Origin of the sequence: Pelotomaculum propionicicum (assembly GCF_004369225.1) — a bacterium.
Taxonomy (GTDB): Bacteria; Bacillota; Desulfotomaculia; order Desulfotomaculales; family Pelotomaculaceae; genus Pelotomaculum_B; species Pelotomaculum_B propionicicum.
In genome coordinates this window covers 1-48,384 of the sequence record NZ_QFFZ01000026.1, presented here as the reverse complement: position 1 = coordinate 48,384, position 48,384 = coordinate 1, and the positions used below count along the sequence as shown (strand labels likewise).

Annotated in this window: 45 protein-coding genes, 1 rRNA gene and 4 pseudogenes; 9 read left to right on the top strand and 41 right to left on the bottom strand. The window is 49.6% G+C overall.

What is annotated here, in order from left to right:
• The 10 genes from Pmgp_RS11910 to Pmgp_RS11865 form a co-directional block, all read right to left on the bottom strand.
• Window positions 1-118, bottom strand: a 16S ribosomal RNA gene (locus tag Pmgp_RS11910); the annotation flags it as partial.
• 482 nt (window positions 119-600) lie between these two features.
• Window positions 601-2,046 (bottom strand): lysine--tRNA ligase, encoded by a 1,446-nt coding sequence (gene lysS, locus Pmgp_RS11905; protein ID WP_134214207.1) that lies wholly within the window; start codon window positions 2,044-2,046, stop codon window positions 601-603.
• A 97-nt stretch (window positions 2,047-2,143) separates the two neighbouring features.
• A complete protein-coding gene (greA, locus tag Pmgp_RS11900) occupies window positions 2,144-2,623 on the bottom strand; it encodes a transcription elongation factor GreA (RefSeq protein WP_134214198.1) in 480 nt (159 codons plus the stop codon).
• 309 nt (window positions 2,624-2,932) lie between these two features.
• A complete protein-coding gene (locus Pmgp_RS11895) occupies window positions 2,933-4,024 on the bottom strand; it encodes a shikimate dehydrogenase (protein WP_134214197.1) in 1,092 nt (363 codons plus the stop codon).
• 11 nt (window positions 4,025-4,035) lie between these two features.
• On the bottom strand, window positions 4,036-4,560 hold the full coding sequence (locus tag Pmgp_RS11890; RefSeq protein ID WP_134214196.1) for a helix-turn-helix domain-containing protein: 525 nt from the start codon (window positions 4,558-4,560) through the stop codon (window positions 4,036-4,038).
• 163 nt (window positions 4,561-4,723) lie between these two features.
• Window positions 4,724-5,692 (bottom strand): tRNA dihydrouridine synthase DusB, encoded by a 969-nt coding sequence (dusB, locus tag Pmgp_RS11885; RefSeq protein WP_134214195.1) that lies wholly within the window; start codon window positions 5,690-5,692, stop codon window positions 4,724-4,726.
• Window positions 5,689-6,459, bottom strand: coding sequence for a type III pantothenate kinase (locus Pmgp_RS11880; RefSeq protein WP_134214206.1), 771 nt, complete (start codon window positions 6,457-6,459; stop codon window positions 5,689-5,691). The genes dusB and Pmgp_RS11880 overlap by 4 nt, the downstream gene beginning before the upstream one ends.
• A gap of 75 nt (window positions 6,460-6,534) precedes the next feature.
• Entirely contained in the window at window positions 6,535-6,816 is a 282-nt protein-coding gene (locus Pmgp_RS11875) for a late competence development ComFB family protein (RefSeq protein WP_134214194.1), read from the bottom strand.
• Window positions 6,817-6,880: 64 nt separating this feature from the next.
• Complete coding sequence (locus Pmgp_RS11870) at window positions 6,881-7,465, bottom strand: biotin transporter BioY (RefSeq protein ID WP_243119823.1); 585 nt, start codon at window positions 7,463-7,465, stop codon at window positions 6,881-6,883.
• A gap of 168 nt (window positions 7,466-7,633) precedes the next feature.
• Window positions 7,634-8,617: a biotin--[acetyl-CoA-carboxylase] ligase gene (locus Pmgp_RS11865; RefSeq protein WP_243119825.1), complete on the bottom strand. Its 984-nt coding sequence runs from the start codon at window positions 8,615-8,617 to the stop codon at window positions 7,634-7,636.
• A gap of 84 nt (window positions 8,618-8,701) precedes the next feature.
• Between Pmgp_RS11865 and Pmgp_RS11860 the strand changes: the two genes are divergently transcribed.
• Window positions 8,702-9,892 (top strand): SGNH/GDSL hydrolase family protein, encoded by a 1,191-nt coding sequence (locus tag Pmgp_RS11860; protein WP_153189212.1) that lies wholly within the window; start codon window positions 8,702-8,704, stop codon window positions 9,890-9,892.
• Window positions 9,893-9,895: 3 nt separating this feature from the next.
• The gene (locus tag Pmgp_RS11855; protein ID WP_134214192.1) at window positions 9,896-11,086 is read left to right on the top strand and encodes an MBOAT family O-acyltransferase; all 1,191 of its coding nucleotides are present in this window, start codon (window positions 9,896-9,898) and stop codon (window positions 11,084-11,086) included.
• Between the two features lie 171 nt (window positions 11,087-11,257).
• On the opposite strand, the gene nadC is transcribed toward Pmgp_RS11855, so the two are convergent.
• From nadC to Pmgp_RS19765, 3 genes are all read right to left on the bottom strand, one after another.
• Entirely contained in the window at window positions 11,258-12,127 is an 870-nt protein-coding gene (gene nadC, locus Pmgp_RS11850; RefSeq protein WP_134214191.1) for a carboxylating nicotinate-nucleotide diphosphorylase, read from the bottom strand.
• A 118-nt stretch (window positions 12,128-12,245) separates the two neighbouring features.
• Window positions 12,246-13,313, bottom strand: coding sequence for a hypothetical protein (locus Pmgp_RS11845; protein ID WP_134214190.1), 1,068 nt, complete (start codon window positions 13,311-13,313; stop codon window positions 12,246-12,248).
• Between the two features lie 116 nt (window positions 13,314-13,429).
• A complete protein-coding gene (locus Pmgp_RS19765) occupies window positions 13,430-13,585 on the bottom strand; it encodes a hypothetical protein (protein ID WP_192902915.1) in 156 nt (51 codons plus the stop codon).
• A gap of 184 nt (window positions 13,586-13,769) precedes the next feature.
• On the opposite strand from Pmgp_RS19765, the gene Pmgp_RS11840 reads away from it, so the two are divergent.
• A complete protein-coding gene (locus Pmgp_RS11840; protein ID WP_134214189.1) occupies window positions 13,770-14,477 on the top strand; it encodes a hypothetical protein in 708 nt (235 codons plus the stop codon).
• A 161-nt stretch (window positions 14,478-14,638) separates the two neighbouring features.
• Here the strand turns inward: Pmgp_RS11840 and Pmgp_RS11835 are convergent, their stop codons facing one another.
• The gene (locus tag Pmgp_RS11835) at window positions 14,639-14,941 is read right to left on the bottom strand and encodes a zinc-ribbon domain containing protein (RefSeq protein ID WP_134214188.1); all 303 of its coding nucleotides are present in this window, start codon (window positions 14,939-14,941) and stop codon (window positions 14,639-14,641) included.
• A gap of 224 nt (window positions 14,942-15,165) precedes the next feature.
• Between Pmgp_RS11835 and Pmgp_RS19760 the strand changes: the two genes are divergently transcribed.
• Window positions 15,166-15,372, top strand: coding sequence for a putative signal transducing protein (locus Pmgp_RS19760; protein WP_192902914.1), 207 nt, complete (start codon window positions 15,166-15,168; stop codon window positions 15,370-15,372).
• Window positions 15,373-15,576: 204 nt separating this feature from the next.
• Here Pmgp_RS19760 and Pmgp_RS11825 read toward each other — a convergent pair whose 3' ends face one another.
• The 6 genes from Pmgp_RS11825 to Pmgp_RS11800 form a co-directional block, all read right to left on the bottom strand.
• Window positions 15,577-16,740: a THUMP domain-containing class I SAM-dependent RNA methyltransferase gene (locus Pmgp_RS11825; protein WP_134214186.1), complete on the bottom strand. Its 1,164-nt coding sequence runs from the start codon at window positions 16,738-16,740 to the stop codon at window positions 15,577-15,579.
• Between the two features lie 97 nt (window positions 16,741-16,837).
• Entirely contained in the window at window positions 16,838-18,421 is a 1,584-nt protein-coding gene (gene nadB / locus Pmgp_RS11820) for an L-aspartate oxidase (protein WP_134214185.1), read from the bottom strand.
• 217 nt (window positions 18,422-18,638) lie between these two features.
• A complete protein-coding gene (gene panD, locus Pmgp_RS11815) occupies window positions 18,639-19,022 on the bottom strand; it encodes an aspartate 1-decarboxylase (protein ID WP_134214184.1) in 384 nt (127 codons plus the stop codon).
• 193 nt (window positions 19,023-19,215) lie between these two features.
• Window positions 19,216-20,058 carry a pantoate--beta-alanine ligase gene (panC, locus tag Pmgp_RS11810; RefSeq protein ID WP_134214183.1) on the bottom strand — a complete coding sequence of 281 codons (843 nt, stop codon included), beginning with the start codon at window positions 20,056-20,058 and terminating at the stop codon, window positions 19,216-19,218.
• Between the two features lie 150 nt (window positions 20,059-20,208).
• Window positions 20,209-21,045 carry a 3-methyl-2-oxobutanoate hydroxymethyltransferase gene (panB, locus tag Pmgp_RS11805; protein ID WP_134214182.1) on the bottom strand — a complete coding sequence of 279 codons (837 nt, stop codon included), beginning with the start codon at window positions 21,043-21,045 and terminating at the stop codon, window positions 20,209-20,211.
• Window positions 21,038-21,922 carry a Rossmann-like and DUF2520 domain-containing protein gene (locus Pmgp_RS11800; protein WP_134214181.1) on the bottom strand — a complete coding sequence of 295 codons (885 nt, stop codon included), beginning with the start codon at window positions 21,920-21,922 and terminating at the stop codon, window positions 21,038-21,040. The genes panB and Pmgp_RS11800 overlap by 8 nt, the downstream gene beginning before the upstream one ends.
• A gap of 325 nt (window positions 21,923-22,247) precedes the next feature.
• On the opposite strand from Pmgp_RS11800, the gene Pmgp_RS11795 reads away from it, so the two are divergent.
• On the top strand, window positions 22,248-23,687 hold the full coding sequence (locus Pmgp_RS11795; RefSeq protein ID WP_134214180.1) for a tRNA nucleotidyltransferase/poly(A) polymerase-related protein: 1,440 nt from the start codon (window positions 22,248-22,250) through the stop codon (window positions 23,685-23,687).
• 72 nt (window positions 23,688-23,759) lie between these two features.
• On the opposite strand, the gene Pmgp_RS11790 is transcribed toward Pmgp_RS11795, so the two are convergent.
• From Pmgp_RS11790 to Pmgp_RS11765, 6 genes are all read right to left on the bottom strand, one after another.
• A complete protein-coding gene (locus Pmgp_RS11790) occupies window positions 23,760-25,781 on the bottom strand; it encodes a [FeFe] hydrogenase, group A (RefSeq protein ID WP_134214179.1) in 2,022 nt (673 codons plus the stop codon).
• Between the two features lie 16 nt (window positions 25,782-25,797).
• Complete coding sequence (locus Pmgp_RS11785; protein ID WP_134214178.1) at window positions 25,798-27,681, bottom strand: NADH-quinone oxidoreductase subunit NuoF; 1,884 nt, start codon at window positions 27,679-27,681, stop codon at window positions 25,798-25,800.
• Entirely contained in the window at window positions 27,674-28,198 is a 525-nt protein-coding gene (locus Pmgp_RS11780; protein ID WP_134214177.1) for an NADH-quinone oxidoreductase subunit NuoE family protein, read from the bottom strand. The genes Pmgp_RS11785 and Pmgp_RS11780 overlap by 8 nt, the downstream gene beginning before the upstream one ends.
• 225 nt (window positions 28,199-28,423) lie before the next feature.
• A complete protein-coding gene (locus tag Pmgp_RS11775; RefSeq protein ID WP_134214176.1) occupies window positions 28,424-29,572 on the bottom strand; it encodes a SpoIIE family protein phosphatase in 1,149 nt (382 codons plus the stop codon).
• Between the two features lie 36 nt (window positions 29,573-29,608).
• Window positions 29,609-31,330: a [Fe-Fe] hydrogenase large subunit C-terminal domain-containing protein gene (locus Pmgp_RS11770; protein WP_134214175.1), complete on the bottom strand. Its 1,722-nt coding sequence runs from the start codon at window positions 31,328-31,330 to the stop codon at window positions 29,609-29,611.
• A 34-nt stretch (window positions 31,331-31,364) separates the two neighbouring features.
• The gene (locus Pmgp_RS11765; RefSeq protein ID WP_243119822.1) at window positions 31,365-31,916 is read right to left on the bottom strand and encodes a helix-turn-helix domain-containing protein; all 552 of its coding nucleotides are present in this window, start codon (window positions 31,914-31,916) and stop codon (window positions 31,365-31,367) included.
• Between the two features lie 177 nt (window positions 31,917-32,093).
• On the opposite strand from Pmgp_RS11765, the gene Pmgp_RS11760 reads away from it, so the two are divergent.
• Window positions 32,094-32,591: an NADH-quinone oxidoreductase subunit NuoE family protein gene (locus Pmgp_RS11760; RefSeq protein ID WP_192902913.1), complete on the top strand. Its 498-nt coding sequence runs from the start codon at window positions 32,094-32,096 to the stop codon at window positions 32,589-32,591.
• Window positions 32,592-32,694: 103 nt separating this feature from the next.
• Window positions 32,695-33,534: a L,D-transpeptidase family protein gene (locus Pmgp_RS11755; protein ID WP_134214173.1), complete on the top strand. Its 840-nt coding sequence runs from the start codon at window positions 32,695-32,697 to the stop codon at window positions 33,532-33,534.
• Between the two features lie 114 nt (window positions 33,535-33,648).
• Here the strand turns inward: Pmgp_RS11755 and Pmgp_RS11750 are convergent, their stop codons facing one another.
• From Pmgp_RS11750 to Pmgp_RS20915, 10 genes and pseudogenes are all read right to left on the bottom strand, one after another.
• Window positions 33,649-34,179, bottom strand: a complete 531-nt coding sequence (locus Pmgp_RS11750; RefSeq protein ID WP_134214172.1) for a nitroreductase family protein — start codon at window positions 34,177-34,179, stop codon at window positions 33,649-33,651.
• A gap of 141 nt (window positions 34,180-34,320) precedes the next feature.
• Window positions 34,321-34,743 (bottom strand): MarR family winged helix-turn-helix transcriptional regulator, encoded by a 423-nt coding sequence (locus tag Pmgp_RS11745; protein WP_134214171.1) that lies wholly within the window; start codon window positions 34,741-34,743, stop codon window positions 34,321-34,323.
• A gap of 50 nt (window positions 34,744-34,793) precedes the next feature.
• A pseudogene (gene cobC, locus Pmgp_RS11740) lies at window positions 34,794-35,350 on the bottom strand (alpha-ribazole phosphatase).
• Window positions 35,351-35,378: 28 nt separating this feature from the next.
• Entirely contained in the window at window positions 35,379-36,401 is a 1,023-nt protein-coding gene (locus Pmgp_RS11735) for a molybdopterin-binding protein (RefSeq protein ID WP_134214202.1), read from the bottom strand.
• Window positions 36,394-37,074: an HD domain-containing protein gene (locus tag Pmgp_RS11730; protein WP_134214170.1), complete on the bottom strand. Its 681-nt coding sequence runs from the start codon at window positions 37,072-37,074 to the stop codon at window positions 36,394-36,396. The genes Pmgp_RS11735 and Pmgp_RS11730 overlap by 8 nt, the downstream gene beginning before the upstream one ends.
• Window positions 37,075-37,296: 222 nt before the next feature.
• Window positions 37,297-37,845 carry an amidase domain-containing protein gene (locus tag Pmgp_RS11725; RefSeq protein ID WP_134214201.1) on the bottom strand — a complete coding sequence of 183 codons (549 nt, stop codon included), beginning with the start codon at window positions 37,843-37,845 and terminating at the stop codon, window positions 37,297-37,299.
• Window positions 37,846-37,909: 64 nt separating this feature from the next.
• Window positions 37,910-38,008, bottom strand: a pseudogene (locus Pmgp_RS20715) (spore photoproduct lyase family protein); the annotation flags it as partial.
• Window positions 38,009-38,170: 162 nt separating this feature from the next.
• On the bottom strand, window positions 38,171-38,692 hold the full coding sequence (locus Pmgp_RS11720; protein WP_134214169.1) for a VUT family protein: 522 nt from the start codon (window positions 38,690-38,692) through the stop codon (window positions 38,171-38,173).
• Window positions 38,692-38,886 (bottom strand): histidine phosphatase family protein, encoded by a 195-nt coding sequence (locus Pmgp_RS20330; RefSeq protein ID WP_282432902.1) that lies wholly within the window; start codon window positions 38,884-38,886, stop codon window positions 38,692-38,694. The genes Pmgp_RS11720 and Pmgp_RS20330 overlap by 1 nt, the downstream gene beginning before the upstream one ends.
• 34 nt (window positions 38,887-38,920) lie before the next feature.
• Window positions 38,921-39,178: pseudogene (locus Pmgp_RS20915) on the bottom strand (transposase); the annotation flags it as partial.
• A 298-nt stretch (window positions 39,179-39,476) separates the two neighbouring features.
• Here Pmgp_RS20915 and Pmgp_RS20320 point away from each other — a divergent pair.
• Together Pmgp_RS20320 and Pmgp_RS11700 are read left to right on the top strand one after the other, a co-directional pair.
• A complete protein-coding gene (locus Pmgp_RS20320; protein WP_243119821.1) occupies window positions 39,477-39,944 on the top strand; it encodes a Crp/Fnr family transcriptional regulator in 468 nt (155 codons plus the stop codon).
• Window positions 39,945-40,125: 181 nt separating this feature from the next.
• Window positions 40,126-40,324, top strand: a pseudogene (locus Pmgp_RS11700) (manganese catalase family protein); the annotation flags it as partial.
• A 45-nt stretch (window positions 40,325-40,369) separates the two neighbouring features.
• Here the strand turns inward: Pmgp_RS11700 and Pmgp_RS11695 are convergent.
• From Pmgp_RS11695 to Pmgp_RS11675, 5 genes are all read right to left on the bottom strand, one after another.
• Complete coding sequence (locus tag Pmgp_RS11695) at window positions 40,370-40,945, bottom strand: hypothetical protein (protein ID WP_134214167.1); 576 nt, start codon at window positions 40,943-40,945, stop codon at window positions 40,370-40,372.
• A 4-nt stretch (window positions 40,946-40,949) separates the two neighbouring features.
• On the bottom strand, window positions 40,950-41,243 hold the full coding sequence (locus Pmgp_RS20090) for a hypothetical protein (RefSeq protein WP_205078018.1): 294 nt from the start codon (window positions 41,241-41,243) through the stop codon (window positions 40,950-40,952).
• Window positions 41,244-41,307: 64 nt separating this feature from the next.
• A complete protein-coding gene (locus Pmgp_RS20085) occupies window positions 41,308-41,562 on the bottom strand; it encodes a hypothetical protein (protein WP_205078016.1) in 255 nt (84 codons plus the stop codon).
• Window positions 41,563-41,830: 268 nt separating this feature from the next.
• The gene (locus tag Pmgp_RS11685; RefSeq protein WP_134214166.1) at window positions 41,831-46,756 is read right to left on the bottom strand and encodes an AAA domain-containing protein; all 4,926 of its coding nucleotides are present in this window, start codon (window positions 46,754-46,756) and stop codon (window positions 41,831-41,833) included.
• Between the two features lie 732 nt (window positions 46,757-47,488).
• Window positions 47,489-48,238, bottom strand: a complete 750-nt coding sequence (locus Pmgp_RS11675) for a GGDEF domain-containing protein (RefSeq protein WP_134214164.1) — start codon at window positions 48,236-48,238, stop codon at window positions 47,489-47,491.
• Window positions 48,239-48,384 lie beyond the last annotated feature (146 nt).

Below are 48,384 nucleotides of genomic sequence, written 5' to 3'. Positions count from 1 at the left end.
TCCTCTAATTAAAACTCTATATCTTATGAGCACTAAGTTGAGTGCTGGACCGTTCGACTTGCATGTGTTAAGCACGCCGCCAGCGTTCGTCCTGAGCCAGGATCAAACTCTCCAATTATATTTGAAAAATTCGATTTCTAGCTCTTGTTGTTGTTTCGGAATTACTCTTCGTTAGCTTTCGCTTGACGAGAGTCATGTGTTTCTTTTCCATCCATCCACTGTTTAGTTTTCAAAGACCGGTTGCTTTGGGGCTGATATCTTCTCAGCGCCCCGGGTTATTATGTTACCATAAAGGATTACTGTTGTCAAGCCAGTATATTCCTTTAATTTGGTTCCCACCGCCGCACTTTTCGGCGCAATCGGGAATTCCATTTTAACACTCCAGGTCCAGCTTGTCAACCAGGTACTTACTGGTAACTTTTTCGACACATTTTGGACCTTTCAAATTCTTTTCCATTTGCGCCGTTCAGCGCAGCCGGAAGCTTATCTTAACACTTGGAATTCAGCTTGTCAACAAATTACCTGCAGGAAATTTATGTTATTCTTCTGAAGTAATGAAGCCAGGCTGGCGGAGCCAACCTGGCCTATGTATGCTTGACATCAGTCGCGCGGTTTCATCAAGGGGAACAAGATTACATCCCGAATTGAGTACGAATTGGTGAGCAGCATTACCAGCCGGTCGATCCCGATCCCGAGACCGCCTGCAGGCGGCATGCCGTACTCAAGGGCATTTATATAATCTTCATCCATCATATGAGCTTCTTCGTCACCAGCCCGCCTCTTCTCTGCCTGGCTGACAAAACGGCCTCTCTGGTCAATAGGGTCATTCAGCTCTGAAAAGGCATTGGCCATTTCCCGCCCGTAAATAAACAGCTCAAAGCGGTCGGTAAGTTCCGGGTCTTCAGCCTTTCTTTTGGCCAGTGGCGAAATCTCCACAGGGTAGTCTGTAATAAACGTTGGTTGAATTAGTTTGGGCTCTATTATTTCTTCGAAAATTTTATTCAAAATTGAGCCGCGTGTGTCAGAAGCCTCCAACTCAATGCCTAGCCTGGCCTGTTTTACGACAGTCTGGGCTTCCGCGGCAGTTTTGATCAGGCTGAAATCCAGACCTGAGTGCTGCTTTACAGCTTCAAGCATGGGGATCCTGTCCCACTTCGGGGCAAGGTTAATCTTAGTGCCCTGGTAATCAATACTGGTGGTGCCCAGCACTTCCGCGGCGACAGATGAAATAAGCTCTTCTGTAATATTCATCATATCGTTATAGTCGGCGTAAGCCTCATACAGCTCAAGCATGGTGAACTCTGGATTGTGTTTGGTGGAAATGCCTTCATTGCGGAAGTTCCTGTTGATTTCGTATACTTTCTCAAAGCCGCCCACTAAAAGCCTTTTCAAATAAAGCTCAGGGGCTATTCTCATATATAAGTTTATATCCAGAGCGTTGTGGTGAGTGATAAAGGGCCTGGCCGCGGCGCCCCCGGGGATCACCTGCATCATTGGAGTTTCAACTTCCAGGAAACCCCGGCCGTCCAAGAAATTGCGGAAAGCCCGGACAATTTTGCTCCTGGTCTCGAATACTGCCATTACCGCGGGATTAACTATTAAATCGACATACCTCTGCCGGTAGCGAAGTTCAACATCCCTGAGACCATGCCATTTTTCCGGCAGCGGCCGCAGTGACTTAGAGAGCAGCCTGAGCTTGGCTACGGCAACAGTTATCTCACCCATGCGGGTTTTAAAAACACTGCCTTCAACACCAATAATATCACCAATGTCGAGCTTGCCGAACAGGTCATATGTTGCTTCACCCACATCATTTAAACGCGCATAAATCTGGACCTGGCCGGTAGCGTCCTGGATGTGGGCAAAGGACGCCTTGCCCATGCCCCGTTTGGACATGATCCTGCCGGCAATAGTCACAGGCTTGTTTTCCAGGGCCAGGTAGTTTTCCACGATAAAACGGGCCGAATGGGTACGCTCAAAACGGCCGCCATACGGTTCAAGCCCTCTGCCGCGCATTTCCCCCAGTTTCTCACGGCGGACCCGCATCAGCTCATTGAGGTCCTCAACCAGGTTGTTGTTCTCGCCCCCTGTGGCAATTTCAGTTTCTTTTTGCTTATGTCCCAAAATTACACCCTCCAGAAAATCACTTGCCGCAAATATCCATGATCTGGAATTTTAGCTGGCCTGCAGGCACACTCACTTCAACGATACTTCCTTTGGCCTGGCCCAGAATAGCCTTGCCTACCGGTGATTCGTTGGAAATTTTATTTGCCCCGGGGTCAGCTTCAACAGAACCGACAATAGTATATTTAACCTCATCGCCGCATTCCAGATCTTTAAGCAGCACAGTGGAGCCTATAGAAACCAGTTTTGTATCCAGGTTTTCGTCATCAATAATTTTAGCGTTACGCAGCATTTTCTCCAGAGTCAAAATACGACCTTCAATAAAGGCCTGTTCATTTTTGGCATCCTCATATTCCGAGTTCTCGCTGATATCACCAAACTCAATAGCCTGTTTGATCCGTTCGGCCACTTCTCTCCTTTTAACAGATTTAAGCTGCCCGAGCTCGTCTTCAAGCTTTTTTAGGCCATTTACAGTTAATATTACTTCCTTCTCTTTCATCAACTTAGTCTCCTTACCTCTGGAATACATTACAAAACAATATATGTCTTACCCCTTTTATTATGCGATACCAGAGCAAAAAGGCCCTTAGTACACTTAAAGCACTGCAAAAAACTCCCTTTGCAGTGCTTGTATAGTGCAACGATAAAACTACCGGTACACCAATTTTTTCGCCGCTAATTTACCGGCCCGGCTTAAAAAAAATGACTTGATTTTGCAAAGCCAGGCGCCTTTCTTTTCCTAAACATTATAAGAAGATGGCCTAACTTTGTCAAGGCCATCTTATCCACAGGCATTTAATTCCTGGTCCTATTTTGCCAAAGCTGGGATGAGCCGGCTTCCTGCGGCCCGCAGCTTGATTTCCTTGATTTCTTCGCTTGTAACAGCTCTGCCGAAACTGCGAAATCCTGCCAATTTAAAGCCGTGCTTTTTAGCCAGGCCGGAAATTTCTTCTACCTGCTTGATGGTCAGTTCCCTTCCCAGGGTGTAGCTTTCGTAACGGTTTTCCAGAGACAAAATCATGGTTTCCGCCATACAAGCGTAAGCAGTCCCCGGCGGAAAACCGAAATTCAGATTAAAATTCACATCTCCGGGAACTTCTACCACGCCTCCCTCAATGACGAGCACGTCATGGCGCACCTCAGCCACCCGCTTTGACACGTCCCTAGGCCGGGCCACGTCACAAACCACGGCGCCTGCTTTAAGGTCCTCAGGTTCAATTACGGTATCAACCGCACTGGTGACAGTAATTATAATATCTCCGGAACCCAGGGCCTTTTTCGTATCGGCAGTCACCTTTACAGCAAGCCCGGTATCATAAAGGATTTTTGACGCGAGGTCCTCCAGTTTGCGCTCATCCCGCGCCACCAGGGTCATATTGCACACTTCCCCGGCCAGCATCATGGCGCATACCCGCCCAATGGAACCTGTTGCGCCAAGAATTACAACGGTCGACTTTTTCAAGTCGTGGCCCATCATCCCTGCCGCCGCCTTGGTCGCTTCGACGGCCGTGGCGACAGTATAGCTGTTGCCGGTGGTAACAGGGATATTTAAATTGGCGGCCACGGTTATCCCCGCGTCGCCGACCACCTTGGTGAAAGCACCCAGGCCAAATATTTTGGCACCCAGTTTTTCTGCCACACGGCCCCCCTGGATGATCTTTTTTATAACATAATCCTGGGGCAGGCTCATAATCAACCTGGTCGTAAGGGGACATGCTATAAACCAACCCTCTGTCTCCGCGTGCGCAGAGCGAATCCCCGTAATATGAGCGACTTCCATAGAAGGGAGCATGGCAAAGGCCCGTTCAATCAACTGGTCGGGAATAAACCGTGCGAATTTAAATTTTTTAGCGACATCCCCCGCGTTAGTGGGGTGGATCATAAAAGCAAAGTTCTGCAACAATTATCCCCCTATCCTTTAATAGCCCGCACTAGCTGCACTATCTTATCTATTTCAACAAACCTGTCTTCCTGAATAGGCGACTCACCGATTTCAAAGCCTACAACTTCCTTGTTCAATACAGCCTCAAAAATCTTTATCCGCTGATCTGAACCTATAACTATCAACTGGTCATAAGTATGTACCTTTGCTATCATTTCCATTACGAAATCGAATATGTCAAGACCGCTTTTTTGCTTTAAAAACTCCCAGTACTCCCCCACAGACATCAGAAAAACAAGGTCGACTCCTTCCTGCTCCAGAGCGTCCTCTACCTCTTTTTTATTCAGAATGGGGAACCCTATTACCGCAAGCCCGCGGCCTTTTCTAATCTCTCCGAGGCTTTCCAGGCGGCAGACCAAGGTCCGGTCTACGCCCAGCCTTGCGGCAACCTCGGTTTGAGAGAGACCTCTAGCCCTCAGGCTAAGGATTTCTCCCACAGCCTGGTCAATTTTACGCCGGCTGATGATCTTATCTCCTAAACGGATCAGTTCCATAGAATCTACCTCTATGTTATTTTAACCGTTAAATCAATATATATGTGCACAAAGTTGTGTACAGACAAATTTTATCAAAAAAATAAGGCCTTTTTCAAGTGGCCACAGGTGTTTTAGTAATATTTTTATTTCTCTTTATTACTGCACTTTTAGCGCCTTATACTCATCCATTAGATTGTACTACCAAGCCTTCCAACAAATCTTTAATCTCCCGCTGAGACTTGGCCTTATTAATTAAATCCCTCAGGCGGGCCGCCCCGGGCAGTCCTTTCATATACCAGGCGGCGTGTTTGCGCATTTCCCGCACCGCCACGTCCTCACCCTTTATTTCCACCAGCAGGTGAAAATGCCTCAATGCCATGGCAACCCTTTCTTCAAGGGTTGGGCCGGGCAGCAGTTCACCTGTTTTTAAAAAGTGTACAGCCTGCGAAAAAATCCAGGGATTGCCCAGCGCAGCCCGGCCGATCATAACAGCGTCACAGCCCGTCTGTTCCATCATGGCCAGGCAGTCTGCGGGGTGCCAGATGTCCCCGTTGCCGGTTACCGGCACGTCCACTGCTTTTTTTACTTCGGCAATGATCCCCCAGTCCGCTTTCCCAGTGTAAAACTGGGAGCGGGTGCGCCCGTGCACCGTTACCGCGCACACTCCCGCCTCCGCCACCAGGCGGGCTAGCTCCACCGCGTTCACCGATGACTCGTCCCAGCCTTTGCGCATCTTAACTGTCACGGGTATCTTTACCCGCCGCACAACTGCCTTGACTATCGCGGCCGCCTTCTCCGGACTCCTCATCAGGGCTGAACCTTCACCGTTTTTAACTATTTTCGGTGTCGGGCAGCCCATGTTAATGTCTATGATCCAGGCGCCGCGGCCGGCCACAATTTCCGCGGCTTCAGCCATATAGCCGGGGTCGGAGCCAAAGATTTGCATACTGACGGGGCCGGCCTCGCCCGATATGTCCAGCAGGCTGCAGGTTTTGGGGTTCCCATATAAAAGAGCCTGGTCGCTAACCATTTCGGTGTAGACCAGGCTGCAGCCGGCTTCTCTGGCTAAAATCCGGAAGGCTCTGTCCGTGATACCCGCCATGGGAGCGGCTATCACCGGGTTCTCCAGTTCAACGGGACCTATCTTCAACGCTGCACATTCCTCTCGTAAATAAGCCGCAGCCCATACAAGGTCAGAAACGGGTCGACTTTTTCTATATACATGCTTTCCTGCGCTATCAGCGAGGCCAGCCCGCCTGTTGCGATAATTTTAGTATTTTCACCCAGCTCTTTTTTCATCCGCCTGATAATTTCGTCCGCCTGCCCGACAAACCCGTAAAAGATTCCGGCCTGCATGGCATTTACAGTGTTTTTCCCGATTATCGCCTGTGGCTTTGCTATTTCAACCCGCGGCAGTTTGGCTGCCCTTTCAAACAAGGCTTCTGTTGAAATGCTGATGCCGGGTGCTATGGCCCCGCCCAGATATTCACCCTTGGCATTTATAGCGCAATAAGTGGTAGCTGTGCCAAAATCAACAATAATGAGGGGGGCGCCGTACTTTTCTATGCCCGCCACCGCGTTTACAATCCGGTCCGCGCCGACTTCCCTGGGATTTTCATACTTAATCGAAAGCCCTGTTTTTATGCCCGGGCCGACCACCAGCGGGGTCAGGTTGAAATATTTCTGGCAGACTCTTTCCAGGGTAAAAGTTAACGGCGGCACAACAGTGGAAATAACCACAGATTTAATCAGGTTCATCCCGATGCCGGAAAAGGAGAACAATTCTTTCAGCGTGATGCCGTATTCATCGGATGTACGGTGGCGGTTTGTAGACAAGCGCCAGTTAGCAACCAGTTTATTTCCGTCAAAAACGCCTAAAACTATATTTGTATTACCCACATCAAAAACCAGGATCATGGACATCACCACTTTCCCTATTGCTATAGACCATTCTACCAAAGTGGCAAAGCCTGCGCAATATCAGCCTCCTGCTCAGGCATCAGCTTTGGCATGATGCGGGTTTTTCCGTACAACTTCCAGGGCTTCAGTCAGAGCCCGGATGATATCGACTTTAAACTGCTGCTTCAAGGAATTGGTCCTTTTCAAAACTTCTCCTTCAGTTGTCACCACATAGATGGTGGGGAGGTTATTGAGGGCCACCGCGCTCAGATCCAGCCTGCACCGGTCACAGCCGCAGATATCCTTGTTGGCCCTTAGTATTTCATCGATAGTCTCGTCTACCAGAATTTCCATCACATTTAAAAGGCGATACATTTAAATCATCTCCCTTCTTCAACTGTTTCGATTTTATTCTCCGCAAAGTACCATTTTCCTCTATTTATTGCATCTCATTTCTTTCGCTCAGGCCATAGGCGTTTAGTCTCCTGTAAACAGCCCTGGCCAGAATCGCAGCCGCCGCGGCCTTGACCAGGTCAAGGAGGATAAATGGTGTGAAACCTATGGTTATTGCTGTCGCAATCGAAACAGTTTTGCCCAGGTAGAAGTTAAGGATCAGATAAAGATAGGGGACACCAATCAGGTCATAAACCAACACTCCCGCGGCCATGGCCAGGAAATAGCGGGCAAAGCCGCTTTCTTCCCTGTTTTTGAGCAGTGACCCGGTAACATAAGCGCTGAGAATGAACCCGAGCAGAAAACCGAAAGTGGGCTGCAGGACATAGGCCGGACCGCCAAAGGGGGGCGAGACAAACACAGGGAGGCCGACAAGCCCAAGCAGGATGTAAACAACCATGCTCAGCGCCCCCAAACGGGCGCCCAGCAATCCTCCTGCCAGCATTACAACAAAAGGCTGAAGGCTGAAGGGAACGATACTGCCGGCATAACGCACCAGCATCGCCGATACTACGGCCAGGGCAGCAAAAACTGCGGTCATGGTAATGTCACGCGCCGAAAACTTGGACAATTCGTTCATCTCCTTTTTGCTATAAAAGTAAACCATCATTTACTAGCAGGTTAACAATAAACACATACATCTCCCCAGAATACAGGAGTCAGGAGTCAGTATACAGAATAAGATCAAACCAAAAATTTTTATTCTGTCTTCTGAATTCTGAATTCTGTCTCCTTTTCATTACTTCATACGCAAAGATACTTCACCCGATATTACCCGCTGGAGTTCCCCGCCGGGCAGGCGCAGGAGCAGCGCTCCATCACTGTCGATATCTTCAGCCCAGCCCTCCCATGACTTGTTTGGCGCGTGTATACGCACCTGACAGTGCAGGGAAACAGACATCTCCTTCCAGCTGGCCAAAACAGGTGTAAAACCCCGTTCCAGCCAGATCTCGTACCATTGCTCAAACTCAGCGAGCGCGGCCCGGATCAGCTTCACCCTGTTAATTTTTATGCCTGACGCTGTTCTGAGTGAAGCCGCGCTTTCCCGGAATTCTTCAGGAAAGTCAGTTTGCTCCTGGTTGACATTGATCCCTATGCCAACAACCATGTAATTAATCCTCTCCATCTCAGCGCTCAGCTCAGTCAGTATGCCGCATATTTTCCTGCCGCTCACAAGCAGGTCGTTGGGCCATTTAATGCCCACTGCAATCCCGGTCTCTTTTCGAATCGCCGCCGCCACAGCAACAGCCGCCAGCATGGTCACCTGGTTGGCTTCGGGAGGCAGCACCGGTGGACATAGAATCAGGGAAAACCAGATCCCCTTATATTTGGGGGCAAACCATCTCCTTCCCAGCCGGCCTTTGCCGCCTGTCTGTTCTTCAGCCACAACCACGGCGCCCTCAGCGGCGCCCTGTCTGGCCAGTTCCTTGGCAGTCTCGTTGGTAGTGGACACTGAATCACAGTAGTATATTTTCCTTCCCAAAAACCGGGTTGACAGCCCGTCCAGGATCTCCTCCGGGTAAAGCCTGTCCGGGATGCCGGTCAGGGTATAACCCGCCCGGGGACGCGCTTCAATCTCGTAGCCGCTTTCCCGCAGGACCTGCATGTGCTTCCAGATCGCAGTCCGCGTTACATTGAGGCTTTTGCAGATATCTTCCCCGGATACAGGCTCCGGCCGCCTTTCTTTAAGCAGCCTCAGGATAGCGTCTTTCAAAAGTTTCACCTCAGACACATTTTACCTTAAAAGTATTTTTAACGTCAACCTCTTTTATCGTCAGGGTTAACCATTAAGGTCAGGCATACACCCTTGAACGCTATGCAGGAAATGATCCTGGCTCTGTCAAAATTAAAAAAGAGATACTTTTCAAGGTCAGGGACGAACATGCTGTCAAACAACTTCTTGCCGATAAACAAGAGGGTCTTTATTTTTTTACTGGCTGGCCTCCTGGCTCTGCATGGAATTACTGCCGCTGTAATAGCACAAAAGTTCTCACGCCCGGGCGGCCAGCGTATGCCCTCAGATGACCTGGAAACGATTGCCCTCTGGGTGGACCAGGTAAAGCAATGCAGCGGCTATAAAGTTGTTATACTTGGAGATTCGGTCATACACGGGCAAGCTGTGGCCAGCGGCCTGGAAACACTGCCCGCGTATATCGCTGAAGAACTGCGGCAGCGCCTGCCGGACAGAGACGTACACGTGTTCAATCTGGGCATGCCCGGCGGCGCCCCGGCGGAGGTTTATTTTGTACTGGATGCCCTGGCGGGCTCAGGAGTAGATCTTTTCATCTATAATATAAACATGGCCTGGTTCGCCCGGGAAAACACGCTGGATCACCCCGCGGTTACCAGGCTTAAGGGTGTTCCGCACGCTTTGGATTTACCGGCTCTGGGCATACAGATGGAAGAATCAAACCGCACACCCGCTGAGGAATGGTTTGCGCAGCATGTGCTTAACTACTGGCAGCCTTACCGTTACCGGATCCTGATCAATTACTGGCTCTGGGGCAAACCCCTGCGGGAAAAAATTGAAGACGCTAAAAAAGACATTCGCCTGATTCTTCCCTTTGCTGAAGAAAAACTGCCGGAGACAATAGAAATGAGGCGCCGCTGGTACGAGAAGGACTGGGAAGGCAAACTGGACCCGGACGAAGGCAGGGTTGGCGCATTCTACCTGACAGGTGAGAATAAACAATGGGTGTTTTACAGAATGCTGCTGGATACCGCCGGCAGAGAAAGCATCCCCCTGGTACTGTTTATTACCCCCCGCAACTATGAATTGCTGGAACGTTACGATATGATTGACAGGCCGGCCTACAGCAAAAATTTATCTATTGTTTTGGACGCTGCCAGCTCAGCGGGGTTCCCCGTCCTGGATTACGGCAGCTCCATACCTTATGAAAATTTTTCGGATATCGTCCACCTGCTGCCTGAAGGGAACAAAATCTTAGCTAACAAAATCACCCTGGACCTATTCGATCAGGGGTATATTAAGAGGTAACCTATGGTTTGGAACAGTTCACTATACGGTGTTTTTACAGTCCTGGTCTTTCTGACATACTGGTTTATTGTCCCCGCTGCACTCAGGTCCGCCGTGCTCCTGGCCGCCAGCTGCGGGCTGCTCTTTGCCCTCTTCCCGGCGCCAAGTTTGCTGATCCTGGCCGTGGCGACAGTGGTATATCTGGCGGGTGAATGGATCGACTCAGGACAAACCGGCTGGAAAGCTGTTTTTTTTCTTACAGTGTTGGGGGTACTGGGCGTGCTTGCCTACTACAAATACTTTCCCCTGGCAGTCCAGACATACAATGATATCGGCCGGTGGGCAGGCAGCCCGGTTAGGTATGCTGTCCCGGAAATTATAATCCCCGTAGGGGTTTCCTTTTTTACCTTCCGCTTTATTCACTACCTGGTTGAGGTGAAAAGAGGCGCCATTGAAAGCAGGAGTTATTTCAGGTTTCTCCTCTACACTTTCTTTTTTCCGATTATCACCGCCGGCCCTATTGAACGCTACAACCGCTTTGAGTCTCAGCGCGCGGAAATAAAGGGGTTCAAATGGGAATATGCGGCAGAGGGATTGCCCAGGATAATTCTCGGCCTGTTTAAAAAAATCGTCATCGCCGATTCTATCGCCTTACTGTCAGCGGAATTGAGCAAACCCGGCCTTAACGACGTCGCTTACCTGGTGGCTGTTTACAGCTACGCCTTTAAGATCTTCTTTGATTTTTCCGGGTACTCCGATATCGCCATTGGGACCGGCAGGCTGTTTGGCTTCCAGGTCATGGAAAATTTCAACGCGCCGTACCTCCAGCGCAATATCTCCCTTTTCTGGAAAGGCTGGCACATGTCGCTGACAGGCTGGTTCAGGGACTACCTGTTTATCCCCCTGGGCGGGAGCAGGGGCAAGCCGGCGCGGACCGTGGTCAATACCTTGATTGTGATGGCGGCTACGGGCTTCTGGCACGGCGCGGCCTGGCACTTCATGTTCTGGGGCCTTTACCACGCGGTGGGCTTGTTGATTTACCGCTTTTACAACCTGCTGGTCGGCGCCCGCCTGAGTGACAGGTTTAAAAACAGCTGGCCTGTCAGGGCTTTGAGCGTTGCCTTGACTTTTAATTTTGCCGCTTTTGGCTGGGTATTTTTTGTTAATGACTTTGCCCAGGGGATGAATGTGTTAAAGATTATTTTTCACATTTAGGCGCAAATAAAAACGGAAGCAAAAAGAACGTCCCCTTGCTTCCCTCCCCTTGCTTCCACTTGCTTCCAGATGGAGGTTTTTGTTGTGAAAGGTCTGCTGGCTGACATTTGCAAAGCATGCTTTTGGCTGCTGCTGATCACTGTAATGGTTCTTTTTTCAACCAGCGGGTTTTCAGAGTTCATCTACCGGGCGTTTTAATTTAATCTCTTTTACATCCAGGCTTATGTCCAGTGACTTTACCGAATGAGTCAACGCTCCGGATGAGATCAGGTCGACCCCGGTCTCAGCGATAGCCCGTATTCTCTCCTCAGTGACACCGCCCGAAGCTTCCACCAGCGCCCGTCCGGCGACAAGGCGCACAGCCTCCCGCATCTCCGGCGGGTCCATATTGTCAAGCATGATAATATCGGCGCGGGCTTCCAGCGCCTCTTTCACCCCGGCCAGGTCTTCCACTTCTACTTCTATTTTAATGGTATGGGGGCAGTTGTTCCTGGCCGCCTCTACGGCAGCCTTTACACCGCCCGCCACTTTTATATGGTTGTCCTTGATCAGTACGGCGTCATCCAGCCCAAAGCGGTGATTGTGCCCACCGCCCATCCGGACCGCGTACTTTTCCAGCATCCTCAAGCCGGGACTGGTCTTTCTGGTGTCTACAATACGGGCTTGGCAGCCTTCAACCAGTTTAACCATCTGCGCTGTCCTGGTGGCTATGCCTGAGAGATGCTGCAGGATGTTCAGGGCCAGCCTTTCTCCGGTCAGGATCGCTCTGGCGCTGCCGGCCAGTTCCACCAGCACCTGCCCCCGCTCCACCTTTTGCCCGTCCTGGACCAAAGCCCGGTATGCGATAGACGGGTCAAGCATTTGAAAAACCAGCTCCGCCAGCGGCAGTCCGGCCACAACCCCGCCGGCCTTGGCCACGATATACCCGTTTGAGGCGGCGTCAGGCGGGACAATACTGTTGGTGGTTATATCACCCGCTCCTATATCTTCACTCAGGAACCGTTCCAACATCTTTCTTAGTTCTACCGGATTCAGATTCACATTATCGCCCTTTCAGTATTGGGGACATTCCCTGATCTTGGGGACATACCTCCGACCCTAGAGTAAGACTTCAAATGGAGGTGTGTCCCCAGTCCGCTGACAATGTGTCCCCTTTCCTTTATATGTTATATTTATCTTTCAAAAATTTAGTTGTGAAGTCCTCCAGGGAGGTCTTCTGGACGTCGAAGCCGTTAACCAGAGCCTGCGCGTACTCATGGTCAAAAATGTACACACCCTCGCCCACGTCCTGGGATATACCGGCGCGCACGTTCAGGTAGCGGGCAAAGCCTTCGGTCAGGTTTTCCTCAATCCAGCCTTCCCAGGTATAGGGGACATCTTCTTTGTACTTGTTCATCAACTTTTCATCTTTCTTTAATTTACCGGCCAGGTATTTAAAGGACCAGCCGCCGGTAAAGGTCCTGAAAAACTGCTGGTTAAGCTCATTAAAAGCCATCGCCCAGATTTTTTCCTGGCTGCTGTTCCACCTGATGGTGTAGAGGGAGTCCTTTTCCCGGCTGAAACCGGAAGCGCCGATCAGCCGCATGCTGATCATAAGCTCTAAAACATCTGGCTTCTCTTTCAGCTTAATTCCCGTCTCTTTCTCCATAAAGCGGACAATGTCAAAATCCTTGTCCACCCTGGCTGTCGCGGCGTCTGCCTTTTGCTTCAACAAAGGCTGGATCTGGTTGTAGTGGGGCAGGGCGTAGTTCGCGCCATACCAGGAGTAAAAATCGACCAGTGTGCTCCTGTTTTTGCTGAAAGAACGGTCATCCTTCATGAACTGGATTATTTCGTCCAGCCCGGCTCCCTGTTTGCCTTTTTGAATCAGCCTTTCAGCCATCGGCTGAGGAAGGTAGTCGGCCATAATCTGGTTTAGCTGGGAGCGGCGGTGGTCGTCCCATTTACTGTAGGTGTCATAGAGCCAGCTGTAATGCGCCGCGTAGCCGGGATCCCGGTCGGCTTGTTCCCGCAGTCCCGCCCACATGGCCTGGCTCTTGACATTGGCCCGGTAAATCTCCTCCGAAGATTCAAACAAAAAAACGCTGAAATCCTCTGCTTTTATGACCAGAGGTTTTTGGACCACCTTATTGCTCTTCCAGGGAATACACCCACTGATAAGAAATGTTGTTGACACCATACTGATTAAAACTATAATGCCCAGCAATCTAAAAACTTTTTTTTTCACCGCTCGCACACCCCCCAAATGATTAAAAACACAGCTGTCACATGGGCAAAACTAAATTAAACAAGCGTTACTCTATTTATTCCCTTAATGTCCCAACTATAATATAGCTCTGTCATTTATTGCAAAGTTTTTATAATATCCCAAGCTTTGTTTTCAAAATTAAAAAAAAGAAGCCAGATATGGCGGTAATCAGAAACAGGCACTTTTATGTAACTTTCATACCGGTCAAAATATTCCTTGGCAGCTTGCTCCAGCAGCCACTTCTCATCCAAGATAATCACCCCGTGCATGTTTACCTTAGATAATAGATTACTCTACGGGGACTGAATTTCCTGCATCACCCTGGAGAAAAGATGTTAACAAGGCGGATGCGGGGGTTTATAAAATATTTCAGCAATAAACCGGCTTCTCTGGTATATTAATACTAACTTGTTATTTCAAGAAAGGAAGGGCAAAGTGGTTAAGTTAAAAGAAATGGTCCAGTTAGCGGAAATACTTGGTGAAAGGCTGAGGGATGAAAAACCTGACGAAAAGCTTGTACTCAGGTGCGTAGAGGCGATCTGGCCATACATTTACCCCTACGGGCTGCTGTCATATATTAAAGAGCACGCTGCAGACCCGCCTGAAAAAATAGACAAGCTCAAGGCTGACAAAATTCTCAAAGCCGTACTTGGCCCGAAAAGGAAGTGGCGCGGCTTCATCATGGGGCTTTGCCACACTTACCGGGAAAGACACAGCCTGAAGCGGGCCAGGGTAAGGATGGTGAACAAAGCAGCCTTAAAAGGAGTCCCGCTGTCTACTGAGGAACTGGACAACCTGGCTGAAAAGTTCCGTGAACAGGCGCTGACCTGTGACCGCGCCATCAAGGAGGTGGAAATGGGGCTTTTTCACCCGGCCTCTGCCGTGGAGCAGGTCAAATTAGCTAAATCAGTCCGCAACGATGAGAATATCCCCATCTTTCTCCGTTTCAGCCGATACCTTGATTTTGAATGGCTGCTTAGTTTGCTGCCGGCTGAAACGCTGGAGGTTTTTAAATCCCGCTATGATAAACCTTCGCTTCAAACTCTGTCTTTTGACGCGCTGCAGGAATATATCTGTTTCAACGACGAATTGTGGGCTGATTTCAAGGACAAGCTGCTTAAGACCTACCTGAAAGCAAATTAATTTTCAGCTGAACAGTATTTAGGGTTTATTAAATAAAAGCTGTACCATATTAAACGGTACAGCGTGTTAATGATTTTATTAGTGCTTTGCTTATGGAAAAAGCTTTACTGCTTTTTCCCCTTAAACTTTTTATCTTTACTAAACCGCTTTTTAACTATTTTTTAATAGCGGCTGTTTTTGCTGAAGCAGTCAAAACAGTAAACAGGCCTATCCCCGCTGGGCCTGAACGGAACTTCGGTTTCAGCACCGCAGTTGGCACAGGTTGCGGGAAACATTTCGCGCTGGGGACGGGGCCCGCGGTTAAAACCGCCTCTGTTGTTCCGTTGTTTTCTGGCCGCCCGGCACTGGGGGCAGCGTCCCGGCTCGTTCGTGAAGCCTCTTTCCGCGTAGAACTCCTGCTCGGAAGCAGAAAAGTTAAACTCGGCGCCACAGTCACGGCAGGATAGGGTTTTGTCTTGATACACTTGGAAAATCCTCCTCAAATTTAGTTTGCTCAAATGGCTCAGGTGATTCACTTATCTTTGGTCTCCTTTACCATTTAAGCGGTTGAGAAGGATTAAGTGAACTGGACCTACGTTACCTATTATTGAGCTTAACTTATATTTTACCCTTAATATCTTTGAAAGTAAAACATAAAGTTCATTTTTTGCGTTTTTTGTGCTCAAAAAAGAAAAAGGGGGTTTATGTTTTGAGTAAATTAGTTACGGTTACCACCTTTTTTGACGCCAATGAAGCACATATTACAAAAGGTCTGCTGGAAAGTGAAGGAATTGAAGCCTGGGTTTTTGACGAACTGGCAGCGGCATATACGCCCATTGTCACAGGCGGGGTCAGGCTGGTGGTAAAACAAGCCGACCTGGCCAGGGCCAGGGAGATACTCGGCTTAACTGATTAAGCCAATTATTGCCCTTAAAACAAGAACACTGCTTGCGCTCCGGCTAAATGTAGGTGCGAATTCATTCGTCGGAGGAATGGGGACACATCTCTATTTCAGGTATTCCTTTGTTGACGAGGTATGTCCCCAGGCCTCAACAAGTTCGGCGCTCCGCGCCTTGTTCGATTAAAATCGAACCTACAGATTTTCATCCTTCGTGGCGCCTTAAGCGCCTATAAAGGTGTCCCCTTCCCCGCGCCTGGGCGGGCGCGGCCCAAAGAACTGGTAGTAATTGCACTGAATTCTGCCATTGTAAAGCTTTCGTTTCTTGTCGGCCTTCCGCCCGAAAAAACGTTCAAAAGCGGGGTGTGAGGTAAGGATGTAAAAGGACCAGGTATCCAGTTCTTTAAATACCTTGCCCATATTCCGGTACAGTTCCTCCACCTGGCGCATATCCCCCAGGCGCTCGCCGTAAGGCGGGTTGCAGATAATATATCCGAATTTCCGCTTGGAACGCAATTCAGAAACAGGGAGCTTCTGAAAAAACACTTTCCCCCCAACCCCGGCCTGATCGGCATGATAACGGGCCAGGTTAAGCGCCTCCCCGTCTATATCTGAACCGAAAACCTGCAGGTCCCGGTCACGGGAAACAGCCTCAAGCGCCTCCTCCCTGGCTTTCAGCCAGTGCTTCTTAGGAATAACAGGCCAGTCTTCAACCGCGAAAGCCCGCTTCAGCCCCGGGGCCATATTCAGGCCGATTAAAGCCGCCTCAATGGGAATGGTCCCTGAGCCGCAAAGAGGGTCTATTAATACGCGCCGGGGCTGCCAGCGGCTGAGCAAAATCATTGCCGCGGCCAGGGTTTCCTTGAGTGGAGCCTGGCTTCCCAGTTTGCGGTAACCCCTTTTATGCAGGCCTGCCCCGCTGGTGTCAATGGTCAAAGTGGCTGTGTCATTAAGCAAAGCCACCTCTATGTTGTAGCGGGGGCCGCTTTCCTCAAACCAATTCTTTTTATATTTCTGCTTCATTTTTTCAACCACGGCTTTTTTGACAATGGCCTGACAGTCGGGGACACTATGCAGCTGTGATTTAACTGATTTTCCCTGTACCGGAAACACGGCGTTTTCCGGTATCCAGTCGGTCCAGGGGAGAGCCCTGGTCCGCTCAAAGAGCTCGTCAAATGTTAGCGCTTTGAACTCACCCATTTTAACCAGGACGCGGTCAGCGGCGCGCAGCCACAAGTTTGCCCTGCAAATGGCGTCATTGTCTCCCGCAAAAGTGACTCTGGCGTTTTCCACCATCATATCTTCATAGCCAAGTTCTTTAACTTCACGCGCCACTACCGCCTCCAGTCCAAATGTGGCAGTGGCGATCAGCTCAATTCTGCTCATATGATTTCTCCGTTCATCAGGCTTAATTGATTATACCCCGGCTCGCTAGTAAATATTTCGGGGAAGCAAAGGGACGGGTTGGACCCGTCCCCTAATACTATCTTCTGAATATTATATGCTTTTGCCAGCGCTGGTGGGGGTCGGGGTAATCCACCCGGTAGTGCCCGCCCCGGCTTTCCCTACGGGCAAGGGCTGCTTCGGCCAAGAGTTCTCCTACCTGGAGCATGTTTTTAACCTCCATCTGCTCCGCGGTTTCCACCCGGCGCCGTTTTAAGTGGCTCCACTTGTCAAAGAATTTTAAAGCTTCCTGCAAACCGCTACCGCTGCGGACAGGCCCTACTTTCTCACCCATCAGCACTTCCAGTTCCTTGCGCAGAGACGCGTAGTCGATCTGCACCGGCTCCAGCAGCCAGTCACAGGCAAACTCCAGGCGGCGGGGATGGTAATCTTTCAAAAAGTGTTTGGTTTCATCAACAATCCTGCCGCCAAACACCAGGCCTTCCAGCAGGGAGTTGCTGGCCAGACGGTTGGCGCCGTGCACGCCCGGGCAGGATACCTCGCCGCAGGCGTAAAGCCCCCTGATGCTTGTCTCGCCGACAAGGTTGGTTTTAACCCCGCCCATCATGTAATGGGCGGCGGGAGCTACCGGGATCCGGTCAACAGTAATATCCAGGCCGTATTCCGCGCAGGTCCTGGTGATATTCGGGAAGCGCAGTTTTACCTCTTCGGGATCCAAATGGGTCACGTCAAGAAAAACCTTGTTTGAATTGGTCGCGGCCATCTCTTTCAGGATCGCCCTGACCACAATATCCCTGGGAGCCAGTTCGGCCAGGTCGTGGTAATGGAGCATAAAACGCTGCCCCCGGTTATTGCGCAGGTAGGCGCCCTCGCCCCGCACCGCCTCCGAGATCAAAAAGCGCGGCGCACCGGGCAGGTTTAACACGGTGGGGTGAAACTGGAGGAACTCCATGTCCATCACTTCCGCGCCGGCGCGGAAGGCTATGGAAATACCGTCACCTGTCGCTATTTCAGGGTTGGTGTTATGTTCAAATATGCGTCCCAGTCCTCCTGTGGCCAGCACCACGGCTTTGCCCCGGAATACCTTGTAGGTCTTGTTCTGCCGGTCATAAGCCAGTACTCCGTAACAGGTGTTCTCGCGCACCAGGAGGTCCACTACGTAATGGTTTTCCAGGACCCTGATTTTTTCGTTTTCCTTAACCCGCTGGGTCAGCACCCGCTGGATCTCAGCACCGGTGGCGTCACCGCTGGCATGCAGGATGCGCCGCTGGCTGTGCGCTCCTTCTCTGGTCAGTGCCAGACCCCGGCTGTCCCGGTCAAAGATGGCGCCTAAGCCGATCAACTCTCTGACCCGGTCCGGGCCTTCGCTCACCAGTGCCGCCACCGCTTCCGAGTCACACAGCCCCGCTCCGGCTACCAGAGTATCCTCCCGGTGCAGCGCCGGTGAGTCAGAGTCTCCAAGAGCGGCCGCAATACCCCCCTGAGCCTTGTCAGTGCCCGTATCCATCATAGTCTGCTTGGTGAGTACGGTAACCGAACCGCCCGCGACAGAAGCAGCCAGGGCAGTATATAACCCGGCTATGCCGCTTCCCAGGATTACATACTCCTCTTCTTCCTGGGGCAGGTCCCGGGTATCGAAGTTTACCATATACCTTTCGGGCAAAGAATCCCCTCCCTTTACATAACTGCCGGCATTACCGGGTGCGGCAGGGCGCCCCATCCGCCCCGTACAGTTACTATTAGGCAAGGTTTATCCGGAAATTAAAAATTTCACTGGAAAAATCCTGCACCTTTCTAATGTTTTTATTATAACGAATTATAAAAAAAAGACAAGAAAAGTTCTTGTCCCTGCAGATTGTATGCATAGGTTACAATAAGTACTAGCCGATTTCTCCGTGCACTTCTTTACCCCTAATTTCGGTTATCTTATTCTCTCCGTTGACCATCACGACCGTGGGCTGGTAAGTACGGGCCTCCTTTTCGTCCATCATGGCGTACGAAATGATTATTACAATGTCTCCCGGCTGGGCCAGGCGTGCCGCCGCCCCGTTCAGGCAGATCACTCCCGAATCTCTGGGCCCCTTGATTACATAAGTTTCAAAACGGGCTCCATTGTTATTGTTCACTACCTGAACTCTCTCATTGGGCAACAGATTCGCGGCTTCAGCCAGCGCCTCATCAATGGTGATACTGCCCATATAGTTCAGGTTGGCTTCAGTTACCGTAGCCCGGTGGATCTTCGATTTAAACATGTTCAGGAACATACCCGCACCCCCAAAAAATAATCTGCGTTATTGGGGACATACCTCTCCTTAGAGATAGGCTAAAGGTAGAGGTGTGTCCCCTTTCCTCTGTCCCCGCTCCGGACTTTGTGTTATCTTGTTTTGTAGACAGTCGGCCTTACCATGGGGACATTCCTCAGCCCTAGAGACAGGCCCCAAACAGAGGTGTGTCCCCCTACCTTAGCACCGTATTGTCAATCAGCCTGGCCCGTCCGGTTTTCACAGCCAGGGCCAGGAGAGCCGGCCCTTCTATTTGATCTATCGGCTCCAGTTCCGGGTGGCTGTATATTTCGACATAATCAATTTCCAGGAGAGCTTCCTTTTTGATCATATCAATAACCAGTTGCCGTATTCTGGCCGCGTCCCGCTCGCCGGCCTGAAAAACCTCTTCCGCCCGGCGCAGGCTTCTGGAGAGCGCCAGCGCGGCCCGGCGCTGTTCAGGTTCCAGGTAGACGTTGCGTGAGCTCATGGCCAGGCCGTCGGGTTCCCGCACCGTGGTCACGGTTACAACCTCAAGGTCCATGTCCAGGTCAGCGACCATCCTGTTAATTACCAGCGCCTGCTGGGCGTCTTTCTGGCCGAAAAACGCAACATCCGGCCTGACAATGTTAAAAAGCTTGGTAACTACCGTAGCCACCCCGCGAAAGTGGCCTGGCCTGGCCTGACCACACAGGTGTTCCGTGATCCGTTCAACGTCAACGTAGGTGCAGTAGCCGGCCGGGTACATTTCAGCCACCGGCGGGTTGAAAATAACGTCTGCGCCTACTCCTTCGGACAGCCTGGCATCCCGGTCCAAATCCCGCGGGTAACGTTCCAGGTCCTCGCCGGGACCAAATTGAGTAGGGTTGACAAAAATACTTACTATAACTTTGTCGCAGCGCTTTTTAGCCTGCCGCACCAGCTCCAGATGCCCTTCGTGCAGGTAGCCCATGGTCGGCACCAGCCCGATACTCTGGCCTATGCTCCTGGCTTCCCGCACATACCGGCGAACCTCAGCTATAGTGTGATAAATAAACATACGTACCTCCAATTGCAGACCTGATTAGAAACTAAGTGATTTTTTATAGTTAACAGGATGTATTGGATTAAAGAATTCAGGACAGAATTCAGAATAAAAATAGTAGGATCTTTTAAATTCTGAATTCTGTATTCTGGATTCTTACTACTATTAATACAACTTTTTCAGCACTTCCTCGGACATCCCGAAGCTGTGCTCGGGGCCGGGGAAGGAGCGTTCCGTCACCTCTTCAATATACTGTTTCAAGGCCGCGGTCATATGCTCATGCAGGTTGACGTATTTTTTAACGAACTTCGGTGAAGAACGGGGGTAGAGACCCAGCATGTCGTGTATAACCAGGACCTGTCCGTCGCATTGCGCTCCCGCCCCGATACCTATTGTGGGTATTTGCAGCGATTCGGTCACGAGCTTGGCCAGCGGCGCAGGCACACATTCCAGGACCAGGCAAAATGCACCGGCTTCTTCTACACACTTGGCGTCGGCCAGCAGTTTCCTCGCCGCCGCCTCGTCCTTGCCCTGAACTTTATAGCCGCCCATCTGGTGGACTGACTGGGGCGTCAGCCCCAGGTGTCCCACCACCGGTATGCCGGCGTCCACGACAGCGCGAATAACATCAAAAACTTCCTGACCGCCTTCCAGCTTGACCGCGCTGGCGGTGGTTTCCTTCAAAAACCGCCCCGAGTTGCGCAGAGCCTCCTTGACTGAAACCTGGTAGGACATAAACGGCAGGTCAGCCACTACCATGGCCCGGCTTGTGCCGCGGCAGACAGCTTTGACGTGGTGAATCATCTCATCCATGGTCACCGGCAGGGTGGACTCATAGCCAAGCATCACGTTGCCCAGTGAGTCACCCACCAGGATCATGTCGATGCCGGCGTCGTCCACCAATTTAGCCATTGAGAAATCATAGGCGGTAAGCATGGTGATCGGCCTGCCCTCAGCTTTCATCTGTTTTACAGTAGCGGTTGTCACCTTGTCTTTACTCATTTACTGCACCCCCAAATATCCCTTCTAGTTTTTTCGCCTCTTCTGCATTGATGGTTCCCTTTTCAACGGCCACTTTAACAGTGTACAACCCCAGCTTGCAATAAAGATCCCGTTCCTCCTCCCCAACCTCTTTAAATGCCTCCAGGTGCCCCGCCAGAGTAGGGCCGTCACCCCTGGCTACCGGTCCGGTCAAAGCACTGGCCGGGCCAACCTGGCTGATATTATTAATTGTTCCCCTGACCAGCGGGTATAAGGCCGCAAAAGCTTCCTCCCTGGTCAGTCCGAAGCGGCTGTAAAGCCCGGTGGCAAAGTGCATCAAAGACACCAGATAATTAGAGGCTATACAGGCGGCGGCATGGTAGAGGGGCTTGTCCTTGGCGGCGATGAAAAAACTTTTGCCGCCGAGGTCTTTGACAATTTGTTCGGCCAGCGGCAGCGCCTCCTGGTCACCCTCCAGGGCAAAATAAGACCCGGGCAGGTTCTCCATCGCCATCTTCACATCAGCAAAAGACTGCAGCGGGTGTAATGACGCGGCCAGCGCTCCCGAGCGGCGCGCGGCGCCCACCTCATCCGCGGCATGCGCGCCGCTGGTATGAAAAACAACCTGGTTTGGCTTAAAACCGCCCCTTTCTTCAATTTCAGCGGCAACCTGGGCAATCACCCTGTCCGGCGTGGTGATAAAGACTACTTCCGCACCGGCGGTCACCTCTGCCGGTTTAGTAGTGGCAGGCACATTTAATTGCTCGGCCACACGGCTGGCTGAGGTGATGCTCCTGCTGGCCACCCCGTTTACAGGATAACCCTGCTGGTTTAAAAGAAGCGCCAGGGCTGATCCAACCTTGCCGGCTCCGACCACAGCGATTTTAGGTTTACGCACAGGCACTGCCTCCCCCCGTTTTATAGTAAGCCAAATAAATAAAAGCCTCCCGGAATAATCCGAAAGGCGTTTGTTCAAAACTTCCGTCTCGGTCCGTCCCGGCTCCAAGCGGTTAACAAATTTATTTAATTCTATAAGAACTTCGCAGGTGCGGCTCTCCAGGATACCACCCTGTTCGATCACATTCTACCACAAGATAATATCATAGGCAAACTAAATTTCCAAAAAAAATTATATTTAAAAATAAATTAAGACAAGCTTTTACTGCCATATTTTAAAAAGTGATATAATAAAACCGGCAATTCTATTAATAGGGGGAATTACTATGTCATTAAAAGATACTCTTGATGTAATAGGCAATCTCTCTATCAAAAAGAATAAAAAGATTTACCTGGTCGGGGGCTTTTTACGCGATATATACCTGGGACAGCCCGGACGGGACCTTGACTTTGCCGTCAGCGGCAATGCCATGAACCTGGCCCAGGAGGTTGCTGAAGTATTAAAGGGCGTATATATTCCCCTGGACAGGATCAACAGAGTTGCCAGGGTAGTGCTGGAGCCGCGCGGCAGCAAGTGGCAGATAGACTTTTCCTCATTTAAGGGGCTAAGTATAGAGGAGGACCTGTCCAACAGGGACTTTACCATCAATGCTATGGCCCTGGAATTAGACGCTTACCTTAAACTGTCACAGGAAAACGGCACACTGTCGGGTAAGCGCCCGGATCGCCGGCGCTGGCCTGAATTTTTAACTGACCCTTACAGCGGGCTGGCTGACATAGAAGGTAAAACCATTAGAGCTATCAACAGCTATGTTTTTGAGGCGGACCCCGTCCGCATCCTGAGGGCGGTGCGCCTGTCGGGCAAACTGGGATTTAAAATTGATCCTGAAACCCTGAGCCTGATGGAACAAAACCGCTGGCTGCTGCAGGAAGTAGCGGGGGAAAGGATCTGGGAGGAACTGCTGGGCATACTCTCCCTGCCGCAATCATACCCCTTGATCACAGTGCTGGATGATACCGGAATCCTTTCTGAAGTCTTTCCAGTCAAAGAAAACATGAGTGTAAGCGGCCAAAACCTTCCCACGGACAATGTCTGGGCACACAGCCTGAAAACATATAAACTGCTGGAAGAGTTATGCGGCAGACTCACCGGCATCGGAACCGGTGACCGGGCGGCAGAAATACGCGGACTGCTGAGGAAACACCTTGACCAGGGCCTTACCTCTGAACGTAAAAGAAGCCAGTTGATCAAACTGGCCGCCCTTTTTCATGACCCCGGCAATATTGAAGTGTACATCAGTGAATTTGCCCGCAGGCTGAAAATGAGCAAAGTAGAGGAGTCCTACCTGAAAAACCTGGCAGGCAAACACACGCTTCCAGTCAGCCTTTTTAACAAACCGGCCCGGGGACCGGCCGACTTCCACCGCTTCTTTATCGGCATCGGCCAGGACACCCCTGATGTCCTGCTGCTTTCCCTGGCCAATATGTCCGCAACCCCGGATTTAAAAAGCGCTTTTGACCTGGCCGGGTACCGTTCCTTCATCGTGGATCTCCTGTATAAATACTATTTTGAGGCTGAAAAATACATTAACCCGCCTATCCTGGTTAAAGGCGAGGATTTAATGACTGAACTGGGACTCCGCCCATCCAGGCAGCTGGGCGACCTGCTGGAGAAAATCACCGAGGCCCAGGTTTGCGGGGAGGTAACCAGCAGGCGGGAGGCCATCACCTATGCCGCCCGCCTTTTAAAAGAAAACGAGGGCTAAGTAGGACAAAAAAAGTCCCGGTGCTGATGATTATAGCACCGGGTTGGTAAGAGGTTATATGGGGGTTTAAATTTATCTTAAGTTTTTATCAACCAGTGGGGAAATTTTATTTATGAATATTTCCCCGGCATTTTCCGGGGAAACTCCGGTAATAATTTCATCGTTTACATTTACTGAAACACCGTTATCGCACTTCTCCAGACAGAAAGTGCCGTTGATTTCTATTTGTCCCGCAATTCCCCGGTTTTCCGCCAAATCGTTGAATTCCTTGATTACATCGTATGCTCCCCTGAGGTAGCAGCCCGTGCCGAGACATACCGATACCTGCAGGCGCTGTGACTGGGAATCATTCATTATGAAGGGTTTTCCGTTGATGCGCCGGCGCGGCACATATGTTGTATGAAGTGCATGGTGTGTTTCATGGTTGTTGACCCCGCCGAACCACTCTTCAAAGGCTTTGACCACAAAATAGTTGTCCTGGGGTTTATGAAGCTGCTGTACCCTGTCCATTTCATATATTTCCCCGGCCCTCCTGGTTCGGGCCACTGTGTCGTTGACTTCAGGCTGCCCTCCGCCTCCGACGCAGCCACCCGGGCAGGACATTACCTCTATAGCGTCAAAGGAAGCTTCTCCGGATTTAAGCATAGATATAAGTTTTTCAGTATTGGCCAGACCGTTTACCACAGCGAGCTTTAGAATTTTCCCCCCGGCTTTAACATAGGCTTTTTTGATTCCCTCCATGCCGCGTACCGGCAGGAAATCGATGCGGCCCACTTCATCCCCCCCGGTCAGCCCTGACACATAACGTACCACCGATTCCATGACGCCGCCGGAAGCACCAAAGATAAGGGCTGCCCCGGAACCCACTCCCAGCGGGTTGTCAAAGGCCTTATTCGGCAGCGCGGTAAAATCTATGGAGGCTTCTTTAAACATCTGGGCGATTTCAACTGTGGTCAGCACAGCGTCGACGTCGGGAACCCCGCCTGTTGTAAATTCCGGCCTTTGGGCCTCAAATTTTTTAGCCACGCAGGGCATTATGGACAATACAAATACATCCTCCGGCCGCTTGTTCAGCTTTTTGGCATAGTATTTCTTAACTACCGACCCGAACATCTGCTGCGGAGAACGGCAGCTCGAAACATTAGGCAGCAGATCGGCGTGAAACTGCTCGCAGTACTTTACCCAAGCAGGGCAGCAGGAAGTGAAGATGGGCAGGTTTTCATTCTTCTCAAGGCGAACCAGTAACTCGTTAGCCTCTTCTATGGTGGTCATATCAGCGGTGAACAGGGTATCAAACACCCTGCCGACCCCTATAAGCTTCAGCCCGGCAACGATTTTACCCGTTACGTCCTCTCCGGCGTTCAGGCCGAACTCCTCTCCCAGGGCAACCCGGACAGCCGGGGCTATCTGAGCGACAACAATTTTATCAGGGTCGTGTATCGCATTCCAGACTTTGTCGATTTCACTTTTAACGGTAAGTGCTCCGGTTGGGCATACGGAAACGCACTGGCCGCAGTTTACGCAGGCCACGTCGGAAAGCTCCTTGTCAAAGGCGGTGGTGACCACTGTTTTTGAACCGCGGTGGGCAAAGTCCCAGATTCCAAGTCCCTGTACTTCCTTGCACATGCGGACGCAGTCACCGCAGAGTATGCACTTGTTGGGGTCCCGAACTATTGACGGACTGGTCAGATCTAAGGGAACTTTTTTATCCCGCTTGCCGAATCTCACTTCTTTCACTCCTAGCTGGTGGGCCAGCAGTTGGAGCTTGCACCTCCCGCTCCTTGAGCAGGTGGTACACTCCCTCTCGTGGTTGGCCAGCAGGAGTTCGATAACCATCTTACGCAGCCTTCGGGTCCGCAGGGTATTGGTTCTTATTACCATCCCTTCCTGAGGAGGGGTGGAGCAGGCAGCCACCAGGCCCATTTTGTCGGTTTCCACCAAGCAGAGGCGGCATGCTCCGTAAATGCTCAGCTCAGAGTGGTAGCAGAAGGTGGGCAGATTGATTCCCGCCCTCCGGATTATCTCCAAAAGGTTCTTCTCTCCCTGAATATCTATTTCCCGTCCATCTATAATCAGTTTTCCGTTACTACTCACGGATATCGCTCCCTCCTTAGTTAGTGACTATTGCTCCGAACTTGCACTTGCTTACACAGGTGCCGCACTTGATACACTTTTCCGGGTCTATCTGGTGAGGCTCTTTTTTTGCTCCGGAAATGGCGTCGGCGGGGCAGTTCTTCTTGCAGAGCCCGCATCCTTTACATAAGGAAGGATCAATCCGGTAATCAAGCAGATCCTTGCACACACCGGCCGGGCACTTTTTGTCCCTTACATGGGCCTCGTATTCGGACCGGAAGTATTTAAGCGTGGTCAGTACAGGGTTGGGAGCGGTCTTACCAAGTCCGCAAAGAGAGCCGTCCTTTACAATCAAGGCCAACTCTTCCAGCAGCAGCAGGTCTTCCTCGGTTCCGGCGCCGCTAGTTATTCTGGTAAGCAAATCCAGCATCCTCCTGGTGCCTTCCCGGCAGGGGACACACTTGCCGCAAGATTCATTCTGGACAAATCCCATGAAAAACTTGGCCACTTCCACCATGCAGGTGTCTTCACCCATCACCACCAGCCCGCCGGATCCTACCATCGCTCCTGCCTTCTGCAGGGAATCGTAGTCAAGGGGCAGGTCGAGGTGATCCTTGGTGAGGCAGCCCCCGGAGGGACCTCCTATCTGTACCGCCTTGAAAACCTTGCCGTCCCGAAGCCCGCCTCCTATATCAAATACTACCTTCCTTAAAGTAAGCCCCATGGGGACTTCCACCAAACCGGTATGGGCCACCTGCCCGGCCAACGCGAAGGTCTTTGTGCCGGTGCTGGTGGGAGTGCCTAAACTGCTGAACCAGCCCGCTCCGTTCAGTATTATAGACGGCAGGTTGGCCAGGGTTTCTACGTTGTTGATGATCGTGGGACAGCCCCAGAGTCCGCTGACAGCCGGAAAGGGTGGCCTTGGCCTCGGCATGCCGCGCTCTCCTTCTATGGAAGCGATAAGCGCGGTCTCTTCACCGCAAACAAAGGCCCCGGCCCCTTCTTTTATGTTCACCTTAAAACTGAAGCCTCTGCCCAGTATATTCTCACCAAGCATCCCGTATTTGCCGGCTGTTTCCACCGCCCTGCGCAGACGCTTTACTGCCAGAGGGTATTCAGCCCTGACATATATATAACCCTCGTCAGCTCCCACGGCATAACCGGCCAGCATCATACCCTCGATTACCCTGTGAGGGTCGCCTTCCATTACGCTGCGGTCCATGAAAGCCCCCGGGTCTCCCTCGTCACCGTTGCAAATAATGTATTTCTTTTCCCCGCCGGCTTCCCGGGCAAACAGCCATTTTCTCCCGGTGGGGAACCCTCCGCCGCCTCTTCCCCGCAGGCCTGAATCCAGCACTTCCTTGACTACCTCGTCCGGTGTCATTTCATAGAGTGCCCTGGCCAGAGACTGGTACCCGTTATGGGCGATATAGTCCTCTATGTCGTCCGGGTTGATGCGCCCGCAGTTCGCCAGGGCGACCCTCAACTGGTTTTTGTAAAAGGGGATTTCGTCCTGTGTTTCAATAGGGGAATGGGTGTTATCGTCCTGGTAAAGAAGCCTTGTCACCACTCTGCCGTTTATAATGTGCTCTTCAAAAATTTCAGACACATCCTCGGGCTTTACTTTGCAGTAAAGTGTCCCCCTGGGCTCGATTCTTACCAGCGGGCCCATCTGGCAGAAGCCGTGGCAGCCGCTGATATGGGCGCTAGTTTTGTTATGGTGATCTTCTTTATCCAATTCAACACTGAGTTTAAGTTCAGGTTTCTGAGCCAACAACTGCTTGAAGAGTTCGAATACTTTCAAAGACCCGTTAGCAACGCACCCGGTCCCGGCGCAGACAAGAATTCTCTTTGGCGTGCGGCTGATTTCTAGAAGTGCCTTTTTCTTCAAGTCATCCAGTTCAACCCTGGAATTAAGCATTTTGACAACACCCCGTTTCTGAAGGGCTTTTGCTTTCTCCCTGTTTTTCCAGGGATACAATCCTTTTTATTGCTCCCACTATCGATTCTGGAGTTGTCTGTCCGTGCACCTCGTCACCATTAATCACAACCACCGGTGCAAGGCCGCAGGCGCCAAGACAGGAAACGGTCTCCACAGTGAACTGCATGTCTCCGGTAGTGGACTCGCCCCCAGTTAGCCCAAGATTCTCTCTTAGGGCGAAATGAATCGGTTCTGAGCCCCGAACATGGCAAGCTGTACCATCACAAACCCTGATTACGTATTTTCCCTTTGGTATCAGAGAAAACTGCGCATAAAAAGTGGCTACTCCGTACACTGTGGCAGGCGACACTTTCATGGCCGTGGCTATATAGGTAAGTACCTCTTCAGGCAGATAGCGGTACTCCTCCTGCACCTCCTGTAAAATGGCAATTAAATGGGCAACCTTGCCTTGATGACTCTCAATGATTTCCTGGAGCCTTTCAAATTTTCTTTCCATAAACACTTCTCTCCCCACAGTTTCTTTACCAGGTTTCCAGTTGTCTGACTATTTAAATATATGCCATTGGTTTACATGTGTCAACTAGTAATGTAAAAATATAATTAATATTTACACTATTAAAACATGAATTAAGTAATGCCAACAGACCGCCTGCCTGTTCAGACCTAAAAAAAACCCTGCCGGATAACCTTGCAAGGTCCTCCGCAGGGCATGAAAAAAAACTTAGAAATATTCCGCAGTAACTTTTTTGCCTTTTTCCTTTAAAAAAGTAATCAAATCGTTTATTACCTGTTGTTTCAATATGATTCTTGAAGAGCCTTCATCGATCTGCTGGGCACTGTTGATCGCGGTGCCCACGAGGAAATTAAGATTATCAGCTTCCAATAACAGAACCGCCAATCTGCTGGCCCCATCCCCGTTTGATTTAAGCTGTTGAACAGGAACTCCCGTCCTTAACAGCTCAAGGCTGTATGCCATGGTCAGCACCCCTTCCGTAACGAGGTCAATTCCCTCAATAATTCCGGTCGGAGGGACTCTGTCGCAGTTTGATTTCAGGTCCACTCTTACCGGCCGTCCCAGGACACGGCCCACCATGTTGCCGGTAGATCCCCCGCACACAACCTTGGCGCCGGCTCCCTCCATCAGCCTGTTTACCGCCCTAAAATCGTCGTCCCTGCTGCAAGGGGGGCCGATTAACAGGCTCAGAAAACGGGGTTTCCTGACTTTGACCACTACAATACTGGCGTCGTCCGCCGGGTATGACCCATACAGGCAGTTGCAGTGGTCGGCAATCATGCGGGCGCAGGCTAGCGCGTCGTCAACCAATGGTATTTTGCTGCGGAAGTAGCCCGAAAAGCCATTCCAGTCCCAGGCCATGTTCCATACTCCGTTCATACCGGCGTGAAGCACCCCGTCGGAAACCAGTATAATCCAATCCCCGCTTTCCAGTGAAAACATTGACTGGTGGATAACCTTTCCTCCTATATCCTGCCTGACCCTCTTTAAGGGCTTAAGACTCCCCGAACTGCCCACAAAAGCCTCCGGGGTATCGTATTCCACCAGGCGGGCGGTTCCCTCACGGGTAAATATCTCAAGTATGCCGAAGGTGCTGTAGGCCAGGCCCCTTATTTTGGGCAGTGTCTTGGCCAGGGTTTCTATGACCTCCTCAAGTTCGGCCCCCTGAGTAATCATTCTCACCGCTGTTTTTGAGGTAAGCCTGGAAAGAATATTGGCCTTGACCCCGCTTCCCAGACCGTCCGACAAAACTATGGTAGCTATATCATCGTTTACTGCTACTTCGATACTGTCACCGCAGAGCTCTTCCCCGTGTTTTTTCAGTTGGGAGATGCCGATATCCACCGCTATCTTCATACGTCGACCTCTGTTTATCAGTTTAAAATGAACCTGTTATTTGTTTTTCACAAGTTTGATCAGCTTTGTCAGGAGCACCTTGGTATCTGCTGTTGTCTCTCCGAGCAGGCCGGCTATTTCCTGGGCAACCTGCATTTGCTTGGCAATAACTTCCTCAGCTCTGTTGATTGTTTCATTTTTCAGGATGTCTTGTTGTTCCTTCTGTTTGCTGTCCTCAGTTATGTCAATGAGAATTCCGGCAATTTCTTCGGATCCGAGGGGAAATATTATCTCTCTGGTGATCAGGTCCTTCTGTTCATAATTCATAATACGGTTTAAAGGCAAGCCGCTGGCTGCTACGTAGAGGAAGTTAGCCGGGTCCATAACCCGGGAAAGATCCCCGCCCTTTAGATTCTCTCCGGATACACCCAGCATTTCCCGGGCCACATCGTTTATTTCCAGGATTTTCAGATCCCGGTTTACTATAATCATACCGTTCGGCATGGCGGCAATTACCCGGTTTGAAACCGATTCGGCCCTTTCTCTCATGTAAGGAATGCACATCTTCATTTCCGCAAACCCCTGGTAAACCGCAATAGCCTTGTCCCTGCAGGTGGCATACCCGCAAGAGCCGCAGTTCAGCCTGGCTTCGGGATTGGTCTTGCCTGTACGGGCAAATATCTCGTTCAGTTCCTCCTCACTGGGGCGAGGAAGAGGAATCTGCCTGTTGGAGTTGCTTCGGTACAGTTCTATATTCTTAAAACTAAATGTTTTCCGGTCATCTTCATGAGAGACGTTTTCATGGAAGTAATCTAAAATTCTCTGTTTTTTAATAAAAACATCTTCCTCACTGACAGACACCGGTCCGCTAACGCACCCGCCGGGGCAGGCCAGCAGTTCCACCAATTTTGCCTTGCAGGCCTTATGCTGCTGGAGATGATTCAAAAAGTCCATGCAGCTTTTAAGGCCGGAAATGACCATGACACTGTCATCAAGCCCGTCCGTGCTCATACCGGCAGTACGCAGCATGCCCCCGTCAAGCGGAAATAATTTGCCGTTGCCCGCCCGTGGACCGTCAAATTCCTCACAATATTCAGCAGGCAAATGTTCGAGGTCGGTTATCTCTTCCTGCATCCAATCCCAGGTTTCCCCGAAACCAAGCACTGCGTCAATAGTCCCCGTAAACTGTTCTTCCTCCGCCTCATCCTTCTTGGCTATGCAAGGGCCGATGAAAACCACCGCGGCGCCGGGATTCATCGACTTGATTATCCTCGCGTGAGCTGTCATGGGAGAGACAATCGGGGATAAATATGAAATCAAGTCGGGAAAATGTTTTTCCACCAGGCTGACCACCGAGGGGCAGGCGCTGGAGAGAAAAGTCCTGTCAGCAGGCAGCTTCTTGTGCTCCGCCGCCACCAGCTCAGCACCAAAGGCAGTTTCCTGCACGCTGGCAAACCCGAGCTTTCTGAGGGCTGAAATCACCCGGCCGGGCTTATCCAACGGAAAGCCCGCCGCAAATGAAGGCGCCAGGCTGGCAACAACCTGCCGCCCCGACGAAATCAGTTCTTTAACCTTGTCCACATCGTTCCGCACTTTTTTAGCCTGCTGGGGGCAGACAAGAACGCACCTTCCGTCGTGAACGCAGCGTTCTTTCATTACTTCCGCCTTTTGGGCTTCGGACCCTATTACGTTTTTAATCCTGATAGCCTTGACAGGGCATTCCCGCACACATTTGTAGCAGTCCCTGCACCGGGCGTCTATTGTATATATGAGTTCCATCTTTTACCTCCGTGGTGAAAAATAAAAAACCCGGTTATTTTGTACCGGGAGGACTGTATACCCATAGTCCCGCTGCCCTCTCCGGGCCGTTATTCCTCAACTCCCCGGGAGCATCGAAGATAAAGTAAGCAGCATCTCCCTTATTTAAAACATATTTTGTATCTCTAATAGTGACTTCTATTTCCCCCTCCAGGACGTATAAAAAATGCTCCTTCTCTTCAAGGGCGCCTATCCCTGTGCTCACAGCGCCGGGATCCAGTTTGAAAACCATGGGCTGCATTCTTTTTTCCCGGAGTCCCAGGAAAGTGAGAAGGTTCAACTCCATACCCGGGTTTTCAGTGACAACCCGCTTGTAGTTGTTTTTTCTAACCACAAGCCACTCTTCGGGCAGATTATCCTCTATGAGCAGAGTAATATTGGTGTTAAGGGCTGCAGCTATACTTTTAAGGGTGGAGAAGGAAGGGGATGTTTTTTCCTGCTCCAGCTGATAAAGAAAGCTGGCGGAAAGCCCAACCTTTTGGGCAAGCTGTCGAACAGTCATACCGCTGTTAATCCTTACCCTCTTGATCCGGGTACCCAAACCCACTTTTTGCCTACCCCCTTTTAAAGGCAACTCCAGCACTTATCAATATACACTTTAATAATTATAGCACATATCAACCACTGGTTGATATGTGAAAATTAATACTGTAATGATATCTGACACTGTTTTATGATAGAATATAATAAATTTATTTTTTGTGATGCGGGGGAAAATCTCAGGATGGATAAAGAAGACAATCGCTGCCAGGACAGCGGAAACCCTGAAATAAACAAATTAATAACAAAACACAGGAACCAGCCCGGGGGACCATTAAATTTTTTCAGGGAATACATGGAGATTTACGGGAGCCTTCCTGACAGAATCATCAAAATGGCTGCGGAGGCCTTCGGCAGGAATGAGGCGGAAATTGAAGACCTGCTGTACTCCTACAATTTACTGCGGCACGAAACCCCGGGACTGCACAGGATAAGCGTGTGTATGGGAACAACTTGCTACCTCCGGGGTGCACAGGAAGTGCTAAAAGAATTCTGCGGGGAACTGGGGATATCTCCCGGGGAGACAACCTCCGACGGCCTGTTTTACCTTGAAGTGATCCGGTGCCTCGGCGCGTGTGACCTCGGGCCCTCCGTGATGGTGGACAACGAGATCCACCCCCATGTAAATCCCGGCAAGGTATCCTCCATAATTAAAAAATATCAGAACCGTAAGTCAAGCTAAAAAAGACAACAACCTGGCAAAACGGCGCCCAGGCGGATAAATATTACTTTACATGAACCTTTTCCCACCCCTGATTCTATAATAGTATAGGGGTGGTATCTTTATGCTCTATGCAAGCAGATATTTGCGGATTATGGATCCTTTAATGCAGGGACCCGACATCCAGTATATACAAAGGCGGCTTACCGAGCTGGGTTTTTATAAAGGTCCTGTTGACGGTGTTTACGGCCCGGAAACCCGCGACGCCGTGATCAGGGCGCAGCAGAGTTTTGGCCTGCTCACGGACGGTATTGTCGGTCCCGACACCTATAATGCCATCGGCCTCAGCCCCAAGGATGAAGTCACAGTCGCGCCCGAATATATAATTGCTATCGATACCCGCACCTTGGAACTAACCCTGAGCCGGTTCGGGCGGCAAGTCGCTGCATTTCCGGTGGCTGTCGGCACACCAGAAACACCTACACCCCTGGGGGACTGGAAAATCATCCAAAAAACCGAAAACCCGGGCGGCCCCTTTGGTGTGCGTTGGATGCGGATAAACTGCCCGTGGGGAGGGTACGGCATTCACGGCACAGACAACGAGGCCTCCATCGGCAAACCAGTCAGCCACGGCTGTGTCCGGATGCATAACAGCGACGTCATCCGGGTATATGACCTGGTGGCTCTCGGAACCAGGGTGAAGATAATCGGCGATGCGTTTACGGGAAGACTGCTGCGCATTGGCGTGGACCCCGGCGCCGATGTGGTGCGCGTCCAGCAAATTTTACAGATGCTCGGCTATTACCGGGGCGACCTGGACGGGTTCTACGGCCCTGTTACAGAAGCGGCGGTGATCAATTTTCAGCGTGACCAGGGGCTGAGCCCGGACGGCATTGTCGGCCCGGAGACCTATGATCGGCTGCAGCTGGTTAATGACCTGGCGCTGGGAGACAGGAGGCCATAGCTTTTTGTTACACCTTCACATTAAACGTTTTTCATAATAATGATGGGACAGCTCAAAATTTTGAGACAGCCCCATCATTTACTTCCTTATATGATGATCTAAGTAAGGCTTTTACTACCTGACGTAGTTAACGTATTCACCTGCCTTAATTTCCTTTTCCATAAAATCTTTTTCTGCCGCATAGCCGGTAATCACACCGGCCAGTGGTGTAAATCCTTCCGGTATCCCCACTTCATTAATCAGTTCAGGAGCCACAGAAAAGGCGGCCAGGAAACCGGTCAGGTAAACAGAACCTAAACCCAAAGCAGTCGCTGCAATCAAAATGTTTTCGCCTGCACATGCCACATTTGCCCCCGCTCCATTGTACGGGGTGTCGTTTTTGCCGGATAAAACCAGTAAAGTCGGCGCGTTATAGAATGGGGTGAAGCCCTCTCCTTCATTAAAAGCTTGCGCTGCTGCCTTAATCAGTTTGCCGAGCAGTTCCTTGTTTTGGATCACCGATATATGCACTGACCCTGCTGTGCCCCCTGCCTTGGGCGCCGCGTCTCCCGCGAATAGGAGTGTTTCCAGCTGCTTGTCCGAAATCTGCTCCGCTGTGAAACCCCTCGTACTTTTTCTCCTGGCGATAGCCTGCAAAGCATCCATTTTTCATTCTCCTTTTACTGCTGTTTTAAATAGTTAGATATCTAACTTACAATAATTATTATAATTAGACATCTAACCAAAGTCAAGACAAAAATTAGACATCTAACATATCTCGCAAAAAAATACTCCTTTTAAAGGAGGCTAGAATCTTCGCAAAATGTTTTCCAGGAGTTTTTCAAAATTTTCTCCTTCAGTTTCAGTTAACCCGCAATAAATAATTGCATTTAGCCGCGCTGAAACTTCGTTGAAAACAGGCTGCAGTGCAACTCCTTTTTCAGTCAGGTTAATATAGGTTATCCTGTTATCGCCGGCATCTTTTTCTCTGGTCACATATCCCAACTCAACCAGCTTATTGACCAGAACCGTGACCGTAGGTTTAGTCCGGTGGATATATTCAGCCAGGTCCTTCATGGTCACAGGGCCATTTTGATAAAGACAGGCCAAAATATCGCCATGTGAGGGGACAATCCCTTCCACACCGTGCTTCTCAAGTTCTGATATGATCAACCTGTTAGCACTGTCTCTGATACGGCCGATTAGTGATACAGCGGTTTTCTTTAACATGACCTTATTATAGTTAGACTTCTAACCAAGGTCAAGATATGTTGCCTCTGTTACACTATCAGCCAGCCGGCGTCTGTACTCATCAAGATGTTCAGGCAGCCGTAGTCCTGCGGAATTTTCAATATATATTTGAGGGGTATTTCCTTGGCCCAGTTGACAATGACCCTGTTAACGCCCGCGTGTCCCACAATAAGTATGCTGCCATGCGCGGAAGCTAGTATTTCATCCAGGGCGGCGAGTACCCTGGCGGCGCACTGGGCAAAGCTTTCACCCCCGGGCGGCCGGTAATTGATAATGTCGGCGCCCCGCCTTTCATACTCGCCGGGATAGGAACGGCGTACCTCGTCAAAGGTCAGGCCGTCCCACAGCCCCATGTCGATTTCCCGCAGGTCTTTCCTGACCACAGGTTCCATATCTTGCTTTTCGCAGATAATCCTGGCGGTGGAGACCGACCGGATCAGGTCGCTGCAAAAGATGCGGCTAAACCGCAGGCGGGCCAGTTGGTCGCGCAGGCGGGCGCCTGGGCCCTGCCGGTCTCGCTCAGCGGCAGGTCTGTATGGCCGATATAGCGCTTTTTGCCGCCGGTGTCAATTTCTCCGTGCCGCACGAGGTAGATTACTTGCGGCTTCACTTTTTTACACTTTCCCGAAGGGGCAGGCGGAGAACCTGCAGGTCGGGCATTCCAGACACAGTCCGCCGTGGCCCAAGGCCACAATGTCCCGGCGTTCAATTTCTTCTCCGGCCATGATGCGGGGCAGGACCAGGTCAAACACTGTCCGCTTGGAAAACATCACGCAGCCGGGCAGACCCAGCACGGGGGTTTTCCCGATGTACGACACCATAAACATGGCGCCCGGCAGGGCCGGAGCCCCGTAAGATACGATCTTTCCGCCCGCCGCCACCACACCGGCCGGAGTCAAATCATCGGGGTCGACCGACATGCCGCCAGTAATCACAATCAGGTCGGCTTTTTCAGCCAGCAAATCCTGGATTGCCCGCGCTATCATCCCGGTGTCGTCCGGCACGTTGATCTTCCTGAAAACGTAGCTGCCCAGTTTTACTATCTTTGCTTTGACCACCGGGCCGAACTTGTCCTCAATGCGCCCTTTATAGACTTCGCTGCCGGTAACGACCATCCCGACCCTCAGGCAGGCCAGGGGCTTGACTTCCACCAGGGGCCCGAACTGAGCCGCCCGCTCTTCTACCTGCTCAATGATTTTTTCGTCTATGACCAGCGGGATGACCCTGGTGCCGGCGACTACTGTATCTTTTTCAACTACCTGGTTGGTATGCAGTGAGGCCAGCATCACCTGCTCAATATCGTTGACTGCGTTAAGTCCGGCGGTATCTATCTTTAAGAGCCCCTTCATACTGGCCAGCAGGTTTATTTTGCCTTCTTTGGGCTCGGTCATGGTGACGCCGTACCCGGCCACGGCGCATGCCATGCGCCTGGCGGCCTCGTCTTCATGCAGGAAGCCTTCTCTGTTTTCCCAGACGTAAAGGTTTTCCTTACCGATCTCCAGCAGTAAGGGTATATCTTCTTTCTTTACCACATGGCCTTTTTTGAAAACACGCCCTTTAAACTTGCCGGGGACAATCCTGGTCAGGTCGTGGCAGAGAATCATGCCTACCGCGTTTTCAACCGGCACCTTAAGCATACTTTTCATCTCCCTTGCAATATGTTTTGTCAAAATGAATGTCCGGCGCCGGCACGCTCTCAACGGGACGTCCTATTATTTTTTCTATCTTGAGCATAATCAGCTCGGCTTGTCTCAGCCTTTTCGCCACGGCGGCGCACGCCTGCGGGTCGCCCTGATATTTTTTCAGCGCGGCGGCAAAGCGGTCTTTGACGGAGACGATGTATTTCCCCTTGACCATCTTGTCGGCCAGGAAGACAACTTCGGCTTCGGTGAGAGGGTGGGACTCGTCTGCTTCGATATCCATGTGCGCTCCCACCACCGCCGCCACCAAAGGGTAGCCCCTGGCTTCCAGCAGCCTTGCCCCGGCCTGCGCGTGGTCGGGCTCGCTGCGGGCAAGGTCATGCAGCAGGGCGCCGGCCATGATTAAGTTTTTATCCAGTCCCGCCCCGGCTTGATTCAGCCGGGCGGCCAGTTCTTTGGCTATAACCGCGACCATGGAGCAGTGTTCTTTGACTTGTTCCCCCACCCCGGTTTCATGTAAAATTTGCCTGCATTCATCAAGGGTGGGTATGGATTTTCTTCTATGGTAGCTCTGGAGGTAAAGGTAGTCTTCCGGTGTGTCCATATCCAGCAGCACGATATCTGAGATTCTCAAGCCTTTGCCGGAGGTTGGTGTTTCTGTTGTGCTCATCACCACACGGACAGCTCCTTTTTGCAACAGAAAATATCAATTTTTTAAATTGAGTATATTGTCAAAATGACTACATGAATAGTAGTTAATGACACGCATGTAGTAAAGACTACAATAATAGTTAAAAAATTAACAACCTCGCAGTAAAACTACGAGGCATAGGGGGTTTAAAGCGTTTAAAACAGAAAATACAATGTTTAATGCTTTGTCAAAATGACCTCATTAATAGTAATTTGACCTACTGACTGAACTTGCTGACAAACCGTAACCAGTATCATTTACTGCATAATCCCAAAATTCATCTACACCTGTCCAAGTTGGTGTGCGATTTGAATTACTATACCAGAACCACCTTTGATTATAACTGGGATTGCCAACTGTATCAAAAGGTATGTCACCCTTATAGAGGCAGATGCTAATAAAATTAGTGCAATCTCCACCCTCGCTACTAGTATAAGTATACCATGGAGAGGGATTATTTGAATAAGCATATTGATAAGCCCATGCTGCTGCATAAGAAGCATTGTAAGGCTGCAAGCTTAGTGTATTTGCAAAACTCTGGCTAGCCTTATAAGGTGTTGAAGCTTTAGCCTTTTTCTCCAGTAATTCTTCCTTGCTCCATTCAAGTATTATTTCCTTGGCTTGGGAAGCAGTGTTGCCTTTTTCTATTAATGCTGCTAAATTTTTCTTTGTATGATTATTACTACTATCACTGGTTATGAGCCAGTTATTATTAATCTTTTCGAGTTTTATAATATGATCATCACGCATTCCCGAGCAAATATTCGGAGAAGCATTCTGATAAAAGTCAATAATTTCTTTTACTTTTACATCAGGATGTGGCCAGGGGCAGCTGAAAGTGGGCCGAAGGTCTGCACGCGGCAAAGTCCATAGTGCGGCGGACTCCCACCACCAGGGTCCTTTTCGAAGGAAAAGCGGCTGATAGGGCAGATAAACGGCTTGTACTGTATACCCGACATGGAAAAGTTCAGACAGTACAAGGGCTCGGTTGGCGACTGTATGTCAGACGGAAAATAGCTGGATAGGCTGTGCGGATACCCATGCGCGGCCATTAGGCCATGCAAGTATTCCCCGGCTAATCAACCCCTTTCACATATACTGCAATTGCCACTGCTCCTATGCCTTGCATAATAATCTTAAAAAGAGCCTGGCCAATAATAGCAACGGGTATGAGCTGCCAGGGTATAAAGCCCATCCCGAGTGGGCTCAAGCCAATTATGACGAATATACCGGAATCCAGAATTCCTCCCGCTAAGCCAGACCACCACACCCGCCATGCCATAGGTAATTTCAGCCTTGAATAGATTTCAGTGTCAGATGACTCACTGGCTGCAAACGCACAGGCCGAGGCTATTACGATTGTAAGTGGATCGCCCAGGGCCTTAGCTGTAATGGCAGACAAGATAAGGGCAAGGACAATAAAATAATATGTTTTCCTCCTCCCATACCTGTTCTGAACTAAATCACGGAGGATAAAGCTGGCTGCGATTGTAAACGTACCCGGTGAAATAAGCAACGGCCCCAATTGCAGAGGGGGAATTTGCGCAGACAAGAAGTTCGCCAAAAGAATTGATAAAATATAAAAGAATATTGACATTAACAAACCTCTTTTTTAAATGAAGTCCGGGGGACAAACACTTTAAGGTCGCTGCAAAAGATACGGCTAAACCGCAGGCGGGCCAGTTCGTCGCGCAGGCGGGCGGCCTGGGCCCTGCCGGTCTCGCTCAGCGGCAGGTCTTTTCTTGCCTTTCTTAGGCTTGCGCTTAGGTTTGCGAACCTTTTTAGAGAGATAGGGAGAATCAGCCAGCCATAGGCGCTTCAAAAAATCGTAAAAGGTTCCAACCCCCGGGACATCATCAGGAGAAAAACCGCTAAGAATTGCCCAGAGGGGAAAAGCCTTTAGCTTCTTGACCCAATCATCTATAGAACTACAATGAGTCATCTCCATTAGAATCAGAGAGCGAAACATATCAACGGGATCACGGGCAGGAGCACCGCGTCGATAAGAGTAACGAAACCGGACAATGTTTGATATTGAGGTTAAATCAGTGAACCAAACCCTTGTTAACTCTCGATGATAAATTAATACCGTACCAATGTAGCCCTTTTCCAGGTAATGAAGCTTGATCTGTTCGGTTGGGAAATTCTTGAAATTCCTGATGTGAACGCGAGGATTTTAACAAAAAGACCACCAACCCAGAATCGTTATTTGGCAAAAAATGCCTCATTCGCGATTATGGAGGCGATCTGAATTTGTCAAGCCAACATATGTTCTATTTGAAGCCATTGGAGGAAAAAACAAAAATGGCCCAAGGCGTAAGCCTTGAACCATATATGCTTTCGGATTTCCGAAAGTCTACAATTTGTATGAGGAGGGCAGCATGTTCCTCGAGTCAAATCTGTTGCTGAACCATCCCTCCGCGGTGTACTTCCAAACGCTGCTTCCTTCAGAGCTGATTCGTATCACCCAGGCGAACCTGTCTAAGGCGATGGCGGCGGATTACGAGATAACGCTGGACATCGTGGGCTCCATTTCCCATAAATATTACTCCGCCATGGATCAGGTGCGGGAGAACTACAACCACAACGCCACCTGGAAGGTTTACAACATGCTTTTGATTCTCGCGGAAAATTTCGGCACATGCCGCGATAACCGGATTATGATTAATTTGAAGGTAAGCCAGCAGATGCTCAGCAATCTTCTTGGTATCAACCGCATCACCACCGTGAAAATCATCAAGGAGATGAAGGACCTGGAGCTGATTGAACAGGTGAATGGATTTTACTGCATCCGCGATATCAAGAAGCTCAGGCATTATAAACAGCTGGCCGGCGCTGTCGGCGAATAACCCTTCCCGCATTGCCTCCCTTTTTTCGTTTATTCTTCTCGGAAATTATTAAAATCCTTACTTGCAATAAAACACCGCTTCCAGCCCTTTCGGCATAAAAGCGGTGTTTGTCTTCAGTCTGAAACGCCCTATCGGGCGGTTTCTCCTTCTAGAAATATTCCCATAGAAATTGATCCTATTGCCGATCGCCGACCTGCATGAGGACCTGGCCGCCGAACAGAAAGCCAGGGCCACCTACGAGACTGATCCAGCTCACCGACAACCCCGGCATCAAAGACACCTTAAGATTTTTGAGAGAAAGAGAAGTAGTCCACTTCCAGCGCTTCGGCGAGACGTTAAACGATGTTCAGGCGTACCTGGAAGTAAAGAAGTTTTATTAAACGACAAACGTCGCTGTAAACTTATCAGCAGCGTTATTTTATTAACTAGGGATTCTTAATGACCGGCTTTTTAAAATGAAACTCCTTTTCTACCTCTGTCATTAAAGAATTGACTTCCCCAACAGCTTTTAGGGCTTCGTTTATTTTTATATGAGGTTTTAGTTCAATGATTCGTTTGGCCCGTGCTTGTGCTGATTTATCCATGTCCTCTTCCAACGTAACAAATAGTGCCGTCGCCAACCGCTCCAGTTCGGCAACACGGAACCCCGCCAATTTTTTTGCAGCAAAATCAATTTGCCGTCCATACTCTTTGGTGGTTTTTGGATAAAGCTCTTTCAGCCTTTCCGCAGCCTCTCCGGGAATAAGCGAAGGGCCATACGGATAAGGTTTGCTTTGAATCTCAATAATCATATTGGCCCGCATAACACCAAGCTCATCCTTCAAATCAAAAGAAAACGGCCCGTGCTTATAAAGAATAAATTCGTAACCTGTAGGCACCCCCAACATCTCCTGTAGGAAGTAAAGGCTTTTCTGGATGTGGGTCTCACCACACCAACTGCCATACAGGTTCAGCCTTTCAATTAATGACAGCACCACCGTTTGGCGCTTCATGTCTTCCATTAGGTTACCCCCCCAAAGGAATTATTTTTATGATATCATTCCTGTTTTTCTTCAGCCACTCGTCAGCTTGCTTAACCAGATCCGGCCTGATAAAAATATAATCAAAAGAAGCAATGGGAAGCTTCTGCATGATTTCCGACAATTCATAAGATGATAATATGCACCCGTCGCTACGCAAAACAGGGAATTCTATGGCGCTGTTTTTGTCCGTGTAAGGGTCCCTCCGGACCGCCCCTGCGCCGAATTCCGAAACGATTGCCTCATAAATCAACCGTCCGGCATCAGGGTTTATTCTCATGTCTCCCGGATTCTTTTCGTATAATTTCCGGTAATGTTCCCGTTTGACAATCCGTCGGGCCGGGTCATGGCCCCATTGAGATATGTATGTTAACTTCTTGGGTAACAATATCAAAAACCCGCCCGGCCAACTCCATGACCCCAAGGGAATGCTCAAACCGCTTATGTGTTGCCCCGGGATAAACCAGATAAGACATCGCCAGTTGATGGATATGGCGCAAGCGCTGGAAAGGGAATGAATTCAGGACTTTTCTTTCGTCGTTATCTAGTTTGATAAAAACATGAACTGGATCCCTTATTTCATGGTAAATCTTTGTCATCAGCAGAACCGCTCTCAAATTTTTTTGGAGACCTATTTAAAAAATAACTAATGAATCATTCATTTTTAACCAATATAACCTACAACAACTAGATGTTCTTATAGGAATTATATCAAACATATGTTCTCATGGCAATTGGTTTTGGAAAACAAAAATGCATTTTATCATTCTTGTAAATTGGAGTGATCTCCAGGAAGGAATTTTCACAAATCCCTCTTTTTTGAGTGCTCCAGTAATTTCTTCCGAATCTCCATATCATAAAGCAATATCAATTTGGAAATAGTTCCCATCCGAGTTTTATCCGAACATTTTTACTCTTATAAACAGTTATATATCCCTTCCGCGCCATCACGGCAATCAGGTCATCCACCTTTCCGGCGAACTGTGTACGGGGCAACCCTCTCGTCTTAATATTCCATCGTTGCAGAATATAGGTCGGCATATTATCCCGCACACAGGATTGATTAGGCCTCTCGTGCAAAATATCAATGATAACTTTGCTTAAAAATTCCTGTTTAACCCTTAAGGCTTCGTGTATATTCTGCGGTATTACTTCATCTTTTTTACCTGAATATTGTTTGCCTATTTGACTTGGTTCCTGTTCTGCATCTTCAATATCGTCATAGCCGTTTTCATCAGTGCGGTCTTCAACAACGATATGTTCCTCATTATCCAAATCTTCGTCATATTTTAGTTCTTCTTGGTCATTATCAATATTAACAGGTAAGATGCCCCTTATATGTAAAGCAGACCAAAGAGACTCAAGTGCTTTCTCCGGATTCGCATAGTAACAACACTCCCGTATTCGGAAGAAATGCCAGCCACAACGCTCCAGTTTTCTCTGCCGTTCCATGTCGGCCGAGTATTCGCTCGCCCCGTGCCAGAAATCGCCGTCGCATTCCACTGCCAGCTGTGCCTTTTGACCCTGCACGACTAGGTCGATACGCTTACCTGCAAACTCAAATTGAGGTACAACTCTATATCCCCGATTGGCAATAGTGAGAGCAACATCCAACTCAAACCAGCTTTCAAAGGGTTGCGGCGGTTTTTCAATCTGCCGGTTTGCCCTGAATGCCTTCTCCCGCAGTTCGTCCGCACCTTCACCAAGAGCCTGGGCAATCCGGTTCACAGGATTATAAAAATAGTTAAGCAATCTTCGTCTAAAGCAATGATCGCTTAAATGATTTCTGGTCACAGAATGGAACAGCCACATCTGGTCTTTGGCCCGACTGGCCGCAACATTAAACCTGCGCTGATCTGCCGCCTGGGTCAAAACGCCGATCCTCTCGTTTGGCGCCGCTACCATGCTGAGAAACATGACGTCGCGCTCGTCCCCTTGGAAGCTGTATGGATTGCCGCATATCAGCCGCCGTTTTTTCATTTCCTCCGCGCCAAGTCTTTTTAGCAGCATATCCTCAATCAGATAAGCTTGGGCTTCGCCCTGGAGGGTAATAACGCCCATATCCATCCCCTGGTATCGTTCATCCAGGCAGCAGTTCACTAGCGCCTCAACCACGGCCTCAGCTTCCGGGCGGTTTATAACCCGTTGACCAGCACCCTCGCGGTAGCCGCTCTCTACATAAACCGCTTTGAGTGGTTCTAGTCTACCCGGCAGGTACTGCCTGAGGGGGATAAGAGGGTCCGTCCGGTAGCAAAAATCGTTGCTGAAATGGATGATTTCCGGCATGCAGCGGAAGTGCTCCCGTAGGGTAATTCTATTGCTGAACCGGATTCGACCATGATCAAATAGGCTATTTTCAACATCAAATGTATCGGCATGCTCGAAGTCGTAGAGAAAGTCGCGCATAAGCCGCTGTACCTGGTCTCTGCTCACACCGACCGCTTCCGGGCTGATCTGCCTATCATCCCCGATTACCAGAATACGTTTGCCGAGATAAAGCAGCGGTAGGGCTTCGGGGCCGCATTGGGAGGCTTCGTCAACAATTATGACATCAAAGATGCCGACGCCGGCCTCGACAGTCTCATAAACCCGGTGGATCGGCATAATCCAGGCAGGCACCGCATCCCGGCACTTGTTTAAGTGCAGTTGTGCATTTCGCCGATAAGTATGGGCATGTTTTCCCGTACCCTTACCATATAGCTTTATGGCTCGCTGCCAAGCTGCAAGATGTCGGCGGTGATCTTCCTGCATGCGGGAAAAGCAAAATTGCCAGCTCTTGAGAGAGGCAAGCTCTGCAAGATCTCTCTTGATATCCTGGTCAAACCTTTGGGAATACCGCTCAAGGCTCTCTGAATCCGTGCTCAAAAAAGCTTCCAGCCAGCTTTTTGCTCGTGCCCATGCCCATGCCTTGTCCAGCATATTGAGACGCTTCGACCATTCACGCGGTTCAGTGCTACAGGCTAGCATCCCGGCAAGCTGTGGCGCCTCTCTTGCCAGCTTATCGATCGTTTGCCGCTTTTTCTGCATGGAAACCGCCTTGCGACGCAGGTCCCGTGCATGGTCCAAAAGGCGACAGTACTGATCCATATCTCTTTTTCTGAATGCTTCAGCAATTTCTCCGACAATCTGATGAGTATCGTTCCTGGATGCAAGCATAATAGACAAACGCCCCAGCACCTTATCAATTTCCTTCTCAGTTTCCAGCAACTCTAACTGGGCTAAGACGGCCAGGCATTTATTCCTAAGTTTATAAAGCGACGCTACATCCTCCCAGTGAGGGCTAAGGAGTCCTGATATATTCTTCACGCACTCTTTTGTCTTTTCCTTGAGATCATAGAGTGTGAGGATGCTTTTAAGCGCTTCGTGCAACTCCTCAATTTCCGCAATCTGCAAGGGAAAGGGACCGTGATGGCGGTCCGTTTTCCCGGACCATAATGTCCAGATATAATCAAGCCGCTGTTCTACACTCAGATAATCGATAAGCTTCTCAATAGTTTCAATGTTGCTACAATCGAGCCCGTCCACCCTGACCCGGTCGAAAAGCCCCCAGTACTCCCGCACGGCCTTGGGTTTAAAGAACAAAAATCCCCTGCCGCCGCCAGCCTTGAAGTGTTCCTGGAGGGCTTTAGCACCGTGGAGAAGCCTTTTCCGGTCTACACCTTCAGGAATGACGACACTTAATGCATCAACACGTAAGGCAGCGTCACGAAGTCCTTCCGCATGGGCAACTGACAGCTTAAGCAATTCCTTCCATGGCATATCCTTGTCAGTCTGTACATCATAGACCGCCTTGGATATCCAGGCCATGGGCCTTTTCAAAATATTTTCCACCGCCACCGCAAGTTCCTCGATGCTTTGAGTTAGCTGTTCTATCTGAACCTTTCCGGCGTGCAGAAGCGCCCGTATTTCCGGTGAATGCAGATGTGCTGCGTTTGCGGCCACTTTCTGCTGTGCGGCCTGTTCCTGCAGGAAAAGAGTACGGATGAAATCTACATGAGGAAGGTCAGCATCGGGATCGGGGATGAATTTATTTAATTGTTTTTCGACTTCCGCATCAAACTCATTAATGCCTCGAATAAGGCATTGGATTTCCTCTTGCGAAACAGGCAGCGCCACCTCAGGTGCTATACGGTCTAAAAACCAGGAATAATTTTCTTCCTCTTCTTTAAGCTGCCGGGCTATCTCGGCTGCCGTCCCTCTATAGTCACCATCTGCAACGATATGTTTGAATGTCTCCGATTCCCTCAGCGCCATGAGCTTACCGTTAGTTTCGGCTTTGGCCATCCTGTTTGTCTGGATCTGGCTTTCTAATTGGCGGATGCGCTGGTCGACATTGAGGTCATTTCTTCTATCGAGTCTCGTAAGGATACCGGTAACGCTTTTTTCTAGGGATTCCTTCTCCTCGGTACCGCTCCCGAGAAGATTGACGCATAGCGGCTTGATTTCTCCAGGCAACTTGTCATGCAGCACCTGCAGAGCTCGCGGCGTCTTGGCTGTTACCAGCACCCGCCTGCCGGTGGCCAGGAGATGGCAGATAAGGTTGGCGATGGTGAGTGTTTTTCCAGTTCCAGGCGGCCCCTGCACCAGGACACCCTTCTGACGGTCGAGAGTCATGATAATACGGCGCTGCTCATCGTTTGCGGGCAATGGGAAATAAATTTCAATTTCTCCGGGAGGTCTTCCGCCTTCTGTTTCATTTATCTGTTGAGCCTCACCAGTATCAAGACTCTCACACAGGTCGAGAAACTCATCAGGTATCTTCCCGCCAACCTCAATTTGCTCTTTCATTTTTGTGAGAAATTGCTCAAGACCACGCAGAGAACGTTTACGGAGGACTACGGCCGGCGCGTATTCAACAATAGGCTTATCAGATGGAGACTTGTGTTGTGGTTCCAGGCGGTCTTTATAGTATTCTCCTTGACCGCTGTCTGCAAGGGAATTGGCAAACGCCGCAAGAAGTGAATCAACCACCGATCGGTCCCATATGCTATCATGCAAGGCTTTTCTGCCATTCTCTATTAACTTTCTTGCGTTCTCCGGTTGATCCTCCACTTCAAGCATATCCAATTCGATGTCAACTTGGTCTAAGTCTGCGGAAGGCCCAACAATGAACTTGCCAAGATGAGGCTCAAATTCCAGCGAAGCCTTGGTAACGATTAGATGTCTCTTTACGTTGTGACCTGACGGTGTCCGCCAGGTGAGAAGCCCCATACAATAGACAAGCTCATATTGTTCGCCGAGCTTCTGCTGCTCCTGGTAGATGCGAAAAAGATCAGCATACACTTTCTGCACGGCAATATGCCGGCTAAAAAGCTCAGCCCAAGGCAGCCATTGTTTTTCTAGATACTCATCCCAGGTTTTTTGCACCTCAGGATAATCCTGCAGGGAAAACTCTTCGCTGACCGTAAATATAGCATCAGTATCAGCTTCTCTCTTTTCCCTGTTAACCGTAATGGTTTCATAAAGCAGCGGAAGGTCCTCTATACTCCTTAACTTTTCGCGGTTTATCCAGTCTCGACATATATCCGGAACCTCGGGCAGCCTTGGTTCCGGGAATTTCTTCACCTCAATCCAAACAGCATCACCATGTTCGTCCTCCTGACCCCAGGCGCGCGAAAAGCAATACCTTAGTTCCTGGGGAATATTGTGTACCCAGAGGACTTTCCGGTATTCTTCATAACTCCGGGTGATCTTAGAGTTAATTCTCGCTAGTTCAGTGAGGTACCCAACCAGCCTTATGACTTTATCATTTTTTATTTTTTTGTTGTCTATCGAGTAATCTTTGTTTTTCATTATCTCAACACTTTGTTCAATTAAATTTAGTTGAGCAGCATTTTAGTAGCAACTAACGCTTTAAGTATGATTGCCAGGAGGTATATTGATTGTAATATTATCGATAACTTGTTCTCTTAACGGTTAGTTTCAGAATTAATACACAGTTCCAAAGACATAAACACCAAGATACTCTCCATTATATACCTACCCCTATCATAAGCTATACGGGCATGATGTAAATCTCTCAGGAGTTAATCATAATATCATCACGCAGGTGGAATCGTCTATGGTTGTCTAGTTTGATAAAACACGTATTGGATACCTTATATTATGGTAAATTTTTGACAACTACTACCATTTTGAAGCCTTCCAGGAAACCTATTCTACAAATAACTAATTAATCCTCCAATTTCCACCAATAGAGTTTGCAGTATCTTTTTTAACTAGGTGCTAATGCTATTCAGGTTTTGGCAGCAGAGTCTGGAGACCCTCAAACAGATGCCGTGCCAGATGGAAGAGAACCTGATTATCGGAAAAGCTACACCTCCTTAGTTCCGGAACCACCTGACGTAACACTTTTAATGGCTAACAACACACCCGCTTTACTTCTCACTCCAAAGCTGCTTTATCTCTTCAAAATAAAGCTGACAATAGGTTTTATAAAAGAATAAACGCCGCTGTAAACACTTATCAACGGCGTTGTTTTTCCGTATCCCGGACTTTCTTTAAACAGGTCTGCCTTTTAATCATCTATTTCATGCCTTTTTTAAACCTCTCCTTGTGCTCGTACATTTTCATATCCGCCATTTCGATCAGCGCATCAATGGATTTTTCATTATCCGCATCCACTTGGATAATCCCAAAACTGAAAGATATATGATAGGGGTTCCGTTTTCCTTCGTTGTCAGCGTCGATATTCGCTGTGATCCTGTTGATGATTGCGTCCGCATTATCTTTGGCGCACTGCGGGAAAATAATCATGAATTCATCTCCGCCCAGCCTGCACAGGATATCGCTTTCACGGATAACTCCTTTAATATATTTACATACCGACACCAAAAGTCCGTCGCCTTCAAAATGACCAAAGTTGTCATTGACATATTTCAGACCATTGACATCTATATAGCAAATGGAAAAAACATCTTTGTTTCTTTTCTGTGCTTTTACCTGGTTTTCGAGCAACGCCAGGCCGGTGCCCCTGTTGTATGCGCCGGTCAGCGTATCGGTTGTCGCTAAATACTGGAGTTTCTCCTCAGCTTTGATGCGATTCTTTATTTCCTTCTTCAAATCTTCCTGAATCCGGTGGAGGTATTCCTGCTGCCCGTCGCCGATCCTGACAATCTTTTCAACTTCTCTTAGAAGCTTCCCGAACTGGTCGGCAAGAATCCGGTATGGTTCCAGCAAAGTGTTACCTGCGTACTTTCTGCTGCTGATTAAAGCTTCGGCTTCTTTCAAAATCCTTTTTTCAGATTCAAAAAGGTTAGATTCTTGCTTGCTCATAACATCACCTTCATAAAAATGTATTTGCTAAACTAAAAGTGTACCAATTTTAACCCATTGATCACCAAAAAGTTGACCACCCGATCAAACCAATCCTGTACACTGTAACTGGAAATTAACAGGCGTACAGGAGGAAAGGAAATGAT

Coding starts and splice junctions, on each gene's coding strand:
- Pmgp_RS11695 (WP_134214167.1), bottom strand. CDS start 40,945: ATGGAAGACATGAAGCGCCAAACGGTGGTGCTGTCATTAATTGAAAGG.
- Pmgp_RS11780 (WP_134214177.1), bottom strand. CDS start 28,198: ATGGAAAGAAAATTTGAAAGGCTCCAGGAAATCATTGAGAGTCATCAA.
- Pmgp_RS11730 (WP_134214170.1), bottom strand. CDS start 37,074: ATGAGCACAACAGAAACACCAACCTCCGGCAAAGGCTTGAGAATCTCA.
- panB (WP_134214182.1), bottom strand. CDS start 21,045: ATGAGTAAAGACAAGGTGACAACCGCTACTGTAAAACAGATGAAAGCT.
- Pmgp_RS11825 (WP_134214186.1), bottom strand. CDS start 16,740: ATGAGCAGAATTGAGCTGATCGCCACTGCCACATTTGGACTGGAGGCG.
- Pmgp_RS11775 (WP_134214176.1), bottom strand. CDS start 29,572: ATGAAGATAGCGGTGGATATCGGCATCTCCCAACTGAAAAAACACGGG.
- Pmgp_RS11890 (WP_134214196.1), bottom strand. CDS start 4,560: ATGGAACTGATCCGTTTAGGAGATAAGATCATCAGCCGGCGTAAAATT.
- Pmgp_RS11875 (WP_134214194.1), bottom strand. CDS start 6,816: ATGTATCGCCTTTTAAATGTGATGGAAATTCTGGTAGACGAGACTATC.
- Pmgp_RS11685 (WP_134214166.1), bottom strand. CDS start 46,756: ATGAAAAACAAAGATTACTCGATAGACAACAAAAAAATAAAAAATGAT.
- lysS (WP_134214207.1), bottom strand. CDS start 2,046: ATGCGGGTCCGCCGTGAGAAACTGGGGGAAATGCGCGGCAGAGGGCTT.
- Pmgp_RS11760 (WP_192902913.1), top strand. CDS start 32,094: ATGGATAAAGAAGACAATCGCTGCCAGGACAGCGGAAACCCTGAAATA.
- Pmgp_RS11720 (WP_134214169.1), bottom strand. CDS start 38,692: ATGTCAATATTCTTTTATATTTTATCAATTCTTTTGGCGAACTTCTTG.
- Pmgp_RS11745 (WP_134214171.1), bottom strand. CDS start 34,743: ATGTTAAAGAAAACCGCTGTATCACTAATCGGCCGTATCAGAGACAGT.
- greA (WP_134214198.1), bottom strand. CDS start 2,623: ATGAAAGAGAAGGAAGTAATATTAACTGTAAATGGCCTAAAAAAGCTT.
- Pmgp_RS20085 (WP_205078016.1), bottom strand. CDS start 41,562: ATGACAAAGATTTACCATGAAATAAGGGATCCAGTTCATGTTTTTATC.
- panD (WP_134214184.1), bottom strand. CDS start 19,022: ATGTTCCTGAACATGTTTAAATCGAAGATCCACCGGGCTACGGTAACT.
- Pmgp_RS11725 (WP_134214201.1), bottom strand. CDS start 37,845: ATGCGTGATGATCATATTATAAAACTCGAAAAGATTAATAATAACTGG.
- Pmgp_RS20320 (WP_243119821.1), top strand. CDS start 39,477: ATGTTCCTCGAGTCAAATCTGTTGCTGAACCATCCCTCCGCGGTGTAC.
- Pmgp_RS11880 (WP_134214206.1), bottom strand. CDS start 6,459: ATGATCCTGGTTTTTGATGTGGGTAATACAAATATAGTTTTAGGCGTT.
- Pmgp_RS11735 (WP_134214202.1), bottom strand. CDS start 36,401: ATGCTTAAGGTGCCGGTTGAAAACGCGGTAGGCATGATTCTCTGCCAC.
- Pmgp_RS11795 (WP_134214180.1), top strand. CDS start 22,248: ATGTCATTAAAAGATACTCTTGATGTAATAGGCAATCTCTCTATCAAA.
- Pmgp_RS11755 (WP_134214173.1), top strand. CDS start 32,695: ATGCTCTATGCAAGCAGATATTTGCGGATTATGGATCCTTTAATGCAG.
- Pmgp_RS11785 (WP_134214178.1), bottom strand. CDS start 27,681: ATGCTTAATTCCAGGGTTGAACTGGATGACTTGAAGAAAAAGGCACTT.
- Pmgp_RS11770 (WP_134214175.1), bottom strand. CDS start 31,330: ATGGAACTCATATATACAATAGACGCCCGGTGCAGGGACTGCTACAAA.
- Pmgp_RS20090 (WP_205078018.1), bottom strand. CDS start 41,243: ATGAGAATAAACCCTGATGCCGGACGGTTGATTTATGAGGCAATCGTT.
- panC (WP_134214183.1), bottom strand. CDS start 20,058: ATGTTTATTTATCACACTATAGCTGAGGTTCGCCGGTATGTGCGGGAA.
- Pmgp_RS11855 (WP_134214192.1), top strand. CDS start 9,896: ATGGTTTGGAACAGTTCACTATACGGTGTTTTTACAGTCCTGGTCTTT.
- Pmgp_RS11750 (WP_134214172.1), bottom strand. CDS start 34,179: ATGGATGCTTTGCAGGCTATCGCCAGGAGAAAAAGTACGAGGGGTTTC.
- Pmgp_RS11675 (WP_134214164.1), bottom strand. CDS start 48,238: ATGAGCAAGCAAGAATCTAACCTTTTTGAATCTGAAAAAAGGATTTTG.